The organism is Tolypothrix sp. PCC 7601, from assembly GCF_025677855.1.
Taxonomy (GTDB): Bacteria; Cyanobacteriota; Cyanobacteriia; order Cyanobacteriales; family Nostocaceae; genus Aulosira; species Aulosira diplosiphon.
Genome location: NZ_CP064879.1, coordinates 7,900,994 through 7,958,664, shown reverse-complemented (window position 1 = coordinate 7,958,664; position 57,671 = coordinate 7,900,994). Strand labels below are relative to the sequence as shown.

General features: G+C 42.5%; 45 protein-coding genes and 1 pseudogene (2 of these 46 running past the window's edge). 20 read left to right on the top strand and 26 right to left on the bottom strand.

Annotated elements, in window-relative coordinates; translation table 11 throughout:
- A protein-coding gene (locus HG267_RS32190) for a DEAD/DEAH box helicase (protein WP_045873210.1) crosses the window boundary here: on the bottom strand, positions 1–1,523 show its 5' portion. The gene continues 13 nt to the left of window position 1, outside the view; 1,523 of the gene's 1,536 nt are visible here — the first part of the coding sequence; it begins with the start codon at positions 1,521–1,523; the stop codon falls past the left edge of the window.
- A 740-nt stretch (positions 1,524–2,263) separates the two neighbouring features.
- On the opposite strand from HG267_RS32190, the gene HG267_RS32185 reads away from it, so the two are divergent.
- Positions 2,264–5,656 (top strand): CHASE domain-containing protein, encoded by a 3,393-nt coding sequence (locus HG267_RS32185; RefSeq protein ID WP_052335350.1) that lies wholly within the window; start codon positions 2,264–2,266, stop codon positions 5,654–5,656.
- Between the two features lie 87 nt (positions 5,657–5,743).
- Here the strand turns inward: HG267_RS32185 and HG267_RS32180 are convergent, their stop codons facing one another.
- On the bottom strand, positions 5,744–6,532 hold the full coding sequence (locus HG267_RS32180; protein ID WP_045873211.1) for a hypothetical protein: 789 nt from the start codon (positions 6,530–6,532) through the stop codon (positions 5,744–5,746).
- Between the two features lie 87 nt (positions 6,533–6,619).
- On the opposite strand from HG267_RS32180, the gene HG267_RS32175 reads away from it, so the two are divergent.
- Positions 6,620–6,781 (top strand): hypothetical protein, encoded by a 162-nt coding sequence (locus HG267_RS32175; RefSeq protein ID WP_155539534.1) that lies wholly within the window; start codon positions 6,620–6,622, stop codon positions 6,779–6,781.
- 45 nt (positions 6,782–6,826) lie between these two features.
- Here HG267_RS32175 and HG267_RS32170 read toward each other — a convergent pair whose 3' ends face one another.
- From HG267_RS32170 to HG267_RS32155, 4 genes are read right to left on the bottom strand one after another with little or no spacing between them, the layout of a single operon-like run.
- Positions 6,827–8,044: an acetate kinase gene (locus HG267_RS32170; protein WP_045873212.1), complete on the bottom strand. Its 1,218-nt coding sequence runs from the start codon at positions 8,042–8,044 to the stop codon at positions 6,827–6,829.
- A complete protein-coding gene (locus tag HG267_RS32165; RefSeq protein WP_045873213.1) occupies positions 8,041–8,724 on the bottom strand; it encodes an N-acetylmannosamine-6-phosphate 2-epimerase in 684 nt (227 codons plus the stop codon). The genes HG267_RS32170 and HG267_RS32165 overlap by 4 nt, the downstream gene beginning before the upstream one ends.
- On the bottom strand, positions 8,694–8,900 hold the full coding sequence (locus HG267_RS32160; protein WP_235623110.1) for a hypothetical protein: 207 nt from the start codon (positions 8,898–8,900) through the stop codon (positions 8,694–8,696). Before HG267_RS32160 ends, HG267_RS32165 begins: the two co-directional genes overlap by 31 nt.
- A 44-nt stretch (positions 8,901–8,944) precedes the next feature.
- A complete protein-coding gene (locus HG267_RS32155) occupies positions 8,945–11,101 on the bottom strand; it encodes a GAF domain-containing sensor histidine kinase (protein ID WP_045873214.1) in 2,157 nt (718 codons plus the stop codon).
- Between the two features lie 89 nt (positions 11,102–11,190).
- On the opposite strand from HG267_RS32155, the gene cobN reads away from it, so the two are divergent.
- Together cobN and HG267_RS32145 are read left to right on the top strand one after the other, a co-directional pair.
- A complete protein-coding gene (gene cobN / locus HG267_RS32150; protein WP_045873215.1) occupies positions 11,191–15,150 on the top strand; it encodes a cobaltochelatase subunit CobN in 3,960 nt (1,319 codons plus the stop codon).
- Positions 15,151–15,168: 18 nt separating this feature from the next.
- The gene (locus tag HG267_RS32145; protein ID WP_045873216.1) at positions 15,169–16,359 is read left to right on the top strand and encodes a peptidoglycan-binding protein; all 1,191 of its coding nucleotides are present in this window, start codon (positions 15,169–15,171) and stop codon (positions 16,357–16,359) included.
- Between the two features lie 130 nt (positions 16,360–16,489).
- Here HG267_RS32145 and HG267_RS32140 read toward each other — a convergent pair whose 3' ends face one another.
- From HG267_RS32140 to HG267_RS32115, 6 genes are all read right to left on the bottom strand, one after another.
- Positions 16,490–16,945, bottom strand: a complete 456-nt coding sequence (locus HG267_RS32140) for a Fur family transcriptional regulator (protein WP_045873270.1) — start codon at positions 16,943–16,945, stop codon at positions 16,490–16,492.
- 490 nt (positions 16,946–17,435) lie between these two features.
- Entirely contained in the window at positions 17,436–18,686 is a 1,251-nt protein-coding gene (gene sigC, locus HG267_RS32135) for an RNA polymerase sigma factor SigC (protein ID WP_045873217.1), read from the bottom strand.
- Positions 18,687–19,196: 510 nt separating this feature from the next.
- A complete protein-coding gene (locus tag HG267_RS32130; RefSeq protein ID WP_168161025.1) occupies positions 19,197–19,343 on the bottom strand; it encodes a hypothetical protein in 147 nt (48 codons plus the stop codon).
- Positions 19,333–20,280, bottom strand: a complete 948-nt coding sequence (locus HG267_RS32125; RefSeq protein ID WP_045873218.1) for an NAD(P)H-dependent glycerol-3-phosphate dehydrogenase — start codon at positions 20,278–20,280, stop codon at positions 19,333–19,335. The genes HG267_RS32130 and HG267_RS32125 overlap by 11 nt, the downstream gene beginning before the upstream one ends.
- Positions 20,281–20,375: 95 nt before the next feature.
- Positions 20,376–21,254 (bottom strand): lipoyl synthase, encoded by an 879-nt coding sequence (gene lipA, locus HG267_RS32120; RefSeq protein WP_045873219.1) that lies wholly within the window; start codon positions 21,252–21,254, stop codon positions 20,376–20,378.
- A gap of 249 nt (positions 21,255–21,503) precedes the next feature.
- The gene (locus HG267_RS32115; RefSeq protein ID WP_045873220.1) at positions 21,504–21,854 is read right to left on the bottom strand and encodes a histidine triad nucleotide-binding protein; all 351 of its coding nucleotides are present in this window, start codon (positions 21,852–21,854) and stop codon (positions 21,504–21,506) included.
- A 55-nt stretch (positions 21,855–21,909) separates the two neighbouring features.
- Between HG267_RS32115 and HG267_RS32110 the strand changes: the two genes are divergently transcribed.
- The 4 genes from HG267_RS32110 (at position 21,910) to HG267_RS32095 (ending at position 25,287) form a co-directional block, all read left to right on the top strand.
- Positions 21,910–23,445: a YifB family Mg chelatase-like AAA ATPase gene (locus HG267_RS32110; RefSeq protein WP_045873221.1), complete on the top strand. Its 1,536-nt coding sequence runs from the start codon at positions 21,910–21,912 to the stop codon at positions 23,443–23,445.
- Between the two features lie 118 nt (positions 23,446–23,563).
- Entirely contained in the window at positions 23,564–24,154 is a 591-nt protein-coding gene (locus tag HG267_RS32105) for a prolyl hydroxylase family protein (RefSeq protein ID WP_045873222.1), read from the top strand.
- A 354-nt stretch (positions 24,155–24,508) separates the two neighbouring features.
- Positions 24,509–24,874, top strand: a complete 366-nt coding sequence (locus HG267_RS32100; RefSeq protein WP_045873223.1) for a hypothetical protein — start codon at positions 24,509–24,511, stop codon at positions 24,872–24,874.
- Entirely contained in the window at positions 24,871–25,287 is a 417-nt protein-coding gene (locus HG267_RS32095) for a type II toxin-antitoxin system VapC family toxin (protein ID WP_045873224.1), read from the top strand. Before HG267_RS32100 ends, HG267_RS32095 begins: the two co-directional genes overlap by 4 nt.
- Positions 25,288–25,546: 259 nt before the next feature.
- On the opposite strand, the gene HG267_RS32090 is transcribed toward HG267_RS32095, so the two are convergent.
- Together HG267_RS32090 and HG267_RS32085 are read right to left on the bottom strand one after the other, a co-directional pair.
- Positions 25,547–25,933 carry a response regulator gene (locus HG267_RS32090; protein WP_045873225.1) on the bottom strand — a complete coding sequence of 129 codons (387 nt, stop codon included), beginning with the start codon at positions 25,931–25,933 and terminating at the stop codon, positions 25,547–25,549.
- A gap of 317 nt (positions 25,934–26,250) precedes the next feature.
- Positions 26,251–31,422: a response regulator gene (locus HG267_RS32085; protein WP_045873226.1), complete on the bottom strand. Its 5,172-nt coding sequence runs from the start codon at positions 31,420–31,422 to the stop codon at positions 26,251–26,253.
- Between the two features lie 752 nt (positions 31,423–32,174).
- Between HG267_RS32085 and HG267_RS42040 the strand changes: the two are divergent.
- Together HG267_RS42040 and HG267_RS32080 are read left to right on the top strand one after the other, a co-directional pair.
- Positions 32,175–32,351, top strand: a pseudogene (locus HG267_RS42040) (hypothetical protein); the annotation flags it as partial.
- Positions 32,352–33,218: 867 nt separating this feature from the next.
- Positions 33,219–33,653 carry a hypothetical protein gene (locus tag HG267_RS32080; RefSeq protein WP_045873228.1) on the top strand — a complete coding sequence of 145 codons (435 nt, stop codon included), beginning with the start codon at positions 33,219–33,221 and terminating at the stop codon, positions 33,651–33,653.
- Between the two features lie 190 nt (positions 33,654–33,843).
- Here the strand turns inward: HG267_RS32080 and HG267_RS32075 are convergent, their stop codons facing one another.
- The 3 genes from HG267_RS32075 to HG267_RS32065 form a co-directional block, all read right to left on the bottom strand.
- Positions 33,844–34,227, bottom strand: a complete 384-nt coding sequence (locus tag HG267_RS32075) for a hypothetical protein (RefSeq protein WP_071989464.1) — start codon at positions 34,225–34,227, stop codon at positions 33,844–33,846.
- 571 nt (positions 34,228–34,798) lie between these two features.
- Positions 34,799–36,106: an Nramp family divalent metal transporter gene (locus HG267_RS32070; RefSeq protein ID WP_045873071.1), complete on the bottom strand. Its 1,308-nt coding sequence runs from the start codon at positions 36,104–36,106 to the stop codon at positions 34,799–34,801.
- A gap of 34 nt (positions 36,107–36,140) precedes the next feature.
- Entirely contained in the window at positions 36,141–36,278 is a 138-nt protein-coding gene (locus tag HG267_RS32065) for a hypothetical protein (protein ID WP_155539518.1), read from the bottom strand.
- Between the two features lie 212 nt (positions 36,279–36,490).
- Here HG267_RS32065 and HG267_RS32060 point away from each other — a divergent pair, with 212 nt between their 5' ends.
- Entirely contained in the window at positions 36,491–36,961 is a 471-nt protein-coding gene (locus HG267_RS32060) for a hypothetical protein (RefSeq protein ID WP_045873072.1), read from the top strand.
- Here the strand turns inward: HG267_RS32060 and HG267_RS32055 are convergent.
- Positions 36,879–37,253 (bottom strand): hypothetical protein, encoded by a 375-nt coding sequence (locus HG267_RS32055; protein ID WP_263419996.1) that lies wholly within the window; start codon positions 37,251–37,253, stop codon positions 36,879–36,881. The two genes, HG267_RS32060 and HG267_RS32055, sit on opposite strands and share 83 nt — an antisense overlap.
- Positions 37,254–37,270: 17 nt before the next feature.
- Between HG267_RS32055 and HG267_RS32050 the strand changes: the two genes are divergently transcribed.
- The 4 genes from HG267_RS32050 (at position 37,271) to HG267_RS32035 (ending at position 42,100) form a co-directional block, all read left to right on the top strand.
- The gene (locus tag HG267_RS32050) at positions 37,271–38,659 is read left to right on the top strand and encodes a hypothetical protein (RefSeq protein WP_045873073.1); all 1,389 of its coding nucleotides are present in this window, start codon (positions 37,271–37,273) and stop codon (positions 38,657–38,659) included.
- A gap of 9 nt (positions 38,660–38,668) precedes the next feature.
- On the top strand, positions 38,669–40,096 hold the full coding sequence (locus tag HG267_RS32045) for a VWA domain-containing protein (protein WP_045873074.1): 1,428 nt from the start codon (positions 38,669–38,671) through the stop codon (positions 40,094–40,096).
- 110 nt (positions 40,097–40,206) lie between these two features.
- Positions 40,207–41,355 carry an ATP-binding protein gene (locus tag HG267_RS32040; protein WP_228045555.1) on the top strand — a complete coding sequence of 383 codons (1,149 nt, stop codon included), beginning with the start codon at positions 40,207–40,209 and terminating at the stop codon, positions 41,353–41,355.
- Between the two features lie 82 nt (positions 41,356–41,437).
- A complete protein-coding gene (locus HG267_RS32035; protein ID WP_045873075.1) occupies positions 41,438–42,100 on the top strand; it encodes a Uma2 family endonuclease in 663 nt (220 codons plus the stop codon).
- Between the two features lie 41 nt (positions 42,101–42,141).
- Here HG267_RS32035 and HG267_RS32030 read toward each other — a convergent pair whose 3' ends face one another.
- Positions 42,142–42,684, bottom strand: coding sequence for a Uma2 family endonuclease (locus HG267_RS32030; RefSeq protein ID WP_045873076.1), 543 nt, complete (start codon positions 42,682–42,684; stop codon positions 42,142–42,144).
- A gap of 206 nt (positions 42,685–42,890) precedes the next feature.
- Here HG267_RS32030 and HG267_RS32025 point away from each other — a divergent pair, with 206 nt between their 5' ends.
- On the top strand, positions 42,891–45,728 hold the full coding sequence (locus tag HG267_RS32025; protein ID WP_052335340.1) for a DUF5682 family protein: 2,838 nt from the start codon (positions 42,891–42,893) through the stop codon (positions 45,726–45,728).
- 531 nt (positions 45,729–46,259) lie between these two features.
- Here HG267_RS32025 and HG267_RS32020 read toward each other — a convergent pair.
- From HG267_RS32020 to fdxB, 7 genes are all read right to left on the bottom strand, one after another.
- Positions 46,260–46,751, bottom strand: a complete 492-nt coding sequence (locus tag HG267_RS32020) for an ArsC/Spx/MgsR family protein (protein ID WP_045873077.1) — start codon at positions 46,749–46,751, stop codon at positions 46,260–46,262.
- Positions 46,752–46,842: 91 nt separating this feature from the next.
- Entirely contained in the window at positions 46,843–47,454 is a 612-nt protein-coding gene (locus tag HG267_RS32015; RefSeq protein ID WP_045873078.1) for a cupin, read from the bottom strand.
- Between the two features lie 375 nt (positions 47,455–47,829).
- Positions 47,830–48,315, bottom strand: coding sequence for a hypothetical protein (locus tag HG267_RS32010; protein WP_045873079.1), 486 nt, complete (start codon positions 48,313–48,315; stop codon positions 47,830–47,832).
- Between the two features lie 151 nt (positions 48,316–48,466).
- Positions 48,467–49,054, bottom strand: coding sequence for a heme-copper oxidase subunit III (locus HG267_RS32005; protein ID WP_045873080.1), 588 nt, complete (start codon positions 49,052–49,054; stop codon positions 48,467–48,469).
- Positions 49,055–49,673: 619 nt separating this feature from the next.
- Entirely contained in the window at positions 49,674–51,356 is a 1,683-nt protein-coding gene (gene ctaD / locus HG267_RS32000) for a cytochrome c oxidase subunit I (protein ID WP_045873081.1), read from the bottom strand.
- A gap of 233 nt (positions 51,357–51,589) precedes the next feature.
- Positions 51,590–52,567 carry a cytochrome c oxidase subunit II gene (locus tag HG267_RS31995; RefSeq protein WP_045873082.1) on the bottom strand — a complete coding sequence of 326 codons (978 nt, stop codon included), beginning with the start codon at positions 52,565–52,567 and terminating at the stop codon, positions 51,590–51,592.
- A 567-nt stretch (positions 52,568–53,134) separates the two neighbouring features.
- Complete coding sequence (gene fdxB, locus HG267_RS31990) at positions 53,135–53,428, bottom strand: ferredoxin III, nif-specific (RefSeq protein WP_045873083.1); 294 nt, start codon at positions 53,426–53,428, stop codon at positions 53,135–53,137.
- A 350-nt stretch (positions 53,429–53,778) separates the two neighbouring features.
- Between fdxB and HG267_RS31985 the strand changes: the two genes are divergently transcribed.
- From HG267_RS31985 to HG267_RS31970, 4 genes are all read left to right on the top strand, one after another.
- Positions 53,779–53,904: a hypothetical protein gene (locus tag HG267_RS31985; protein ID WP_255325316.1), complete on the top strand. Its 126-nt coding sequence runs from the start codon at positions 53,779–53,781 to the stop codon at positions 53,902–53,904.
- Positions 53,905–54,588: 684 nt separating this feature from the next.
- Positions 54,589–56,181: a helix-turn-helix domain-containing protein gene (locus HG267_RS31980; RefSeq protein WP_045873084.1), complete on the top strand. Its 1,593-nt coding sequence runs from the start codon at positions 54,589–54,591 to the stop codon at positions 56,179–56,181.
- Positions 56,182–56,298: 117 nt separating this feature from the next.
- Entirely contained in the window at positions 56,299–56,559 is a 261-nt protein-coding gene (locus HG267_RS31975) for a hypothetical protein (RefSeq protein WP_155539520.1), read from the top strand.
- Between the two features lie 165 nt (positions 56,560–56,724).
- Positions 56,725–57,671 carry the 5' portion of a DNA cytosine methyltransferase gene (locus tag HG267_RS31970; protein WP_045873085.1) on the top strand. The gene runs 487 nt beyond the window's last position, so only the first 947 of its 1,434 coding nucleotides appear in the window; it begins with the start codon at positions 56,725–56,727; its stop codon lies beyond the right edge, outside the window.

Genomic DNA, 57,671 nt, shown 5'->3' with positions numbered 1-57,671 from the left:
GATGAGTCTTCGCTGCGATTTGTAGAATAATTGATTTCTAACTGTTCCGCAGCTTTAGCAGTTCTTTCTTTACCTGTTCCATAGACAACTTGCAGATGCCCTTTTTTACCTTTTTTCTCTTTGTGTTCTTCGCGTCTTCGCGGTTCGTTAATCTTCTCCATCCCCCTACGACGCGCCGAAGTTCTTTCTTCACTCGTGTCTTCAGCGACTACTTCATATAAAATCGCCTGTTTATTGGCAATATTTCCCTTACGTAAAACTCTTCCCAAACGTTGAATATATTCCCTTGTTGAACCAGTGCCAGATAAAATAATGGCAATCGCTGCTGCTGGAACATCAACACCCTCGTTCAACACATGGGAAGCTATTAAGGTGTTATATGCACCTTCCCGAAATTTAGTTAAAATTTCATGCCTTTCTTTTACAGGAGTTTGATGAGTAATTGCCGGAATCAGCAACTCTTGGGAAATGCGGTAAACGGTAGCATTATCAGCAGTAAAAATGATAATTCTTTCGGGATGATGTTTAGCTAATAAATTAGCTAAAATTCGCAACTTCCCATCAGTCCCCAAGGCGATTTCCTTGGCCTCACGGTGTGCTAACATAGCTCTGCGTCCAGTTTGCGATCGCGCGCTCATTTGCACAAACATTTGCCAACCCTGTATACTCCCTAGAGAAATCCGCGAGTCACGTAAAAAATCGTTGCGGGTTTGAATTAATTGGTTGTATTTTTCCCGCTCAAGTTGGGATAATTTCACCTTAATTTGCACAATTTCATGTTCTGCTAAGGCTTTCCCAGCTAAATCTTCAGCGCGTTTGCGATATACTTCTCTACCAATGAGGATATTTAAATCAGCGTGTTTACCATCGGTGCGTTCGGGAGTCGCTGATAACCCTAAACGATAAGGTGCGATCGCATATTCGGCAATCACGCGATTAAAATCTGTAGGTAAATGATGGCATTCATCGAAAATCACCAACCCATATCGATTTCCCAAGCTTTCCGCATTAATCGCTGCACTATCGTAGGTAGCAATTAAAATTGGTGTTTTATCTTTAGAACCACCACCCAATAAACCCACCTCTGCATCGGGAAAGGCTGCTACCAAGTGAGCATACCACTGATGCATCAAATCTAAAGTCGGTACCACAATCAATGTGCTGCGGGGTGTGGCTTGCATCGCCATCTGTGCTAAATAAGTCTTTCCCGCCGCCGTTGGTAGCACGACTACCCCTTGTCTCCCGGCGAGTTTCCAAGCCGCTAACGCCTCACTCTGGTGGGGATAGGGTTCCATTTCCAAAGTAGCTACCAAATCTAAGGGATAAAATTCCTTCGCCTCATCAAGAAAGTCAACCTCTTCGGCTTGTAGTGCTTCTACCACAGAACGATATTGAATTGCTGGCAAGCGGAACTTTTCTACCCGGTCATCCCATGTGGCATAATCCATCCAGGCTTTACCCCGTGGTGGTGGATGTAGTATGAGTGTACCGCGATCAAAAGTGAGTGTGGGAGTGCGAGCCATTGATAACTCAGTTTATACCTAGATTTTCATATTTCATTACTCATAACGCAAAATGTGCATAGTTGTGTTGATAGCCACTAAGTTGAACGGGTTTCTCAGCTTCAAGCAAGTGGTATCATTAATAAGGGTTTAGTAATGCTTAAAACCTACAAAATCTAGATGATTTCCGCTAAATTGAGTCAAAGCAAAAAAGTCTAAACTATATAGTAGGACTCATATTTGATTTTTTCTCAGCTAGGTAGAGCTTTCATCATCCCATCAATCAACAACGCCAAAAATTTCTCTAACAAAGCAGGTGACTGGTTGAAATACTGGCTGTATTTACATCGTGCTATATTATTCTTATAGCAATATGGGATTTTTACTTGTTAATTGATGGCTTGATTATCGATTAATCAATCAGTAAAAATTATTTTATTTAAGCGGTCACTACCATAATATATAAAATCTTCTGTTACTTCTTTAGATAGATGCATAACCCGCAAATATTGGCTGTTAATTTAGGCGAGGTATCATAGGTGTGCATCTATCATCAAGCAAGAAATACATATTTGTTCACACTCTAGCCTGTGATAATTTGGATGATGAGTATATTTTTTTGAAGACGAAGCTTTTCTCCTGCATTTTGCTAAAAATCAAGTGCTAATTCTCTAGATTTTTAATTTGATGATTTAAAGAAGAGTGTTTTTTTATTTGAATTTTATCAGCTGTATGTAAATTCTGATTAGTAAAATTTTTCTATGCGATCGCACTTATCATGGAAATCTGCAAATCAGCTTCCGGCTTGGACTTCTTATGTAGTTTTAATAGGAACGCTGTTACTGACTGCGGGAGCAACAGGCTTACTAGAAATCACAGCGGCGACTCAAGATAAGTTGCGGTTTCAAAATGCAGTTACTCGCACTCAAGACAATATTCAAAGTCGTTTAGATACCTATATCACCTTGCTGCGCGCAGGTAGTGCCTTATTTGCAGCGAATGAAAAAGTAAGTCTGGCAGAATTTCGTGCTTTTGTCGAAAGATTGAACTTAGAAGAACGTTATCCGGGAATTCAGGGAATTGGATTTTCAAAGCGAGTTAGCGCAGAAGAATTACCTGGATTACTCAGCGATATGCAAAAGCAGGGAGTGAAGAACTTTAACCTGCGACCGAATTATCAACGCAATGAGTACCACTCCATCATTTACTTAGAACCTCTGGATCGGCGCAATCAAGCCGCCATTGGTTACGATATGTATACCGAAGCCGTGCGACGTGCGGCGATGGAACGCGCTCGAGATGGTGGCACAGTCGCAGCATCTGGTAAGGTGACGTTAGTACAGGAAATCGATCAACACAAGCAAGCTGGCTTTTTAATTTACATTCCAGTTTACCGTCAAGGAATTATACCCAATACAATTGGTGAGCGCCAAGCAAATTTACTCGGCTTTGTTTACAGTCCCTATCGTGCTGATGACTTACTACAAGGGATTTTTGGCGGAGAACAGCCTCTAGTAAATTTTGACATTTATGATGGCACAGAAATTAAGCCAAACAATTTATTACACACCTCTAAAAGTAATTATACGGTTAACAATTCCTTTTACCACCCCCAATTTCAAACCACTCACATAATCAAAATTGCTGGACGTAATTGGACGATAGTTTTCCAGTCTCAGCCAGAGATGGATTTACTATCGTCCAGAAATTTAGTGCCTTATATTGGCTTTACGGGTGTAGTTATTAGTTTTATTTTATTTGGCATTACGCGATCGCTCAATCGGGCGCGTAATGCAGTCGAAACATCAGCCATCGCCTTGGGAGTATCGCAAGCTGCACTCAAAGAAAGCGAAAAGCGCTTTCGGCGGTTAGTAGAATCGAATATTTTTGGTGTTGCTTGCACTGACTTTGAGGGAAACATCAAATACGCCAACGAATATTTCCTCAGAATGCTAGGTTACACCATAGAAGATATGGTTGCTGGTACAATTCACCCCAATCACATTACACCCGCAGAATACCTATCTTTAGATAACCAAGCAATTACAGAACTAAGAAATCATGGAGTAGCAACTCCTTTTGAAAAGGCATTTATCCGTAAAGATGGTACCCGCGTTCCTATTCTCATTGGTAGTGCATTGGTACAAGCATCGGCGAGCGAACCCGAAGAAATTATTACCTTTTATTTAGATTTAACTATTCCCAAACAAATAGAAGCAATATTACGTCAAAAGGAAGAACAATTAAGCTTAATTACTAATGCTGTTCCTGTATTTATTTCTTATATTGATAATCAACAACGCTACCGATTTAATAATAAAAAATATGCAGAATGGTATGGAGTATCAAGCTCAGAACTCCACGGAAAGCATATTAAAGAAGTGGTAGGCGAAGCTAATTACCAGACAATTCGCCCTTATATCGAAACAGTATTATCAGGAAAAACAGTAACCTACGAAGTAGAAATTAGTCCCCCAGATGGTAGCATTCGTTATATTCATGGTGCCTATGTTCCTCATTTTAGCCCCGGTGGAACAGTAGAAGGCTTTGTTGCTTTAATTAGTGATATCACTGAAAATAAACAAGCTCAAAAAGCTTTAGAAGAGAGTGAAGAACGCTTCCGTAAACTCACAGAAAAAGCGCGAGTAATTCCTTGGCAAGCTAATGCTCAAACTGGAAACTTTACTTATGTTGGGCCGCAAAGTGAAGAAATTCTAGGTTATCCTACAATAGATTGGTATGCAGATAATTTTTGGCAAGAACATATTCACCCAGACGATCAAGAATGGGCAGTAAAGTATTGTATAGAATCATCGCTGACATTAGATAATTACGAATTTGAATATAGAATGTTGGCAGCAGATAGCAGAGTTGTTTGGATATATGACATTGTGAATGTGTTGCGGGAAGAAGGTCAACCGCAGATATTACATGGCTTCATGATTGATATTACCGATCGCAAACTCTCAGAGCAAGAACGGGAAAGATTACTAGCTGAAGCCGAAGCCGCCAACCGTATGAAAGACGAGTTTTTAGGGACGCTTTCTCATGAACTGCGTACCCCCCTCAACGCTATGCTAGGCTGGACGCAGCTACTCAAAAGCCGCAGATTTGATGAAAATACTACAGCTCGCGCCTTAGAAACAATTGACCGCAATACCAAATCTCTCGCGCAACTGATTGAAGATGTCTTAGATGTCTCCCGGATTATCCAAGGTAAACTCTCCTTAAATCTACAGCGAGTAGAACTAGTTCCAGTTGTCGAAGCCGCCATCGAGACAGTACATCCAGCCGCCGATGCTAAAGAAATTCGCATCGAATGCAGATTTGACTCAGATATCGGCATTGTGATCGCTGATGTTAACCGCTTACAACAAGTTATCTGGAATTTGCTCTCCAATGCCGTCAAATTTACACCCAAAGGCGGCAAAGTTGAGGTGCAGTTACAAAGAATTAATTCTCGCGTGCAAATTCGCGTCAGCGATAATGGTAGCGGTATTCCCCCAGAATTCCTACCATTCGTATTTGACCGCTTTCGCCAAGCCGACAGTTCCAGCACGCGATCGCATGGCGGTTTGGGATTAGGACTAGCGATCGTCCGTCATCTGGTAGAATTACACGGTGGCACAGTCTCGGCGGAAAGTCCAGGCATTGGTAAAGGTGCAACTTTCATTGTTAATTTACCCATGAAAGCAGTTGCTGTAGACCATACCACCTCACCCCAACGCGAACCCCTCATCAATAGCGATGATCGCCCCAATGAACCACAAACCCTCAATGGTTTACGCGTGTTAGTTGTGGATGATGAGCCAGATGCAAGACAATTACTCACCACCGTTTTATCACCCTATGGTGCCCAAGTCATGACAGCAGCATCAGCTGCTGAGGCCCTAGCTGCTGTGCCCCAATTCCACCCTGATGTCTTAGTAAGCGATATTGGAATGCCCAAAGAAGACGGCTATGTCTTAATTCGCCAACTCCGGGGACTACCTCCAGAACAGGGAGGAAGAATACCCGCCGTTGCACTCACAGCCTACGCCAGGTCAGAAGACCGCACACAAGCCTTATTAGCCGGCTTTCAACTCCACATTCCCAAACCCGTGAATCCCGCAGAATTAGTCGCAGTCATAGCTAATTTGACAGGGAGGACTTAACGGGCAACAGGGAACAGGTAAGAATTACTTAAATGCTTGGTGGTGAAACTTGTTTCATTAGGACTCCTTCCTTAACAAACGCCAAATTTAATCTTTTGGCGGTAATAGAATTTGATTATTACCTTCTGGAGTTTTAACTACTTTGCCACCTAAAGCTTCGATTTCTCTAATTGCTCTTTGTTGCGTGTTTTTATCAACTCCGTTATTTAATACCATGACCCATGTAGAAATTCTAGCATGTTTACTATGAGGATTACTGCTTAGAAATTTCACAGTTTTTTGAGAGATTTTAGCTACATTCTGGCTTTCTTCATCGTCATAAGTGCTAGCCCAATCTATAGCTTGCATTAAAGATTTTTTAGATGCTTGGGCATCACCTAAAAACAATAATTCATCGATAGCTTTATAACGCCATACATAATAAGCATTTTCTGGAACTTTAGGCGATAAAAATTGTAACCCATGTTCCATTAATTCTATAGAACGCTCAGGTAAACCTGCATAAAGAGAAGTACTGACAGATAGGCCTAAATAAGCATCTAGAAATCTGGGGTTATGCCCGAGAATCACTTCAAAATACTTAGGGCTGGCTGCATAACCTGTTTTCTCGCGTGCTTCTTCATCACCAAAGTATTGGAGAAAATTTAAATATACCCAATCAGCAATCAAGTTTTCATAGCCAAAGCCAGGCGTTTGTTTTAAAAAATTTAATCGCACCTGTTCTGCTTTAATTTCTCTTTCTAGCGTTTCTACAGAAGCAGTGTCTCGATTATTTAAAAAGCTGTGCATTCGAGGTAATTGCATCAAGGCAATTCCTAGAATACAGACACTAATTGTCAAAAATGTATTGATAGTTTCACGATATAAAGCAAACATTGTGATTGACTGACCTTATTAGCTGGGGATTATTTGTCAGCTGTAATGCATGGAAGTTGCATATTGATTGGTGGGGGTTGTCAAGAGATGCACAGACGCGATGAATCGCGTCTGTACAAGAGTCTAGTATATTTTTTAATTCCCTATCCCCTATGGCAATTGACAACTTCCACCAAGAAACTGCAATATCTCAAGGCATTGACTGGTATATCTAATTACAGCACAACAAAAATCAACAGCCAAGGCTAATGGTGATGCAGAGTAGTAATTGGGTGAAAAATAGAAGTACTATTTTTACTTAGTTAAAAGTAACCAGCATTGTTGTGCGATCGCCCAATCTTCTTGAGTATGAATGACTAAGACCCGTATCGTTGATTCTGGGGTGGTGATGTCGATATCAACGGGGTTTTGTTGATTTTTCTGGGGGTCGATTTTCAGCCCTAAAAACCCAAAGCCTTCGGAAACAGCTTGACGAATTCCAGGGGATTTTTCACCGACACCTGCGGTAAATACTAGAACATCTAAGCCCCCTAAACTGGCAAGCATAGAACCAATGCCAGCACGCAAGCGATGCACGTACATATCCCAAGCTAACTGGGCGCGATAATTACCTTGAGCGATCGCAGCGATTACTTCTGGCAAATCACTGGATATACCAGAAATTCCACGTAACCCAGAAGATTTATTGAGAACATAATCAAGACTTTCGGCAGAATAATTAGATTGTCGTAGCAGGTAAATTAAAATCCCTGGATCGATGGAACCAGAACGACTACCCATCATTAACCCATCTAAGGGTGTAAAGCCCATAGTCGTATCTATGCTGCGGCCGTTTTGAATTGCTGCTAAAGAACAGCCGTTACCTAAATGACAATTAATTAATTTCAGCGATGCTAAATCTCGTCCCAGGATATCAGCCGCCCGTTGAGCGCAGTATTGGTGACTGATACCATGAAACCCATAGCGGCGGATACCTTGCTCCACCCACTCATAAGGGCCGGGATAGATTGCCGCAGCATCAGGGATAGTGGCATGAAATCCAGTATCAAATACTGCCACCTGCTTCACATCACCCAAGCTTTGCTCGATGGCTTCTATACCTTCCACAGCCGCCGGATTATGTACAGGTGCTAAAGTAGCAAGTTGGGCGATCGCTTTTTTCACATCCTCATTAATCACCGTACTTTTACGGTAATCTTCTCCCCCATGTACTACACGATGACCTACCACATCGATTTCTGACAGATTACCAATTACCTTGGTAGCACCGCGAGTCAGAGTGTAAAGCATATAGGTGACATGTGCCTGTCGCGAGTCCGCATAGATTGATTCTTCCAGCACTTCACCTGTAGCGGTTTTCACCTGAATTTCTGCGACACCTTGCTCTTTCGTCCAGTTGACTTTACCTTCCCAAAGCGGTTGAGGTGCTTGTTTGGGGAGAAAATCATCTTTGATTTCATAAAGACAACTTTTTTGACTACTAGATCCGGCATTCAGTACAAGTATTTTCATAATTTTTCAGAACTCATTATTGATTTATAGGCTCTGACTTGAATGTCAATCCCAGTAATAGCAGTACCAACGACAACAGCATCAGCCCCTAAAGCTAAGGCTTGGCGAGCCATTTGGGGTGAAGCTATCCCACCTTCACAAATCACGGGAATATTTAGCTGTTCAACCATCTGGCTGAGGAGTTCCCAACCAGGAGGCGTAAAATCTTTGGTTGCGGCTGTGTAACCAAAAAGAGTTGTTCCCACAATATCTGCTCCAGCATTGACTGCTGCTTTTGCCGCCTCAATTGTATCGACATCTGCCATAACTGGTTTATTTAATTCTTGATGAATTCTGGCAATCATCGTTGCTAATTGCTCATCACCAGGGCGGCTTCTCATTGTGGCATCGATGGCAATAATATCAGCCCCAGCAGCCGCCACAGCTACAGCATGATGAAACTGAGGGGTAATGTAGACATCGTAGCCAGCTATAACTTGTTTCCATAGCCCAATAATCGGCGCATTCACACAAGCACGCACAGCTTGAATGTGATTGGGGGTATCTATCCGCACCCCAACAGCGCCATTATTCACCGCCGCCTGTGCCATCGCTGCAATTACTAGCGGTTGATGCAACGGTGAATCAACGGGGGCTTGGCAAGAGACAATTAAGCCTTTTGGGCATGGGGCATGGGGCATGGGGCATGGGGCATTGGGTAATGGGTAATGGGTAATGGGTAATGGGTAATGGGTAATGGGTAATGGGTAATGGGTAATGGGTAATGGGTAATGGGTATATCTCCCTGTCCCCTTGTCCCCTTGTCTCCCTCATCTCCCTCATCCCCAGTCCCCAGTCCCCAGTCCCCAATCCCCATTACCCCTTATCCCCAGAGGGGGCCCCGAGTTCCCCAATCCCCAATCACGACTTACACACCGTCATCGGCTGCGCTGGTATCCACACGGTGAAAATTGAACCGATGCCTACAGTAGACTCTACTTCAATGCGCCCGCGATGGAGTTCTACTAGTTGTTTAGTTAAGGCTAAACCTAATCCTGTACCTTCGTAGCGGCGGCGATAGGGTGTATCGAGTTGTTGAAATTTTTCAAATAGTAGAGGTAACTGTTCTTCAGGAATGCCAATACCTGTATCTTCTACTTGAAAGATGGCAGTTTCTTCTTCTACCCACAAGCGTAAAGTCACATTGCCGCCTTTCGGGGTAAATTTAATGGCATTTGTTAATAAATTAGAAATAATTTGCTCAATTCTCGTTGCATCGGCAGTAAAGCGATCGCGTCTTGGATCGATTTGCAAATCAAGCGTCAGCTGCAACTGTACCTGATTGGCTCTGTCTTCTAAAGTTTTTACCGTATTTTCTGCGATATCTCTTAAGGAAAATTCTGTAATATTTAAAACTGCTTTGCCTGCCTCAATTTGCGATAAATCGAGGATGTCATTAATCATTTCTAATAAATGCTCGCCACTGTCGTGGATGGTTTGAAGATAATCTCGTTGACGTTGGCTCAATTCACCCAAAGGCCAGCGTAACAGCGTGGAAGACATGCCGATGACATAAGTTAAGGGCGTAAGCAATTCATGGCTAATTGTCGCTAAAAATTCATTTCTCAGGCGGCTAGCGGCTTCTGCGGCGAGTAAAGCATCGCGTAGCTCTAGTGTGCGTTCAGCTACTCGTTGTTCCAGGGTATGCTTTTCTTGAGTGAGAGTTCTGGCAGCATCTCGCAGCGATCGCATTAATTCGGTTTGGTGAATAGCGATCGCTAATTGTTCTGCGATCGCACTCAGCAAGGTTTTTTCGTTTTCAGTCCATTCTCGTGGATGGTGACATTGATGGGCAATTAGCAGTCCCCAAAGTTTTTCCTCAAACATAATGGGGGCGGCTACCTTAGCACGTACCTGAACTTCCCTTAAAAAATTTAACAAACATTGTTCAAGGCTGTAAGTTTTTTCCACATCAACCACCGCTAAGGTAAAACCTTGGCGATACTTCTCCCAACATTGGGAGTGATGTACAAAGCAAGTTTCTTCCCGATAATTCAAAACAGAAGGAATTGCCTCGTTAGCACGGACTTCATAGACTATACAACCCCCATGTAGTTGATAATCTTGTAGTGGGGGTTGGGGATTGGTTGGTGTTGACAGTGCATATTGTCCGTTGAGTTGATGGGGAGGTTCTCCTGGTTGATTACCAAACCAGGTACGGTAATTATCACTATTTAAGGACGCAGCATCAAAGTTGTATGAGGTATTGGTGGCTCTTCCATCCTCAAATCTATAAATTATTAATCTGTCTAATTCTAAAAACTCACGTACTTGTGTGAGCGCCGTCGTCATGATGACAGATAAATCCAAGCTTCTGCGGATTTGGTTTGTAACTTGATTCAACAGCCGTTCTTGAGCAACCTGTTTTTTCAGTGCATCTTCCACAGGTTGACAAATATAAGCATGAGGCTCATTCAAAGTTTGTGCAAAATCTACCTGCTGATTCAGCTGCGGCAAGAGATATTCTAATAACAACAGCGTAAATTGACTTTGGAGCGTAGCATCATTAGTACGGAGAATTTGACTATAACGTTGCAGATTTTGGTAAGTATAGGAATCAGCGCCAAACAAATCTCGCAGTTTTACCAAGAAAGAAGCGATCGCTTCGCAATTAAATGTCAACCTCGTATTCAGCTCTGCTGCATCCTGAGAATAGGAAATACTGGTAAGCTGCGATGTAGAGGAAAGTTGCTTGGGCTGGTTACCAGAGTTGAGCAAATTATTAGCGGAATTTGTCCCCGTTGTAAAGCTAGCTCCTCTTACCTCCGTATCAGGTGATTGCTGTTCTCTCTGGGTGAGATTTCCCATTAACAGCGCACTAAACCCCTCAGACACCAGCAATGTAAACCTTTGCTCCTGCCACTCTGCAGGGACGCGAATCCTTGCCAACACCGCTTCTGTTAACACCAAAGCTGCACTTCCCACTGCTTGAGCCATCTGTTGTAACAATTCCCCAAGCTGATTAAATGTATCTAAGGGTAAGGTTCGAGAGAAGCTCAAATCAGAAGAACTAAGCATTGTTAAAAGTCTGGTGTGAGAGGCTAGCTGCTAACGCTCAAAGATTTTTTTGTGTTCTAATCAACAGTTTAAGACGGTAATACAGAATTATGCATCGTGTAAGTGCCACATCCGGAGGATGGAATCAGTCAGAAGACTTGATTTTTATAGAACAAACTCCAGCTCCCTTTGTGTTTATTACGGCTGCTGATACAGACATTCAAACCCTGGCAGCTGCGGTTCCCCAATTACCTGCGACGTTTCCTGCATTAAGAGTTGCCAACCTGTTGCAGTTACAACAACAAATAAGTATAGACAGTTATGGCGAGGAAGTTTTAGAACTTGCTCAAGTAATTATTGTGCGCTTACTAGGAGGACGTTCCTATTGGGCTTACGGTTTAGAAGTAGTACAAGAAATTGTTCAAAGTAATGGTATAAACCTCATTGTAATGCCAGGGGATGATGCTTTTGATCCCCATTTAGTTTCTCAGTCTAGCGTGCCTTTAGATATTGTGAACCAAGTATGGCAGTACTTTAGCCAAGGTGGTGTAAAGAATTTTGTTCACGCCCTCCAGTTTATTGCTGACAGTTGCCTTTCAACTTCTTTTAATCCTCCCGCACCGGAATTAGTGCCGCGAATTGGGTTGTATGAGTGGGGACTGGGGACTGGGGACTGGGGACTAGGGACTGGGGATGAGGGAGAAAGAAGTGATGCCCAATGCCCAATGCCCAATGCCCCATGCCCAATGTCCCATGCCCAATGCCCCATGCCCAAAGTCGGCATTCTGTTCTACCGCGCTCACTATCTTTCTGGCAATACAAGAGTAATTGATAGTTTATGTCAAGCTTTGGTACAGAAAAATTTACAGCCTGTGCCTGTGTTTGTTTCTTCATTGCGCGAACCGGATATTCAAGAGGAGTTGAGCGAGTTTTTCCAACCCAAGGACTCAGAACAAATTGCAGTACTGCTTAATACCACTAGCTTTTCCCTGGCGCGCTTAGAGACAGAAACACCCCAGATTGAACTTTGGGAAAAATTGGATGTGCCAGTGTTACAAGTTATTCTCAGTGGGGGGAGAGTGGAACAGTGGGAATCGCAAATGACAGGGCTTTCTCCCCGTGATATTGCCATGAATGTGGCACTACCGGAGGTAGATGGGCGAATCATTAGCCGTGCTGTCTCTTTTAAAACAGTGCAAACGCGCAATCAGGATTTAGAAACCGATGTGGTAGTTTATGAACCAATAAGCGATCGCATTGAGTTTGTCGCTCAACTAGCAGCTAATTGGGTACGCTTACGTTCTAAGCCACCCCAAGAAAGGCGTATTGCCGTCATTGTCGCCAATTACCCCAACCGCGATGGCAGACTTGCTAATGGCGTGGGATTAGATACCCCAGCTAGTTGTGTAGAAATTCTCAAGGCTTTGCAATTAGCCGGCTATCACCTAGAAAATTTACCTGCTAATAGCGATGAATTAATTCAACGCCTCACCACTGGCGTAACCAACGATCCAGAGGGTAGGGATTGGCGCGCAGTCAACCAAAGCCTTTCTCTGGAAGAATACCAAAACTATTTCGCCACCTTGCCATCAGCAGTACAGCAAGGTATTACTCAGCGATGGGGGGACTGGGGACTGGGGACTGGGGACTGGGTATTGGGGATTGGGGATAAGGCAGATGAGGGAGAAACAAAACATATCCCATTACCAATTACCAATTACCAATTACCAATTACCAATTACCCAATGCCCAATGCCCAATGCCCCATGCCCATTCCTGGCATTCAACTCGGTAACATCTTCGTAGGCATTCAACCATCAAGAGGTTATGACCTTGACCCTAGTTTGAATTATCATGCACCGGATTTAGAACCAACTCATAATTATTTAGCTTTTTATTATTGGGTAAAGGAATGTTTTGGTGCGGATGCTATTGTTCACGTCGGAAAACATGGCAATCTTGAGTGGCTTCCCGGTAAAAGTTTAGCTTTATCGAGCAATTGTTATCCAGAAGTGGCTTTGGGGGCAATGCCTCACTTGTATCCGTTTATCGTCAACGATCCAGGTGAGGGTTCACAAGCTAAACGCCGCAGTCAAGCTGTAATTATCGACCATTTAACACCGCCAATGACGCGGGCGGAACTCTATGGTTCACTGCAACAGTTAGAGAATTTAATTGATGAGTATTACGAAGCAGAAAGTTTAGATCCGGTGCGTTTACCGATGATTCGCGATCGCATCCGCGAACTAATGCTGCAAGAGAATTTACATCAAGACTTAGGGATTACCAATGAACAAGACATTTTAAACTTTGAAAATTTAATTTTAAATTCCATCAATGGCTATCTTTGTGAATTAAAAGAAGCCCAAATTCGTGATGGCTTGCATATTTTTGGACAATGTCCCCAAGGGCAACAATTACGCGATTTAATAGTAGCGATCGCACGCATCCCCAATCGTTATTCCATCGGTATTACCCGCGCCTTAGCTGCAGAATGGAGTTTAGATTTCGACCCCCTCACCGCCAATTTCAGCGACAAATTTACCCTACCAGAATCTAGCCTTGCACCTTTACATCTTGTAGCCAAGCTGAAATCTTGCCACACCATCGGCGACGCTGTAGAAATCCTCGAAGAACACGCCGCTTACCTAGTTGAGCAACTCATAGCTTCCAATCCCCAGTACCCAGTACCCAGTACCCAGTCCCCAGTCCCCCCAATTCTTCACTGGATCGCCCTCAAACTCCTCCCCGCATTACAACAAACCCAGCAAGAAATTACCAACTTGTTACGCGGGCTAGATGGCAGATATGTTCAGAGTGCTGCTTCTGGCGCACCTACACGCGGTCGCCCGGAAGTATTGCCAACTGGTAAAAACTTTTACTCTGTAGATATTCGTGCCCTACCCACAGAAACAGCCTGGGATATCGGCAGAAAAGCAGCCGAAACACTTGTTGAACGCTACACTCAAGATAATGGTGAGTATCCGAAAACACTAGCGTTATCAGTTTGGGGCACAGCAACAATGCGAACAGGTGGTGATGATATTGCCGAAGCCTTAGCGCTGTTAGGCGTGCGGCCTGTATGGGATGGTGCAGCGCGGCGGGTAGTGGATTTTGAAATTTTACCGTTGTCAGTGTTAGGAAGACCTCGCGTTGATGTCACATTAAGAATTTCGGGATTTTTCCGCGATGCTTTCCCCAACATGATTGATTTATTTGACTCAGCCGTGCAAGCAGTAGCCGCCTTAGATGAACCACCAGAACAAAACCCCCTAGCGGCGCAAGTGCAGCAAGATACTGATTTTTGGCAAGCGAAAGGATTAACTTCAGAGGAAGCACAAATGCGATCGCGCTATCGCATCTTTGGTTCTAAACCTGGTGCTTACGGTGCTGGACTCCAAGGCTTAATGGAATCGCAAAATTGGACAGACGATCAAGATTTAGCCCGCGCCTACATCAACTGGAGTTCTTACGCCTACTCCCCCTCATCTCCAACTGCCGCCCCCGAAGCCTTACAGCAACGCTTGATGCAAACACAAGTTGTGCTGCACAACCAAGATAACCGCGAACATGACTTACTCGATTCTGATGATTATTACCAATTTCAAGGTGGTTTAACAGCCGCAGTCCGTTCTCTTCAAGGACAGAATCCGCAAATTTATTTTGGTGATAATTCTAATACTGCTCAACCAAAAGTCCGCCAACTCAAAGAGGAAATTGCTCGGGTATATCGTTCCCGCGTCATTAATCCTAAGTGGATTGCTGGGGTAATGCGCCACGGCTACAAAGGCGCATTTGAAATGGCGGCGACAGTAGATTTTCTTTTTGCCTACGATGCCACAACTCAATGTGTCGAAGATTATATGTATCAAGGTATAGTAAATACTTATTTGCTCGATCCTGCTGTGGAAGAATTTATTCAGCAAAAAAATCCGTGGGCTTTGCGTGATATTGCTGAGAAATTATTGGAAGCACATAAGCGCAGTTTATGGCAGGATGTAAATACACAAACATTGGAAATGTTACGAGCCTTAGTACATCAAGCTGAAGCAGCAATTGAAGAAAAATAAGTGGTGTAGGAACCCCATATGGACAACCTCGCGTATTTCCACCTAGCTTTTGCCTATGAAGACAGCGAATCCAGTGAATTGGTTTCTCTGAAAGATTTTTTTAACACAGCAGCAACACCAGACTGGAAACGGCTTTCTAGCAGGGCTTGGCGATATATGTTACCTCTTGCCCTCACTTTGTCGATTTTCAGTGCTGTTAGTAGTGTCTTGGCACTGGAACGCGGCGATCAAGGCCCTTCTGTCAGGAATCTACAACAAAAGTTGAAACAAGTAGGCTTTTATCAAGCTCCCGTTACGCAAATTTATGACTTCCCCACTGAAGATGCTGTACGCCGCTTTCAAAAAGCTGCTGGCTTACCAGTAGATGGAGTCGTAGGTACAACCACTTTACAAAAATTAGACAACTGGCGGCCCAGAGTTGCAAGTACAACCACACCAGCGAAGAAGACTAGTACAAATACAACCGCTACTAGAACAACTGCTGTTAGTACACAACCGAAAAAAACAGCTACCACCAATACAACCGCTAAAAAACCTACCGTTGTTCCAACCACAACAGCAACTAACAAGCGCAGCAATCCCAATTACCTTGTGAAAGGTGATGAAGGTGAATCTGTGAGAGTTTTACAAGAAAGATTGCGAGTTGCTGGCTTTTATTACGGTAACGCCACGGGTATCTTTGGCCCAATTACAGAAGAGGCGGTGAAAAGATTCCAAACAGCTTATAACCTAGATGCTGATGGTGTGGTAGGCCCAGCAACAATGAAGAAATTGCCACCTCTTGGTGTTGGTGATGGAGAGGATGCTCCTAAAGCAGTAGCCGATCGCGATAAATTGCGGATGGGCGATCGCGGTGAACCAGTTCGGATTCTGCAAGATCACTTGATCAAAGCTGGCTATTTACAGGGAGAACCAAATGGCTACTTTGGCCCCAATACCGCAGATGCTGTTCGCAGATTTCAAGCCGCTAATTATTTAGCACCTAGTGGTATAGCTGGCCCAACTACCAGAGCCAAGTTATATAGCTTAGTGACTAATACTCCTAAGAGTGAATTTAGTGTTTTAGAAATTCAAAGACGACTACAAGAAAAAGGTTTCTACAAAGGTCAACTCAATGGTGTAATGGCAGATGACACCAAAAAAGCCATTAAACAAGCCCAAGAGTTTTACGGTATCAGTCTCAAGGATATTAGAAGCGGACGCTTTTAGCATCCGCTTAGGTATTAACACTAAGAGTCCCCAAATGATTTCTTACCTCCGATAACAGCGAACGAGAAATAGCTCAAAATTCCATTGATTTGTTTTATTTCAGACTCCGCTTAGTTATCTCACCCAGGTGCTATAACGGCATCAAAGCTCTTTGGCACTTGGGACACACTGCATGAATAGTCATTTGACAGTCGAGCAGATGAAAACCTTCTTTCTGGGCAGTTTTCGCCCCAATTTTCAAAATTGAGTCGTTTTTAAACTCAATTGTACTGTTACATCTGACACAGATGAGGTGATGGTGGTGATGGGGGTAGGGCTGATTAAGTTCGTAATGTTTATGTCCTTCCCCCAGTTCCAATTCCCGCAAAATCCCCATTCTAGCCATCAACTTTAAAGTCCGATAAATAGTTGACAGACTAATTCCTTCACCATCAGTTTCTAGGCGATGATAAAGATCCTCAGCACTGAGGTGTTCGCCTTGCGGAAGTTCTTGGAAAATGTGTAGAATTGTTTCACGTTGGGGAGTTAAACGCCAGCCCCGGTCATTTAATTCCGCTTTTAGTGAAGTAGAAGTGTAAACAGTCATACTAATTTTTCTCAATAAAGCCTCATAGTTGAGAATATAGCAAATATTTTGAGGTATTTGCAACAATCGTTGCTTATTGAGAATATTTACTAAAGACTGAAGAAGAATTCATGAGAATTTAAAGCAGCAAAAATAATAGGCGATCCCCGCCCATACAGTCTTATGTATATAGAGTTTACAAAACTCAAAGCTATTTAGATGAAAATTATTTGCCATAATCTAAAAAAGAGATTTTGGCACGGGGATCGAACAACTTTGTGACCAATAAAGAGTTCAGAGTCAACAATCTCTAGATTTAATTTTGTGATAGTCACTATTGATTATTGACTATGCCAAGTTTAGATTTTAGATTGCCAATTTTAGATTTTTTTTAGTTTATATCCCGCCCTTAGTAGGCGGAGTAAATCCAAAATCTAAAATCCTTGTGCTAAATACCCAGAGTTTTTGGGGTCAACCTAAAATCTAAAATTAATTAACTGCTGAACATTAACTAACTCAAGGATTCCAGATAGTCGCGGATCAAATTACGACGCTTTGGTTGGCGTAGCTTTTGCAAAGCTTTAGATTCGATTTGGCGTACACGTTCCCGTGATAAATCCAGCGCACGTCCGATTTCGGCTAAAGAGTAGGGATGACCATCTGCTAAACCAAACCGCATCAGAATTACATCACGTTCGCGGCTGGTTAAATCTGCTAACAAATGCTGTAAATCTCTTTGCAAAGATTCCCGCATTAATAATTCTTCTGGGGTAACACTATCAGTTTCGAGCAATTCGCCTAACTCAGTGTCTTTATCTTTCCCTACTTTGGTTTCTAGAGAAACAGAGCGAGGAACCCGTAACAATACTTCTCTCACTTGAGTGGGTGTCATTTCTAGCTCAACAGCCAAATCTTCCAAAGTCGGAGTCCGACCTTTTTCTTGAGCAATTTTGCGTTGAGCCTTTTTAATTTTGTTCAGCTTTTCAGTAATGTGAACAGGAAGGCGAATTGTCCGGCTAGAAGTAGCGATCGCTCTGGTAATACCTTGACGAATCCACCAGTAAGCGTAAGTACTAAAGCGATAACCCTTAGTTGGGTCAAATTTTTCTACAGCGCGTTCCAAGCCAAGTGTGCCTTCTTGGACTAAATCCAATAATTCTAATCCGCGATTTTGATATTTCTTAGCAACAGACACAACCAAGCGCAGATTCGCCTTGATCATGTGTTCTTTCGATTGGAGTCCTTGGGACTGAATTTGTTCCAATTCTTCCACTGTAATTTTGGCAATTTCCGCCCAGCGACGTTTACCTTCAGATAAAGTAGGCTTGAGATCGCACAACTTTATACCAGCTGTGGCTGCCCATCTTTCTAAAGACGGACGATGTCCCAGTTCAGATGCTAAACGTTCTTGGACTTCAATCAATCGCAGATAAGGCTCAATGACTGCATCCCCTTGCTTGGCAGCATTAGCAAGTACTATCCGCATCCGCAAATAACGTTGGACTTTCTGAGCTTCTGAAACCTCTTCGTCTCGCCCTAATAAGCGTACCCGACCAATTTCTTGAAGATAGAGGCGTACTAAATCCGTACTCCGACGGTTGGTGCTAGCAGCGAAACTCGCGGGATCAACAGAAGCCAACTCTAAATCTTGCAAATCTTCTAAAGGCAACTCATGATCGTCAACCGTGAGATCTTGGTCTAAGATTTGCTGAGATTTTTGTGCGTTGTAGGGGGCATCTGCGTAAAAAGATGTTGCTGGCATAAATATCGTCTCAATGGCTCCAGGTAACAATAGATTACGGTCAGCTAAAATTAATGGTCAGCTATTCAACTGTTGCTATTGTTCCCGTGATTTACGAAGAACTAACACGGTAAGGGTTTCTATTACGGTTTTTTTTGAAATTTTTTTCCAAAAAAACTGTATTAGTTGTTTTTGTTACATAACTACCGAAATAGTAGGCTGCTGTAGTTCTTTCATTGAACCAATAGCTATTCATTTCTACAGCTAGCTTTTAAGTTTTGAATTAGCTTTTCAACATTTCAAATTTGATGAGATTTTACTGTTACAAAAGTAACAATGTATAAACATATTTCAGTAAAAATGATGTTCATAATCGGCATAGTCATATCTACACCACTAAAAACGTTGTATCCTGACAAATTACGAATTTTTCTCTAGGGAATATTTGGTAAGTATTTGAGGTAATTGTCATCGGCAATGCGTTAGTAATAACGCTGAAGTGCTAATACCTAGCAATTACCAGTTCAGTATTTATAAGGAGTAGGGAATGGGGCATGGGGCATGGGTAATGGGTAATGGGTAATGGGTAATGGGTAATGGGTAATGGGTAATGGGTAATGGGTAAATTCTCCCCTGCTCCCTGCCCCCTTGCTCACTTCCCCAGTCCCTACTCCCCATCCTCAAAATCATACTCAGGCTTGATGTCACGTAGCATTAATTCATCAAGAGCTTGTTGGGGTGTGATTTTACCTTGAAGTAATCTATCGACTTGCTCAGTAATTGGTACGGGAATATTCTGCTGTCTGGCTCTTTGCATCAACACTCGACAAGTGTTGACACCTTCAGCAGTTCCTTGGAGATGGGAGAGAACTTCTTCGAGTGTTTTGCCAGCAGCTAGCTGGTAACCTACTTGATAATTACGACTTAGGGGACTGTTGCAAGTTGCTAGTAAATCCCCTAAACCTGATAAACCATAAAATGTTTCTGTTTTTGCACCCCAGAAATTACCGATGCGAACCATTTCTGTAAGTCCACGGGTGACTAAACCAGCTTTGGCATTGGTTCCTAATTGTAAACCATCACATACACCAGCTGCGATCGCAATTACATTCTTGAGTGTTCCCCCTAATTCCACTCCCACAGGATCGGGATTGGTGTATACCCGAAAGCGATTAGAAGAAAACACCAACTGCACTGTTTGCGCTGCTGCAAAAATATTGCTAGCGACTACAGTTGCAGCTGGTAATTCCATTTCAATTTCTTTCGATAAATTAGGGCCAGATAAAACAACAACTGCATTGTCAGGAAAAGTAGATTGCCAAATTTGCGACGGCGTACAGGTTGTTTCTGGTTCTAAACCCTTGGTAGCCGTCACAAAAATTGTTTCCCGAGAGACAGGTAAAGACTTGACTTGAGCAGCTACATCCCTGACACCTTTCATCGAAATGGCAGAAAGGATTATTTGAGCATCTTCTAAAACTGTTTCCAGTGTTTCCTCTCCCCAACGTGACCAAACGCGCACCCGATGACCATTAGCCGCAGCCAAATTAGCCAGTGCTGTTCCCCAAGCACCTGCTCCCAAAATTGCTACAGATTGTGAATTGTCATTGGTCATTGGTCATTGGTTATTGGTCATTTGTCATTTGTTAAGGGTCAAGGGTTGTAGAGACGCGATTAATCGCGTCTCTACAAGAGTCTCCCTCATCGCCCTCATCCCCTACTACGGGGGTAACGCTGCATTAATTCCCGTACTTGTTCCGCATGATAGGAGCTTCTTGTTAAGGGTGAGGAAACTACTTGTAAAAATCCCAGTTCTTCACCGTAGGCTTGCCAGGCGGCAAATTGTTCTGGGTTAACAAAATCATTGACTTGTAAATGTTTTTGACTGGGTTGGAGATATTGCCCAATCGTTAAGATATCGCAATCTACGGCGCGTAGGTCTTGCATAACCTGACGAATTTCGGCATCAGTTTCACCAAGTCCCACCATAATGCCAGATTTTGTGTAGACCCAAGGAGCAAGTTGACGAGAGCGCGCCAGTAATTCCAAAGTGCGATCGTAGTTACCTTGGGGACGGACACGACGATACAGACGAGGGATGGTTTCTGTATTGTGGTTTAATACTTCGGGTGCAGCTTGGAGAATTATTTCCAAAGCATTCCAATTACCGCACAAATCTGGAATTAATACCTCAATTGTCGTTTTGGGTGAAACATCCCGAACTGCAGTGATACATTGCACAAACTGCGATGCACCACCATCAGGTAAATCATCTCGGTTTACAGAGGTGATGACTACATGATTGAGTTGCATCCGGCGCACGGCTTCTGCCAAACGTGCTGGTTCTGTTGGATCTAAAGGTTTAGGCTTTTTTTCAAAATCGATATCACAGTAGGGACAAGCACGAGTGCAAGCAGGGCCCATAATCAAAAATGTGGCAGTACCAGCTTGAAAACACTCGCCAATATTCGGACAGGACGCTTCCTCACAAACCGTATTGAGCGCTAAATCCCGCAAAATTTCTTTAACGTTCCCAACGCGCTCCCACTGAGGCGCTTTTACCCGCAACCAGTCTGGTTTTACAGTCACAATCCGTTTTCACTATATATATACAGAGTTATGTTAGCAATCTTCCGAGATTTTAGATGAGTTCAGTTTAAAAGAATATTTTCAGGGTACTTCAAAAAATAAATTATTCTGTGCAAGTCGTTGACTGTTGATTGATGACTGTTGACGGTTCACAATTAACAGTCATCAATCGCTTCGGGAATATTTTTTACTCGGAAGTTCCCCATTCAGGGCGCAACTGCTTGCACCCTTGGGTTTAAAGATTACTCATCAACCAGGTGGCCATTTCATTTCCCGCCCTCCTAGAATATGTAGGTGTAAATGATAGACAGTTTGGCCGCCATCAGCACCAGAGTTGATGACAACTCGATAACCATTTTCTAATCCAGCTTGTTCGGCAACGCGCTTGGCGGTTAATAAAAGATGTCCTAGAAGAGCATGATCCTGAGATTCCGCATCAGCTAATTTAGCGATCGCCTTTTTGGGAATCACCAAAATATGAACTGGTGCTTGGGGTTGAATGTCTCTGAACGCCAAAGCTAAATCATCTTCATAAACAATGTCGGCGGGAATTTCCCGACGAATGATTTTGCTGAAAATCGTCTCTGTGGTTTCACTCATGTCATTTTACTTACTCATCTGCTAGAGATTTTAAAGGGTTATTGTTAGATAAAAAATGCTTGCTAGAGTCTGGAGTGCATCAATTGTCGGCATCGATGCCATAAAAGTAGGTGTGGAAGTCGATGTATCCGGGGGATTACCAGGAATTGTGGTATTGGGTTTACCAGATTCGGCAGTTCAAGAATCCAAAGAACGGGTAAAAGCAACGCTGAAAAATGCGGGTTTTGCTTTTCCGATGCGGAAGATTGTAATTAACTTGACTCCGGCTGATTTGCGTAAGGAAGGGCCAAGTTTTGATTTGCCTATCAGCGTGGGGATTTTAGCTGCTTCTGAGCAAGTTAGCGCTGACTTATTAGGTGATTATTTATTCATCGGGGAAGTATCTTTAGATGGTAGCTTGCGTGCTGTGGCTGGTGTTCTCCCCATTGCGGCGACTGCTCAAAAGATGGGAATTGCTGGTTTAGTTGTGCCTGTAGATAATGCCCAAGAAGCCGCAGTTGTGGAAGGATTAGCGGTTTACGGCTGTAAAAATCTGTTTGAGGTGGCAGATTTATTAAATAATCCCGCACGGTATAAGCCAGTGCAATTAAATCAAGCTGTAGAGACTGATTACGCTGCATCTTTTGCTGGCAGTATAGATTTAAAAGATGTCAAAGGACAAGCTCATGCTCGTCGGGCTTTGGAAATTGCAGCGGCTGGAGGACATAATTTAATTTTTGTTGGGCCTCCTGGTAGTGGAAAAACCATGCTAGCGCGTCGCTTACCAGGTATTTTACCACCGCTAAGTTTTGCTGAAGCTTTAGAAGTGACTCAAATTCATTCAGTCGCAGGTTTATTAAAAAATCGCGGTTCCTTAGTACGCGATCGCCCTTTTCGCAGTCCCCATCATTCGGCTTCTGGCCCTTCTTTGGTTGGTGGTGGTAGTTTTCCGCGTCCGGGAGAAATTTCTTTATCACATAGAGGTATACTTTTCTTGGATGAATTAACAGAATTTAAACGTGATGTTTTAGAATTTCTGCGTCAACCTTTAGAAGATGGCTACGTCACCATTTCTCGTACCAAACAATCGGTGATGTTTCCCGCGCAGTTTACCTTAGTGGCGAGTACTAATCCCTGTCCTTGTGGTTACTATGGCGATACTATCCAACAATGTACCTGTTCTCCCAGACAAAGGGAACATTATTGGGCAAAGCTTTCTGGGCCATTGCTTGATCGAATCGATTTGCAGGTAGCTGTGAATCGCCTCAAACCAGAGGAAATTACCCAACAACCAACAGGCGAAACATCTCAATCCGTAGCCAAACGAGTACAACAAGCACGCGATCGCGCTAGTACCCGCTTCCAAGGACAACAAAATTTGCGTTGCAATGCCCAAATGCTGAGTCGTCATCTGCAAAAATGGTGTCAGCTAGATGATGCCAGTCGTAATTTATTAGAAGCCGCAATTAGAAAATTAGGTTTATCAGCCAGAGCAAGCGATCGCATTCTCAAAGTAGCACGCACGATTGCAGATTTAGCTGGCGAGGATGAATTAAAACCTAATCATGTAGCTGAAGCGATACAGTATCGGACAATTGATCGGATGCAATAGTATCGCAGAGAACTAAATGCCGCAAATTATTGGCTGATAAACTCGATTTGGCGAGATTTTGATTGAAACTATGATTAATGATGTGCGTCATTATTCAAAATGCGCTCATCATTCAACTATGACCAAGAAAAATTTGCTTGGTAACGAAATTTTCACATTGGATAATATTCTCACGCCAGAAGAATGCGCTGAGTATATTACTGTAACTGAAAATATTGGTTATACAGATGCTCCGATTACTACGATGCAAGGTTTTCAAATACGTCCTGACATCCGCAATAATCAGCGTGTAATTTTAGATGTCCCGGAACGAGCTTTAAATTTATGGCAGCGCGTGTCAAATTATATACCTAATACTATGGGCAGATGGCAAGCTGTGGGGCTGAATGAGCGTTTTCGTTTCTATCGCTACGATCCAGGTCAAAGGTTTGCGCTTCATCATGATGGTTCGTATCGGCGACCCAACGGCGAGGAAAGTTTATTGACTTTCATGATTTACCTGAATGAAGGTTTTGAAGGCGGCGCAACCCGGTTTCATCTTCCACGCCGATATTATGAACATTTACCTACTATGGATGTTGTTCCTGTTACAGGTATGTCCTTGTGTTTTGTTCATGAACTAGTACATGAAGGCGCTCCTGTAATCCAAGGACGAAAGTATGTTTTACGCTCAGATGTGATGTACCGTCAACTTTCAAGAGTTTATTGAATCTCACGAAGTAAGTGAGGTACATCATGAGTAATGAGTAATGAGTAGGAAATTTACTTATTACTCACTTACTTTTTTCAATTAGTTGCTGTACTTCATAAACATCGAATCTGCCGTATGTCGTAATCACTTCATTAATCGACATCCAAAAACGCGATCGCACAGTATCTTCAAAGGTGATACCAATTCAAATAATGTTTGCTACACATCAATTATTCTAGAGGGCAAGGCAATGCCTTGCCCCTACAATCTGTCGTATTCTTTTTTCAAATTGGTATGATTTTAACAGCATGGGCAATAGCGCAGTCAAGCTAAAGCTATGATGCTAATAGATTCAGTTGGAGTCTGAAGTTTATGGAAAGCAACCCTTTAGGAACATCACAGGCTGCAAATATCAAGGTCAATATTGTGCTGGAAACTAAAGAAGATGGTAGTGCAGTTGCATCTATTTTGGAACTTCCACAGTATCGTGTTGAAGCAGCAAATCGTGAACAAGCACTCTCAATGCTGGAACAGCTTGTAGTTCAACGGATAAATAAAGTTGAAATCATTCCGATGGAAATTAAATTACCTCAAGTTGAACCATCTCAAAGACCTTGGATGAAATTTGCTGGAGTATTCAAAGATGATCCAGACTTTGACGCAGTTCAGCAGTATATTCAAGAGTATCGCCAAGAAGTAGATGCAGCTGATTCTGATACACAGAGGGAAGTAAGTTGAGTCTCTGGATTCTCGATACTGATAGTGTTTCTCTTTTTCAAAGGGGAAATTTAGAAATCGCTCGTCATTTAAACAGCGTTGATGCTAGCGAAATCGCAATTACAATTATCACTGTCGAAGAACAAATTCGAGGAAGATTTCAAGTTATTCGACGAGCTAATGCTAATGATTTAGTTTCGGCTTACGAAAAATTACAAATAACTTTTGATAGTTTAAAAAGCTTCAATGTTTTAAAATTTACTGCTGAAGCACAAGAATTATACACAAATTTAATCCTACAAAAAATCAAAGTTGGTCGGCAAGATTTACGCATTGCCGCGATCGCACTTTCTGTAAATGGAATTTTGGTAACAAGAAACCATCGGGACTTTTCTCAAGTACCCAATTTAGTTTTGGAAAATTGGACTGTGTAAAGCAATTTTTAATTCTGCTGCTTCCTCTTCTCCCCAATCCCCAAGAGTTCTGTAATTTTGAATTTTGAATTTTGCGTACTCCTGCGGAGAAGCAAGCTACGCGTAGCGTGTCGTTGGCGCAGCCTCTCGTAGAGAAGACAAAAGTTGCGTGCGGGGGTTCCCCCCGTTGAGGAGGCAGTGCGTTGGGCGGGTTCCCCGACTTGTAGCAACTGCCGTCAAACTTTTCAAGACGAATTTTGAATTGATTTGTCCCCAATCCCTAACTATCCAAACTCCAACCTAAAGCTGTAGCGATTTGTCCAGCCAATTCTAGGGGATTGAAAGGTTTAGCGATCGCAGTTGCCATTCCCATTTGAGCATAGCGGCGGCGATCGGCGGCTTGGATTTTGGCTGTTAATAAAATTACGGGAATCTCTTTGGTGGCTGGATTGGCTTGGAGTTTTTCAAAGGTAGTTATGCCATCCATATCAGGCATCATGACATCTAAAAGGATGGCATCTGGTTGCCAAGCTTCGGCTTTCATGATGCCGTCTTTACCAGAGCTTACCGTCATCACTTCCCAACGGGCAACGGTTTCCAAGCAAATTTTGGCAACTTCTTGAATGTACTCTTCGTTATCAACTACTAAAATTCGTTTTGTTGTCATCTTGTCAATGAATTGTGGATTTGAGATTTTTGCTAGTTGAAACTGCGTTGGCTGGGAAATTAGACAGGACTTACGCAACTGGTACACCAATCTTTTGGTTTAAGAGTCAACAGTCAAGGGTCAAGGGTCAAAAATTCAGGTTTTTTGGACTTTGGACTTTTGAACGCCAGTTCACTCAACGGAGGGAACCTCCCTTCGGGTTCGCCAGTCGCCTACGGAGGGAAACCCTCCTGCAGCGCTGGTCTCACCGCACGTGACTGGCTCCCCTTGACAGCCTCAACGAAAAAAATGTGACACTTGCGTAAGTCCTATTAGATTTAAAATTGCTCTCCTTGTTGTTTATTGTGTGTAATTCGCTGTAGTAATTCCATTACCCGTTGTTCAAATTCTTGGGTGGTGACACGTCCTTTGGTTAAAAATTCAGTATGTCCTAATTTCAGGCGATCGCGTTCTGATTCGTCTAAGTCTGTGGCGGAGTAAACTAGCACAGGGGTGCTACATAGTTGATTGTGTTTCTGTAGCCAATCGACAACGGCAAAACCGTCGCTTTCTGGCAAAATTAAGTCGAGAATTAGTAAGTCGGGGTTGACTTGTTGACTGAGGCGGATGGCTTCTCTGCCAGTTTTGGCGAGGTAGGTGTCAATATCATGCCTTTCAAATAGGGTTATGAGTAGTTGCGCTAAGTCGTTGTCGTCTTCCACAATCAGAATTTTGACTCGCTTAGAAGCTGTTGCTACTACTTGTCTCAGTGATTTTAACAGGTTACTTTCTTGGAATGGTTTACTCACCCAATCCACAAAGTCGGTGTTGGGTTGACTATTACTACTTTGTTTGTAAACACTACAAATCACAATCGGAATATCTTTGGTATCAGCTCGCTCTTTTAATACTGCCATTGTTTCCCAGCCATTCATTCCTGGCATGAGTAAATCTAATAAAATTACGTCGGGATTTTGGCTGGCGGCGGCGGCGATCGCTTCTTGGCCGTTGGCTACTGTAACGACTTGATATCCGCCTTTTTTGAGTACGGTTTGTAATTCCTGACTAATTGCTGGGTCATCATCGCACACTAATACTAGGGGTGAGTGCTGAGTCATGTATCCGGATTCGGGTGCGATCGCATTTACCGTTTCAGGTATTTGCCGATCTGAAAGAATTGGCAGGGTAAAGTAAAAAGTACTACCTTCATCTAAAATACTTTCTACCCAAATTCGCCCGCTATGCTGTTGCACAATACTTTTACAAATGGCTAAACCTAAACCTGTACCATCATGGTTGCGGGAATCGGAGGAATCCACTTGTTGAAAGCGCTCAAAGATGCTATCGAGTTTGTTGGCGGGAATCCCGCGCCCGGTATCTTTGACGGCGAATACTACTTCATTGCCTTGGGTTTTGGCTGTCAAGCACACAGTTTCTCCGGTATGGGAGAATTTAATGGCGTTACTCAGCAAATTAGTTAAGGTTTGCACAATCCTGTCGGGATCTGCCCAGAGTTGGATTGATACGTCAGCAATAGAAAGCTGCACCCCGAGTTTATCTGCTAGGGGCTGGATGACATTGACGGCGGATTTAATCAAATCTGCCACATTACAGATTTCCCGTTCCATTTTCACCCTACCAGACTCGATGCGCTCAATGTCTAAGATGTCATTGATCAGGCGGACTAGGCGCTCAGTACTATCTGTAGCAATTTGCAGCAGGCGTTTTCCCTGTTCTGAGTCGGCTGGGAGTAAACCACTAACTAACATTCCTAGGGAGCCGTGAATAGAAGTCAGGGGGGTGCGGAGTTCGTGACTGACGACGGAGACAAACTCGTCTTTCATCCGCTCCACTAGTTTGCGTTCTGTAATATCCCGGAGGATAACAGTATAATAAACATCTCCACCAATATTTAATTTAGAAATCGAAGCTTCTGCCGGAAATTCTGTGCCATCCCGACGCATACCATAGATTTCTCGGCGTTCACCCATTCTCCGGGCGGGGCTGGGAGATTTGCCAAAGTCGCCGACATGGTGACGATGGGCTGAGGCAAAGCGTAATGGTAAGAGTATATCTAACTGCTGCCCCATCACTTCTTCGGCTTTATAACCAAAAATCTTCTCTGCACCTTGGTTAAATAAGGTAATTTTTTGGGTAGCATCGATGGAAATAATCGCATCATCAGCAATATCTAAAATGCGGGCAAATTTCGCCTGGGAGATGCGTAGTTGTTCTTGGATGGACTGACGTTCGTCGAGTTCTGTTTGTAATTTCAGATTCAGACTAATTAACTCCGCCGTCCGTTCTGCTACTCTTAATTCCAATTCATTGTTGACTTGATGTAATAATGCTTCTGTTTGTTTACGGACAGTGATATCACGGGCGACAACTTGCGATGCGGGTTGATTTTGGTAGGTAAAAGCAGCGGCGGCGATTTCTAGGGCGATCGCTTGGCCATCTAAACGCAAAAATTGGGCTTCTTCCAGGGTAACTGGCTGTGTAGAGTTTTTTAGCAGTTGCAGCTTTTCCCGCACTGCTGGCTGAGAATGGGGATGAACTAACTCTAATACCTGTTTACCGAGTAATTCTAGCGGTTGGGTAGCACCAAATAACTGCACGGCGGCGCTGTTGACAAAGACAAAATTACCTTGACTTTCAATAAAAATTGCTTCTGGGCAAAGTTCTACTAGCTGTTGGTAACTTTGCTGACTTTGTTGTAATGCGGCTTCGGCAATTTGGCGATCGCGCTGATTGCGTAGTGCCATCATCCCGTAAGCTAGGTCTATGGCTAGGGCTTCTAAAAGTTTCACCTCATCAGCATCAAAAGCATCTGGTTCAGTGGCGTAGATATTCAATGCACCCAAAACTTGCCCATCGGCTGTTAAAGGTAAAGCAATCGATGCAGCATAGCCTTGCTTAATCGCCTGACACCGCCAAATCTCATAATGAGGGTCAGTTAATATATTTTGAATAATACAGGTTTCTCCTGTGCGAATCGCTGTCCCGACTGGCCCCAAACCTGCGGGATTATCTGCCCAATTGAGGTTAAGCGATTGCAAATATCCATCTTCGTAACCAGCTTGGGCGACTGGACTAATGGTGCTTTGAACATCATGTTCTGCTAAACCTACCCAAGCTAAACGATAATTGCCAACTTCGACAATCATTTGGCAAATTCTTTGCAGCAAATCTAACTCGTCTTTGGCGCGTACCAATACCTGACTGCAATTAGTTAAAGCTTGCAGTGTGCGATTTACCCGGCGAATTTCGATTTCTGCTTGTTTGTATTCCGTAATATCTTGCATGATTGCCAACTGTACAGTTGTGCTATCTGCTTCATAGCGCAGAGGTACAGCGTGGGTTTCTAGCCAGCGTCGATGTCCTTTAGAACTGACAATTTCAAATTGCAGAGTTCCTTGATTACCCTGACAAATGCTGGCGTGGAATTGGCGGAATTGCTGCTGATATTCCGGGGAAATTAGCTCGTAAATTGATTTACCAATCACCGCCGCATTGTTATTGGCTTCTAACATCAAAAGACAAGCGGGGTTAATTTCCAACAACCTACCATCGGCAGCAATCACACTGATACATTCATGCTTACTATCAAACAGCGATCGCCAGCGATTTTCTGATGCAGTCACTTCCCGACTCTGGCATTTTGTCACGCGCCGCAACAGTTTGATCCGTTCTAAGCGATTAATAATCCGATTCAGCAGTTCTGGCCCCACAATCGGTTTACTCACAAAATCATCAGCACCAGCACTAAATACCTGATTGACAATATCGGCATCACTGTGAACTGTCAGGAATAAAATCGGCAACTCACTCCACTGGGCATCGTTCCGTACTACTTGGCAAAGTTCGATACCGTTGGTATGGGGCATTTCCACATCTAAAATCAGCATATCTGGGGCGACGGTTTCCAGGGTTGTCCAGAACTGTCGCGGATCTTGCAAACCTATGACTTTCAGCCCCCAAGGACTGAGTAAAGTTTCTAACAATGCCAAAATATGGGGATCATCGTCTACAGCTAAGATTTTGGCTTCCGCATGGGGCGCTTGTTGCAATACTTGGGTAACAGCTTCTAACACCTGCGCCGCCGGCATCGGCTTTTGCAAAAATCTATGTCCGCCGTTGCGCGCTATTTGCAAGCGGTTGCTAAAATCACTTTGCTCGGTAAAAACTAGCACAGGGATGGGTGGTTTATTTTGAGCAAGTTCGGTGAGTAGGCTGAAACTTTCTTGGGGATTGGGGGCAACACTGGGGTCAAGTAATACTACGCTGGGATGCTCCCTGTAGATGAGATGGCGAGCAGATTCAATGCTGTTAGCATCTGTAACTGTGACATTCCAGTTAGCCGACTCTACTTTTAATTGTTCGGCTAATTTACCATTAGCATCGACTAGCAAAACCAAGGGATTGTCATCATGATCGGGGACTGGAGATGCCGATTCTTGCTGTTTGCTGGCAATTTCTTGCCGCAATCGTTCCACCCAATTTTGTAATTTGCTATTTTCTGATTGTGTCAAAATTTTGTCAGATTTTAGCAATTGCTCAATTTTGCGCGCCAATTTGGAACCATGAGGTAAACCAAAAGTACCCAAAGAACCTGCTAAAGTATGGGCTTCTTGAGCAGCTTGCGATCGCAATTCGGGATTTAAGGTTTTTTGGCTAACAGCTGCTTGTTCTAGCACCTGTAATTGCTGATTAAATCGCCCTTGAAATTTTTGCCAAATACCTGCAACTGCTGCGAGTGTTTGTTGTTGTGATTGCTGATGTGAATTAGCAGATTTTTTCGCGTCTAATTCTGCTTTATTACTCTGTTCTTCTGGTATTTGGGGTTTAAGCCGATAGCCAATTCCATAAACTGTTTCAATTAAATCGCTTGCTGCCCCCACACTTCGTAGCTTCATCCGCAAGCCCTTAATATGGGTACGCACAGCTTCTTCACCAGGGGTATCTTCATAAGACCAAAGATGCTCTAAAATCATGCCGCAACTAAATACCCGGCGACTGTTACGCAAGAAAAGTTCTAATAGTGCATATTCCTTCGGGGTTAATGACAGCAAATCTTGGTTGTATCTAACTTCGCAGCTAATGGGATCGAGCTTTAAATTACCCCATTCCAATACAGGTTGTGACGTGGTTCCGCCTCGACGTAATAAAGCGCGTACCCGCGCCACTAATTCTTCTTGATCAAAAGGTTTAACAACATAATCATCTGCCCCTGCATCTAAGCCAATCGCTTTTTCATGGCTGCTATCACACCCTGTTAATAACAAAACGGGCATTTGTAAACCACGCGATCGGATATGACGACAAAGACTGATACCGTCCATTTTCGGCAGCATCACATCCAAAAGTACTAAATCATAATCATAAGTTTCAATTAAATCCCGCGCCGTATTTCCATCCTCAGCCACCTCAACAGCATAGTTTAGGCTAGCGAGAATTTCACTCAGCACATGTACAAGTAGCTCGTCGTCTTCTACAACTAAAATTTTCATATCAAAAGCTTTCTTGAGGTCGCTAATCTTGATATATAACCAGCAAAAAAGTTTAGTTTAAAATAAATATTTTAAGATTAATTATTTTTTAAGAATTTATTTGTCATCATTTAGCTTTATGCATATTAAGCGATAAATTGCTGAGTATTTAGTTGGAAGCAACAAATATCAACATTTTTTATCAGAAGTCGGCGGGGATTGGGGATTGGGGATTGGGGATTGGGGATTGGGGATTGGGCATTGGGCATTGGGCATTGGGGCATTGGGCATTGGTAACTCTTTGCTATGCCCTATAGGAGTATAGGAGTCCGATTTGATTATTGAAAAAATCTAAGTATGTGTAGTATGCGTAGTAGCGTGTCTAGACTAAAATAGAAAAAATTAACCGCAGATAAACGCAGATAAACAAGGCAGTGCGCCCTTGCGGTTTCCCGACTTGTACCCCTACGGGGAAGCAAGCTACGCGTAGCGTCTCCCCTTGGGATAAGCAACTGCCGTGCGGATAAAATTCATCTTTATTGCAACATTTAAGGCTAGACACGCCAGTAGTGGACTGACACGCCTAAAATAGTGTATAAAAAAACTCTTGTGGGATGGGTGTCTCACCCGTCCAGGGCGGACAAGATGTCCACCCCACAAGAAAAATTATTGCCACATTTTAGCTATGTCAGTCCAGTAGGGTGCGTTATCACGAAGTGTAACGCACCTTATTCTGGACTCTACCCAAAAACGATGATTGGGTAGTCGGAAATGATGATTGGGTAGTCGGAAATGATGATTGGGTAGTCGGAAACAATAATTGGGTAGTCGGAAATGATGATTGGGTAGTCGGAAACAATAATTGGGTACTTGGAAACGATGATTGGGTACTCGGAAACGATAATTGGGTACCCGGAAACGATGATTGGGTACCCGGAAAAGATGATTAGGTACTTGGAAACGATAATTGAGTACCCGGAAACGATAATTGGGTACTTGGAAACGATATTTAGGAACTCAAGATTATTGAAGAAGGCAGGAGGCAGAGGGCATTGGTGTCAACTTAACGTGAAACCCGCTTTGTTGCAAGGTTTCGCCCTCACCCCCAGCCCCTCTCCCACAGAGAGCTACGGTGTACACAGAAGTCTTGAAATCCTACCTGGAAGGGAGTTTTAAACTCAGATAAAAATCGCTCAAAACCTGTCATTGCGAGCGAAGCGAAGCAATCGCTTGGTGCTGGGATTGCTTCGTCGTTCCTCCTCTCTACGAGACGCTACGCGAACGCAATGACAATTTAAGGGGGTTGAAATCCCTGAAACGTATGTGGAGAGTACTTGTGTGTACACCGTAGCCCACAGAGAGAGGGGAGCAAGAAATTTAGTTCCCCTTCTCCTGCGGGAGAAGGGGTTAGGGGATGAGGGCGCGAGGTATTTGTACAACGCCCGCCCTATATCGCTTTTAGCTTAAGTTGACACCAATGGGCAGAGGGCAGCTATGCTGAAGGAACAAGTCAGAAGGGGATTCAGACCCCTCCTGCCCTCTGCCTTTCCTGATAAATCAAAGCTTTAACGCTTTAATTATGAGCTTTGTCCGTAATATTAGCGAATATGCATAGAATATCACTGTAGCCCATACTATAGTTTTCGTGGTTTCTGCTCAGGGCAATCAGGATGGGAGATGGCTAGAGTGGGAATACAAGTATCTATTACAGCTATTTTCAGGTAAATAGACCATTCTCTAGGGATTTAAGCCATGCTCAATCCCTAGAGATAGAAATTGCTGTAATTTTCATATCATCTTTGGCAGGAAATGCATATATGGCACGATTGAAACGTAGTTCCAAGGTGGTGGATAAAGCAGTGCGACGAATTTCGGGGATGCGGTCGATTAGTGAAACGCTGGATTTTGGTCAAGGATTGAGTTTGGCAGAGTATGGGAGGCGAATTCAAACCTTGCAAATGAAGTTATCTGACTACAACAAAATGCTTTCTAGTCTGGATGAAGCAATGGGGGAAATTGCATTACTAGAGGAAGATTTGAGTAATTACTCCGAAAAAATGTTGGTGACTGTAGGGACACGCTATGGCAAGCATAGCTTTCAATATATGCAAGCTGGAGGAAAACCGCGCCAGACTAAGAAGCGAACTGCGGCGAATGCGAAACCAACAACTACACTAACTAACACTGAAATATCACTAAAAGTAGAGCAAACTGATACAAATGGCAAAAGTACAGAGAAAACAACAAAGTAGATTTTGAATTGACTCTAATACAGTTCAGTGAGAAAAATTATTTTGTGGAAGTTGGGGAACAGAAAACAGAGTGGGGAGCTTTCAACTGAATTGTATTGGAATTTACCTGAAAAATAAAGTTTATTTTATAAGGCATTTGGTTACAAGAATGCTAAATTTATTGCTATTAGCAACAGATGCAAAGTAAGGCTTAGTAAACTAAGTTGCCAGTACCGCGTAACTGTCGCAAAGAATTAATGCAAAATGGACAGTCGCACTTAAATAATCTAATTGCAGCCTCACTTTCCTCATCGGTAAAGTTAAGTTCTGCAACTGTGCTATCAGATGGCTGTGCCGAGATTACTGTTGATTTGGGTGGTAGGGGTGCGTTGGGATTTCTCTCAGAATCTCGAATACAGACAAAATTCTTAAAGCCGTGGGGATTACTAATACAGGTACGACCATCAGTGGTGTGTAGTAATCGCTGGGTAAGGTTAACACTAGCATGGGCAGGATTAATCACACCCAGCGTAGACATCAACGAGGTAAAAATTGAGGAACTAGCAAATAAATTCAGTATGAGCTTTTTGTTCATGAGTTTATTGGATATAACTGAACATCTAGGTTATGCGATTGTCGCTTAAATATCAAGGGATTTTTGAGAATCATCCCACTGCAAATAATGTTGGCGACACATCAATATATTCTACAGGGCAAGGCACTGCCTTGCCCCTACAATCTGTCATATTCTTTTTTTATTCGTATCAGTAATTTGATTATCTTTTTAACAGCAATTTTCTAGTTTATTCCGTTCAGCCAAAGTAAATTTAAGCGTAAGCTTTGTTTGCTCACCCAGAAGATTAACTGCTGAAAAATAAGTTTTACCATGCCCCTTCGGGGCGGGAACAGGGTTGGGGCAACAGGGAACAGGGGGAAAAGGTAGCCCCCATTGGTGTCAACTTAACGTGAAACCCGCTTTGTAGCTAGGTTTTCGCCCTCACCCCCAACCCCTCTCCCGCCGGGAGAGGGGAGCAAGAGATTTAATTCCCCTTCTCCTGGGGGAGAAGGGGTTAGGGGATGAGGGCGCGAGGTATTTAGTCAAAAGTCCAAAGTCCAATTTTTGACACTTGACCCTTGACTCTTGACTTTTTAAGCAAAAAACTCAGTTAACCCAAAATACTTTGTAATAGTAACCAAACATTTAGCCCAACAATAATCATAGCAACTCCCCACGCCAAAGATTTCAGCCATAAAGGATTGACAAATTCACCCATTAAGTGACGATTACTGGTAAACATCACTAAAGGAATCACAGCAAAAGGTAGCTGTAAACTGAGAATAACTTGGCTCAAAATAATGAGGCGGCTTGTACTATGTTCTCCAAAGATAATTATTGTTATCAACGCGGGAATAATTGCTAGCAGCCGAGTAATTAAACGCCGTAACCATGATGGAAAGCGAAATTGTAAAAAGCCTTCCATGACTATTTGTCCAGCCAGGGTAGCAGTCAATGTTGAACTTTGACCGGAAGCCAGTAAAGCAATCCCAAAAATGGCACTAGCAGCACTCACTCCTAATAAAGGCGATAGCAGTTTGTAAGCATCTTGAATTTCTGCCACATTGTGATTACCAGAAAAATGAAATGTGGCAGCAGATACAATTAAAATTGCCGAGTTAATAAATAGTGCCAAAGATAGAGCAAAAGTAGAATCCATTGTGCCAAACTTAATAGCTTCCCATCTTTTTTCCGTATTAGGTTGCCAATCACGAGTTTGCACAATCGAAGAGTGTAAATATAAGTTATGAGGCATCACTGTCGCCCCTAAAATGCCAATGGCAATGTAGAGCATTTCTGAGTTTTGGACAATTTCTTTCTTTGGTAGATACCCCAACAAAATACCCTTGATATCAGGGTGAGAAAATAGAATTTCTGCTGTGAAACAAAAGCCTACTGTTGCTACCAGCATGATTACCAAAGCTTCTGTATAACGAAAGCCTTTATGCTGCAAGAATAGTAAAACTAGGACATCTAGGGCAGTGATGCACACACCCCATACCAAGGGAATACCGAATAACAATTGTAGCGCGATCGCACTTCCCAACAGTTCCGCTAAGTCACAAGCTGCGATCGCAATCTCACACAATACCCATAAACAAAAGCTGACTTTGGGACTGAAATAGTCTCGACAAGCCTGTGCTAAATCTCTCCCCGTAGCCACACCCAAACGCACACATAGCGATTGCAATAATATTGCCATCAAGTTAGACAGCAAAATCACCGTCAACAAGCTATACCCAAACTTCGCACCCCCAGCAATATCTGTAGCCCAATTTCCCGGATCGATATATCCCACTGATACCAAATATCCCGGCCCTGCATAAGCCAGCATTTTGCGCCAAAAGCCATTGCTATTAGGAACTTTGATGCTACGGTGAACCTCTGGAAGGCTGGGTTTGTTTTTTGGGAAAGTCATCTATTAATCTACGTAAATAGTTTTCATATTCTTTTCATAATTGTAGGAAATCTGGTTGAAATATCAATCTATAAAGAGTGGTAAAGCTAGATTGAAAATGGGGATGGGGCATGGGGCATGGGGCATGGGGCATTGGGCATGGGGCATTGGGCATGATGTTTGATTGTGCCAAAATCTGATAATAAGGCTGACTTTTATAGCTGCGATCGCACTCTTGCTATTACGAATAAATACTTATAATAATAATAAGGTTTGTATAATTTTACGTATTTTAAGCCTTGCTATAGATAAAATTTACAGATGAGTATGAACAGATTGGAATCGCTTAGAGCAAACCTTTTTAAGCGCATTTAAATTACGAATTACGAATTACGAATTATCATTATGCCTGATTCATCGTTTGTAGGTTCGAGCCAGAAGAATGCGGCGACCAAGCGGGATGTAAAGCAGGTTCCGTTTGTTGAACTATATAATCACCGATTGCAAGGAGTCGTTTCTAGCGGTTCTGATATTGAACGAGTTTATGTGTCTTTTTTTGAAGCCGGAACCCTAGATTTCTATTGCAGTACAAATAACAATCGTCCTTGTGGAGGTTTGGGAGGCTATCCCTGTAAGCATTTGCAATCTGTGATGAAAGAAGCGATCGCAGCTTACGGTATTGACCAAGTAATTAATTATCTTAAGGTTCCCGGCGACCTCAATCAAATTACCTCCCCCCAGGATATTCTCAACCGTCGCGGTACAGTCAAAAAAGAACCAGCCAGCGAAGTCTTCAGCCGCTTTTTAAACTACCTCCGCTACCTCGAACTACCAACCGCCAACTCTCCCCTCCCCGAAATGAGTTGGTTTGTTTAACTATAGGGCATGGGGCATAGGGCATGGGGCATAGGGCATAGGGCATAGGGCATAGGGCATTAATAATATCTCCTTGTCCCCCCTCATCTCCCTCATCTCCCTCATCTCCCTCATCTCCCTCATCTCCCTCATCTCCCTCATCTCCCTCATCTCCCTCATCTCCCTCATCTCCCTCATCTCCCTCATCCTCCCAGTCCCCAATCCCCAATCCCCAACCCCCATTCCCCATTCCCCATTCCCCATTCCCCATTCTCCATTCCCCATTCCCCATTCCCCATTCCCCATTCCCCATTCCCCATTCCCCAACACATGGCTTTCCCCGGCGCATTGCATCAAATCAGCGACAGCAATCAAGCAATATTCGAGTTGATTGCAAGTTTAGATGAGTGTTTTATTACTGGTTTTGCGAATTTAGATGAGCAACATTTACAAACTTTACAGGCTTTGGGGCGTGTATTTACTGGCACACCTCTACAGCAATCTTTAGTTGATGCGACTGCAGCAATTACCACAAATGAGTTTGTAGATAAGCATTTTGCAGTTTTGGCTACTGTGCGGGCTGCAATTCAAGGAGCTATATTTGATACCTTATTATCTCAGGCGCGGAGTTTGTTAGGACGCAAAGAAACGGCTGAGATAGAGTTGGACTATGAAACTGACGAACCGCCAAATAACCTCAAAGTGCTGCTAGCAAGTGTGCGTCACTGGTTAATGGAAATTGCTTTGGTAGGTTATGCACGTTTGGATATCGCAACTTTGGTTCCATTTTTAGGGACACTTGAACAAATCCAAGCGGAACCTTTATTAGTCAGACAAGCTGCTTTACTGACTGGCTATTTTAATGAATTGATGGGAAATCTTCCCGTGGCTGATAGCGCCACAATTCCCCGATATCGCTGGGTTGATTTGTGGACACAGGCGATGTTAGGAACTGTGCGCCCAGCAATTTTACCGAAATCACAGTTAATATCGGGTAATTTAGAAATTTTAGGTTTAGATTTACGCCAACACGCCAACTTAGTTAGCTTTACAGCCTATGGTTTGCTAGATGCGAATCATCAAACTCAGTTGGTGCGAGTTAGCCAGTCAGCTTACAAGGTAGATGCAATTAATAATGAGCAAATTTGGTTGCTATTTCCCAATGCGGCTGTGTTATTAGATGCTTTTGCACAAAACCGGGTATTGCAGATTCAAGATGTACCCTTGCTACCTACCGGAGATTTATTGTGGCAAGGTCAAGGCGAACTTGGTCAAAATTATAACTTGATGAAGCGGGCGGCGGAATTTTTTGCTGAGAATACAAGTAATAGCTGGATTTATTCTACAGTGGCCGCGTGCGATCGCCATCCCATCCAAATTGCGGAACCGATATATCTCAGTAATTATCAAGTCGTGAAAAATGACGAGAATATTGTTTTAAGTTGGGGTGATGCGGGTGAACTTAGCATTGCTAGTGAACGTCTCAGCAGTTTATCAGAATTAAATTTAGACATAATTGCCAAATCTCAGCAAATCTTCGGCTTATTACGCTTCGATGCGGGTAAATGGTCAATCCAACCTTTAGCAGTAGCAGTGAAAAACAAAATCACATCTACCGGACAAACCGCAGCGTCTGTCATTGCGAAAAAAGATTCCATTAAAAATAGCGTCGTGGGAATCTTACAAGAACGTTCTAGCCGACTACTGCGTAAGAGTTGAGGAAAAAACATGGATACAGAAAAAATTGCTCAACGCCGTCAAGTTGTATACTGGCGCTTGCTAACCAGTATGTTTGGCTTCAGCGAACAGGGTGCAAATTTTGAACAAATGGCGACAGAAGCTGTCAGCGAGTTAAATTTACCTCAATTAATCCTCGACCCTAATATTAGTATTGAAAACTTACTCCACCGCTACCCAGAATTAGCAGCTGATTTTAATAATCCCATTATTCCCCAAGACGACACAACACCGGAAGCTGAAACCGCTACCCTACGCCGAGGATTAGTTTTCTCTAAATTACTCCTAAATGCTTTCGGCCCCAACACCCAAACCGGAGTTGTCACCGCGCAACAATACGCGCAATGGTTAAAAGATGTAGGATTTTTAGAAAAAGCTTTGGGATGTCCCCCAGGAAGTTTACGCGGACAAGGGCCAGGAATTGGGAAAAACCCCGGACAGCAAAATCAAGGACAAGGTAGCAGTCAAAGTGGCGGTATGGGTGCGGGTTTGGGTGCTGGTGGCGGTTTCACCGTTACCGAAGAACAACTGCGCGCCACCCTAAAAGCTTTGGAAGGCGAATTAATTCACCGCATGGCTTTACATGAAGTCCTGAAAGATGACAGGTTAGCCAGTCAACTTACACCATCAATGGCTTTGGTGGAACAGCTATTAAGAGAAAAGGCGAATTTATCAGGAAATGCGCTGAAAAATGCTAAACGATTAATTCAGGAATATGTAGACGAACTCGCGCAAGTACTGCGTTTACAAGTCGCGCAAGCTGTCGCTGGAAAAATTGATTATTCCGTTCCGCCAAAACGGATATTTCGCAACTTAGATTTAAAGCGGACAATTTGGAAGAATTTAACTAATTGGAATCCCGAAGAACAGAGGTTATTTGTTGATAGATTGTATTACCACCATACAGCCAAGAAAAAAACACCAACTCGCATGATTGTAGTTGTTGACCAATCAGGTTCAATGGTGGATGCGATGGTGCAATGTACAATTCTCGCGTCAATTTTTGCCGGACTTCCGAATGTGGATGTGCATTTATTGGCTTTTGATACGCGAGTCATTGATTTAACAGCTTGGGTACATGACCCCTTTGAGGTTTTGTTGCGGACTCAATTAGGTGGAGGGACGCATATTCATGCGGCGTTAGTGGAAGCTGCACAAAAGATTTTAGAACCAAATAATACGGTGATGGTGTTAATTTCGGATTTTTATGAAGGTGGTAGCGACCAAGTTTTATTTGACTATATTAAATCGTTGAAGGAGTCGGGATTGCATTTTATTCCTGTGGGTGCGGTGACGAGTTCGGGATATTTTAGTGTGAATCAATGGTTTAGGGATAAATTGAAGGAGTTGGGTATGCCGATTTTGACGGGGAGTCCGAAAAAATTAATTCAGGAGTTAAAGAAAGTAATTGTTAATTAACCTCTTACCTCTGTGCACTCTGCGCCTCTGCGGTTAGAAAAAAATTTTTTGAACCACAGAGACGCAGAGAACGCAGAGAAAAACTATAGATAATACTTTAGGAGATAAAAATGGCAAGGGTTAAGAGTAATAATACAAATGGCGCTAGCAAAGAGGTAATGTTAAGACAGCCAGCAGAAATGAAATATGCAGAAGAATTAGAATATTTAGCCTCAATTGATAAAGGTACAAAACCCTTTTCTTGGCGACTATCGCCGCAAATGGTACGCACCTTTGTATTAGGAAGTACCCCATCGCAAAAGTTAGATAGACAAATTGAGCAGAAATGGTACGGAGATAGTGCGATCGCAGAACGTGCTATTGTCACTTTAGCTTCTGACCGTGGTTTACTGTTAATTGGTGACCCCGGTACAGGTAAAAGCTGGTTAGCAGAATTACTAGCGGCGGCGATTTCTGGGAATTCCACCTATGTAGTTCAGGGAACTGCGGGAACTACAGAAGACCAAATTAAGTATTCTTGGAACGTGGCGATGGTAATTGCGGCTGGTCAATCCCGCGATTCTTTGATACCTTCACCAATTATGACCGCCATGCATAGCGGTGCAATGGGCAGATTTGAGGAATTGACACGCTGTACTTCCGATGTCCAAGATGCACTGATATCTATACTGAGTGAAAAGTATATTTCTATCCCAGAATTAAAGACAGATAACGTCGCTTTTGCACAACCAGGATTTAATGTCATCGCCACAGCCAACAGCCGTGACAGGGGTGTCAATGAACTTTCTTCAGCCTTAAAACGGCGGTTTAATTTCGTACATATGCCGGTGGTGACGAATAAGAAACAGGAAAAAGAAATTATCCTGTTCCGCACCAAAGAATTAATGAACCGTCACGGCTTTGAAGTCGATGTTCCGCCAACCTTATTAGATGTATTATTGCAGACCTTTGCCGACTTGCGCGAAACCAGCGCCGCCGCTAGTTCCGATGACCAGCGTTTAGAATCGGCGCTTTCTACAGCCGAACAAATCGGTGTATTAGAAGATGCGATTTTACATAGTCGGTATTTTGGCGCGACTAATTTAGAAGCGGGTGCATTAGCCAAGTCATTAGTCGGTACTTTAGTACGTCGTCAACCAGAAGATATTTCTGTAATGAATCAATTTTGGCACGCCGTTGTGGAGAAGCGCAGTCAAGAACAAAAAGGTGAATGGGAAGCTTTTCTCGAAGGTGGAAAACAAGCGATGGGTTTATTTTAAGCAATAAATCTCTAACAGAGGTGCGCGTTAAGATGAGTGAATATCTCAAAGAACTGAATATTTACAGCTAAAGGAGAACACTATGACTATTGCCGCTTCCGATACACCTTTGGCAAAATCATTACCTACAAACATTACCATACTTCAAGGCATTAACTGGGATACATATCAGAATTTAGTGCGAGATTTGGAGTCACAACCAGGAACGCGACTAACTTATGATGATGGCACGTTGGAGATTATGATGCCGCTACCACCACACGAAACTTTTAAGAAATTACTTGGTCGTTTTGTTGAAGTTACTACAGAAGAATTAGGAATTGAAATTCGTAGTTTAGGTTCTACAACTTGGACAAGAGAAGATTTACGCAAGGGTTTAGAACCAGATGAATGTTATTACATTCAAAATGAGTTAGCTGTGCGTGGTAAAGATGTAATTGATTTGACAATTGACCCACCCCCAGATTTGGCAATTGAGGTTGATAGTACCAGTAGTTCAATGAATCGTATGGGGATTTATGCGGCGTTGGGTGTGCCGGAAGTATGGCGTTTTGATCGTGATATTTTGACAATTTTGAGTTTAGTTAATAATGACTATCAACCCTGTGAAATGTCGTTAGTGTTACCGATGTTTAATGCTGCTGTGTTGATGAAGTTTTTGGAATTAAGTTTAACGATGGGTGAAACAAGTTTAATTCGTCATGTGCGGCAATGGGTAAGAGAAAATTTAGCTCAATCGTCATAGAAAATCAGGTATAAATTGGTAGAAACGATGCGGATGCCTTCTCAATCAAACTCTACAGGCCATAAATCTGAAACTGCTACTTCCCAACCTGGAAGCAGTTCGGGAACCGTTAGTACATCGCCATTGTGCAGTACTATTACCTCTTTTCCCACATTGTAAACTTCCACAATTTGCTCATCGGGATTCAGCAAAATTCCGACTTTAGTTCCCAAACTCAGAAATTCTTGAATCTTCCCTCTGATATCCTCTAAATTATCGCTGGGAGACTTAACTTTAACAATTAAATCAGGAGCCAATTGAGCAAAAGATTTGGGACTGCGACGCAAACGTTCGGCTAAAACAAATGAAGCATCTGGTGCGCGCACATCTGAGTTTGGCAATCTAAAACCAGCGCTAGAAGCTGTTATTCTGCCTAGCTTACGCGGTTTCACCCAGTTGTATAAATAGGACACGATTGTAGCAGCAACTTCATCTGATTCGTATCCTGATGGACTCATGACAATAACATTACCTTTAACTAATTCCATGCGATAGTCGGGGTACTGTTGCTGCATTTTCTCTAAATCTTCAACTGTCAGTGACATAAAGCCTCCGATTCTGACATGGGTTGTATTTATATTATGGAGAATCAATAACACGCCTACCCACAAAAGACAAATGACAAACCCCACAAGTTAACTTTATTTATTTACGCATTATCTAAAATTCCCCAAAAAATAGCACATTAAAACCCTAAATATAATTTGAATCTCTTAATTACGAATTACGAACTACGAATTACGAATTAATTATGGTTACTCTCCCAACTGCATTCAACGCACTCCAAGAACAACTCCTCAACGCGGCGGAAAAATTCGCTACCGATGCTCAACCTTTAAGCGAAATGCTAACGGCTTTAATCCAAGACGTAGAAAAAGCCAGCAGCGAACCCCTAGAAATATTCCCCGTATGTCATCACTCCCCATCCTCCGCCTTACAGATGGTGCGACGGTTACGGGAAAAACCACCGAAAGTCATTTACTTGGAACTGTGCGAAGACTTACAAAACACCGTGGAAAATCTCCGCGATTGTAAATTACCCGTTGCTTTACAAGCCTTCGCTGCTGAATCTGAGCATTTTTCGCCGACAATCATGCCGTTGAGTGTGGTTGCACCGATTACCGAAGCTTCCGCAGAATATCAAGCGATCGCATTTGCTCTCCAACATCCCGAAACTCAGCTAGTATTTGTAGATAGGGCGGTGGATTTTGTCTTTCAATGGGAACCCCCTGATACTAAAGTTGCTGAAGAATCGGAAGAACCTCCCAGCGATGAAGCCAAAATGCATGGTTCAGCAGTTGGTGTAGAAGTAGGTAGTCTCGTCCCCACTTTCGACCAATTTTTAAGTTTTTTACTGCGAAACTCCAATACCCGCCACTTTTCGGAATGGTGGGATGAATATGTAGAAACAGCAATTATTGGCGCAGACTACCAAACCTACCGCCAAGTCATGTTTCTCATCGGTAGCTTAATGCGCCGTTTAGGAACCCGCAACAAAGATATCGAAATCGACCGTCAGCGCGAACGCTATATGTGGACTTCCATGAAAAAACACATGGCGGCACATAATATTGCACCATCGGAAGCTATCTATATATGTGGTGCAGCGCACTCCGCTAGCGATGTGGCAGAATATAGCGTGACTAATAATCATCTCTGGGAAATTCCAGAACGCACCCAAACCAAATGGTTATATGGTTTAATTCCTTCTAGTTTTGCGGCTATTGAATACCAATTTCATCACCCAGCAGGTACGGTATCCCTAGCAGAAGCAACTTGGAAAAAGAATCTCAAGGTTACGGGATTAAAGGGATTTTCGCTGAATAAAGAAGAAAAAGCAGCTAAAACAAAGCCAGTTCCTGTTACAGCGACAAATTCCAACCTCACCGCCTTTTTAACTCGTCCCCCAGAATTAGCCAAAGCCGATACCGAACAATTATTACAATGGTGTGCTGATATTGTTGGATTAGCGCGAAAAAATGCCTATTTAGCCAGTACCGCCGATTCTATCGCCATCTATCAAACCTCAATGCTGTTAGCTGGGATGCGAAATCGAATGCATCCCACACCCTACGATTTTCAAGACGCAGCTATTACCTGCTTAGAAAAAGACCGTACTCCCAAAAAACGCAATATTTACCAACTTTGCCAAATTTTACTCGGAGGCGATCGCATTGGTACGGTTGGTTACGCTTCTTTACCTCCCCTAGCGCAAGATGTGTATGACAGACTTCAACCTTTAGGAGTCAACTTACTTGCACAAACCAACCAACGCGCCTTAATGGATTTCAAACAACAGCCGGAACTTCTACCATGTTCCGATGTGCTGTGGCGATTGTACTATTTATCCGGTGATACGATTGTCAAGCCAATTATAGGCGATCGCAGTCTTGGTTCCAAACCAATTCAAGAATCTTGGGAAATTCGCATCGGTAAATACCAACGCCATCTCATTATGCTTGGTTATGAAGGAGTTAGCATCGAGCAAGTTTTAGAACAGCGCCTTAAACAAACAGCTTTCTCTCCCCAAGCCAAAACCAGCGAGGTTCTCAAAGCCACAGAAGATAGCATTTTATACGCGCGGAGTTTGCGACTTACCCAAGAACTCGGAGAACACGCGATTTCTCTCCTCAAACAAGAAACAGGTGTCAGCGATGCACCGCAAGTATTTGAACGAGTCCGCAGGTTAGTACACTATTACCGCGCCACACCCACAGGCTTACCACAATGGATAGAGCGTTTTGTTACCACAGGTTACGGACATTACGCCACCTTACTACCCCAAGCCTTTGCAGATAGGGGAACCACCCCCGAACAAATCGCCGGGATGTTGAATTTTATTTTCACCTTGGAAAGTTTGGCGCTATCTCTTGGTTGTAACCGCAGTCAATTATTAATCGGTGTTAAACAATCTAGCCAAGGTTTAGATGACCCCGCCAAAATTGGTTTATTGTGGACAACGGAATGGTTACTCACATTAAGAAAACTAGAAGAAATTCGGGAATTCTTCAATGATGTGATTAACAACGAAATGTTAATTAAATCTTTCCCTGAATACTTAAATGGATTTATCTTATCTCTGACATTTGCACCCAGAATTAGTAAATTCGTTGTCGAACTTTTGAGTAAATTATTTGCCACAGTTCCCGATAAAATTTTATTACCTTGGCTACCAGGGTTAATTCTCAAGCTGCGACCCCATGCCCAAATTCTCCAAGCATTAATTAAAGAAGCCTCAAATAATTTCCCCAAAAACTTATCTGGCTTCAATCACTGGGTTCCCGCCTGGTCGAAACCGCAACTTGAAATTAAAGAACAAGTCAATCGAGTTGAGGCTGCACCAACACTCAGCGAAAATGAGTTAAAAATCCGAGAATTTCTGTTTAATTATCCAGCCACAACCAATGCGCTAGCCAAACTACTTGGTATTGAAAATTTAACTTGGCAAGAAAATTTAGAAACACATCAAGCACACCAAGAAAGTTTATCTGAAACCGAACTCAAAACCCAAGAATTAATTAAGAATTATCCAGCAACATTAAATTATTTTGCTGGACTACTTAATTCAAGCTTTAGTCATGCAAACTAGTAAAACAAGGCAAAAGTAAAAAGTAAAAAGAAAGAATAGTTATAGCACAAGCCTTTTAGCAATTACAGATGGTCTGTTTCTCTTACAAAGTTTGGCGGGACGGAAACCGACACCGCCAACTTTGCGCTATTTACGCCGATTTGTACTATTTTTTGAAATATACATTACAAATTCCTCGGGCACAACAAGGTTATACCAATTTGAAAAAAGAAGGCGACAGATAGTAGGGGCAAGGCATTGCCTTGCCCTCTAGAATATATTGATGTGTCGCAAACATTATTTGCATTGGTATTAGGTTGATGTAAGGAAACCCAACATCCAAAAACACGTCACACAAAAACGTCCCTTTGCAATTCGGCTAGGGACGGTACATTTAACAGTTATCAAATTCACTATTAACTTACAGCACTTTTGAAGTAAGTGAGGTACATCATGAGTAATGAGTAGGAAATTTACTTATTATTCACTACTTATTACTCATTACTTTTTTCAATTAGTTGCTGTACCTCATAAACATCGAATCTGCTGTATTTAATGGCTACAGCTAGCTTCGTTTTGATGATGACCTTTACAACCACCTTCGTGATGGTGGTCATGATTTCCACCCACGCACCCTTGTAAATCTTTACCCATCAGATTTTCAGCCATTGCGCGGAAGGATTCATCGACTGGCTGTAAACCAATCCAAGCGTCTATTTTATCTACTTCAAATCCTACCTCTCGGCGATCGCCTACTTCTAGTAACGGACGGCGAATTAATAGCGGATCTTGCAGCATCAAGGATAAAGCGGTGTTTGCATCCAGCTTTTCGGGAACCACCTCTCCAGATTTTACCCTGGGCGAACTGCGATTAAACCATTCCGCTACGGGGCGATCGCCAAAAAATGAACGTAATCTTTCGGCTGTCCAAGGTTCTGTTAATAAGCTTTGTGGTACAACTTCATGGCCTGCGGCTGTCAGCAAAACTTTTTGCCGAGTACCACCTTTACAGCCTGGTTTTTCATAAAAAATTACTTTAGCCATTGAATCATCTCCTGGTTATATCTGTGATGAGATTAGTCATTTTAAACTCAGATTTACGCAGAGTTTTGTGAGTTCAATTGCGGAGTAAATTCTAAAACTTTTTAGCAATATGAGTCACTGGATCAAACTCAAATCTTTCTTTGGAATCGGTTTCGCCATAGACGTTAAAAGTCACAGTTGGTTCATCACCTACTGCTTCCACACAATGAATTGCATCAGGAGTAAAACTAATAATATCTCCTGGTAATAGATTAACTTCTGTCGTAGCCTCTAATTTATGTTCAGCATCGGGGTTAGGATTTCGCCGCCAGATTGTATTCTTTTCTTCACCTTTTAAGATAGCAACAATTCCCCAGGTTCCATGATTATGAATTGTGGATAATGTCCCTGGTGCAAATGTGACTGTTTGCACTGTTAAAGGAAAGCCCAATTCATCATACATAAGTAAAACAGAGGTTCCTGTTTTCACTTCAGGTTCTAAATATTGGCTACGTACCCAGTAGGAATTCACAATCAAGCGTCTAACCAGCATTCTTAATTCTGGTAGCCGGCTTGATTCATCTTCCACATCATTAAGAACATCTTCTACCTCAGTTAAAAACCGATAAAGACGATAATTCTCACGTAGAAAATCCCATGCTCTCGCAGATTTACACAGTTGTAACTTGCCATCCCCAGTTACAAGAAAATCCCTACCTTGCATAAATTTTAAACCGTCAATCGAAATGAATTTTGCGGGATTACGGGAGCAGGAAGATTAATAGGAGTAAGAGTTGGAAGAGATGGATTAGTAATTAGAGGCGGCGGAATCAAGCTAGGTGTCCGAATGGCAGATAAGGAAGTGAAGTTATTAGATAAATAATTATTCATTGGAGTGACCAAATAATTACTAATTCGTAATTCGTAATTCGTAATTTTTATTGCAATGTATAGAAGTGACAAAATTTGATGTGGATTTTTGAGACAATATCCACAATTAGGTCAAGATACAGTTTTGACTCTTAATCCTGGACAGCCTTCACAAAAGAATGTCCAAGTTAAATCTTAATTACGAATTACGAACTACAAACTACGAACTTTAATCGTCTTCTTCTGGTGGACGGGTGAGAATATCTAGGAGAATTCCTGAGCCAAAATCGTTTTTGTTGTCTATCTCCTTAACTCTGGTGCTGATGATTTTAGCCTGCTCGATATCTCCGAGTTTGGCTAATACTAATCCGGAAGCAGCATAAGCATTCAAATATAGCCTGATTTGCGGGTCTTCTTTCCGACTAACTAAAATCGGTTGGAGTTGTTCCCAGTCATCAGGAAATTTTTCTGCTTCTTCAATTTTATCTAATAATTGCCTTGTTGTTTGCAGCGCTAATAAATAATTATTTTTGTAATAAAAGTACCTATATGCTGCTACTAAAACATCTGTATTTTCGCCAGTTTTAGCAACAGCTTGTTGCATATATTTCTCAGATTCAGATGTGTTTTCCCAAGTCTGTGCAGCTAATATTAGTAACTCTTTGACATCCTCTGGAACTTGAAACCATGAGAATTTATTAGTATCAACTTGCATAATTATCTCCTTTAGGGATTGGGTACTGGGTACTGGGGATTGGGGATTGGGCAATTCAATTTTGGATTGAGTTTAAATCTAAAATCCAAAATCTAAAATCCAAAATCTAAAATTCCTAGTACCCAGTCCCCAGTCTCTAATACCCAGTCCCTTAGAATAAAGTGAGAATGTACACTAAAGTGAAGAGAATAATCCAAATGATGTCTACGAAGTGCCAGTAAATTTCTGCCATTTCAATGCCAGTATGTTTGGTAGCAGAATAATGACCTTCGCGGCGCGATCGCCACAACACACCTAAGATTAATAACAGTCCCACAAATACGTGTAAACCGTGGAAACCTGTCATTAAATAAAAGCAGTTGGCGAAGATGTTGGTAGTTAGGCCGTATCCTAATGTGGCGTACTCGTAAACCTGCCCAGCTAAGAAAATTGCGCCCATGATTGCGGTGAGGATGTACCAAAACCGCATTCCGTTGACGCTATTCTTTTTAATCGCTACATCACCCAGGTGAATCACGAAACTGCTAGACACCAGAATGATGGTATTCATAGCAGGTAAAAATAACTCTACTTCTGTACCTTCGGGAGGCCAAACTGCTGCGCCACCTCTCAAGTACAAGTAAGTAGCAAAAAATCCCCCAAACATTAGGGATTCGGAAACTAGAAAAGTCAACAATCCCCAAACTCGTAAATCTGGATGATGTTCTTGGTGATGTTCGCTCGTTGTTGCGATGGTCATATTATTTATGTAGTGGTCATGAATTGCATACAAACAAGGAACTCAATACTTGTCGGTTAAAGGGAAAAAGGGGAATGGGAAAAGGGAAAGAAAAAACCTTTAACCCTTAACCCTTAACCTTTTCCCCAAAACCCATTTTGAGTTCAAAACGCTATCCCTTGTAGTATTGAGAAGGGGCTAGTAACGCTACGCGGAATTCAAAATTCCAGCAGGAATCAGGCGTAAGCGTTTCTTTGAGGTAGTTTTCACGTATTTAAACCACATTCAGGGCACAGCATTGCTCAACTGTGTCAACTTGCAGCTAAAAGCTATATACGGCGGGTGTTGTACAAATCCCTCGCGCCCTCATCCCCTAACCCCTTCTCCCTCAGGGAGAAGGGGAATTGAATCTCTTGCTCCCCTCTCCTGGTGGGAGAGGGGCTGGGGGTGAGGGCGAAACCTTTGCACAAAGCGGGTTTGGTGTTAAGTTGACCAATGAGCAATACTATGCGCCTACAGCGTGCATGGTCTATTTACAGATAGATGCTATGAACATCAAAATTTCTCCTCCTAGTCCCTAGTCCCTAATCCCTAGTCCCTAGTCCCTAGTCCCTAATCCCTAGTCCCTAGTCCCTAATCCCTAAGCGCTAACTTCTGAGGTAGCGACTGGCACACTATCGCTATGACCGTAGTCGTAAGGGCCGTGGGTAACAACGGGCAATACTTCCCAGTTTTCAATGGCTGGTGGTGAGCTGGTTGTCCATTCTAAGGTCAAAGCTTCCCAAGGGTTATCACCTGCCAAAGGCCCTTTCATCCAGCTTTGGATGATGTTGATGGTGAAGGGAATCACGGAAATTCCTAAGATGATGGAACCAACGGTACAAATCTGATTAAGATCAATAAACTGGGGATCGTACATTGCCACTCTACGAGGCATTCCCTGCAAACCTAACTCGTGCATCGGTAAGAATGTGAGGTTAGTACCGATGAAGGTGAGGCCAAAGTGAATGCGTCCCCAAACTTCATTGAGTTTCCGTCCGGTCATTTTGGGGAACCAGTGATAAATCCCGGCGTAAATCCCAAATACAGAACCGCCAAATAGGACATAGTGGAAGTGTCCCACTACATAATATGTGTCGTGGACATGAACATCAAAGGGGGCTGTTCCCATTGTCACGCCGCTTAAACCGCCCATGACAAACATGGACAATAAGCCGATCGCAAACAGCATGGCACTGGTAAAGCGAATCTTACCGCGCCACAAGGTAGCTACCCAACCGAAAATCTTTACGCCAGTAGGAACGGCAACGAGTAGGGTAGAGATGGTGAAAAACATCCGCATCCAGCCGGGTGTACCACTGGTAAACATGTGGTGTACCCAAACGAATAAACCGACAACGCAGATTGCCAAGCTAGAATAAGCGATCGCTTTATATCCGAAAATTGGTTTGCGGGCGTGAACGGGAATCACTTCGGACATAATACCGAAGATAGGCAGAATCATTAGATATACTGCCGGGTGAGAATAGAACCAGAACAGATGTTGATAAAGGACAACATTACCGCCTGCATCTGGTTTAAAGAAGGAAGTACCAAAGTTGAGGTCAAACAATAACAGCACTAAACCAGCTGCTAACACAGGTGTAGATACAAGTGCTAGTACGGAAGTAGCTAAAATTGCCCAGCAGAACAAAGGTAGTTGATCCCATTTCATGCTGGGAACCTTCATCATCAAAATGGTAATGACAAAGTTCAATGAACCCAAAATTGAGGAAGTTCCCACCAACACAATCGCCAAAATCCACAGACTTTGAGCGATGGGTGCTGTAACTAAACTTAAGGGTGGGTAAGCTGTCCAACCAGATTGCGAACCGCCAAAGATAAAACTAACTAGCAGTAATAAACCTGCTGGGGGGTTTAACCAAAAGGCGATCGCATTCAGTTTGGGGAAAGCCATATCTCTAGCACCAATCATCAACGGTACTAGGAAGTTACCAAATCCCCCAATGGCGCTAGGAACGATCCACAAGAAAATCATGATCGTTCCGTGATTTGTCATGAAAGCGTTGTACAGATTGGGGTCGAGCAAATCTGCTTCTGGTGTTGCTAACTCCACACGGATAGCCATCGCCATCAAGCCACCGATGAGATAGAACACAAACGCCGTCACTAGGTATTGAATCCCAATTACCTTGTGATCGACGTTAAATGTGAAGTAGTCCCGCAATTTCCACGCTTTGGGGTGAGAAGTATGAGCAACCGCCAGAGTTTGCGACTGATTCTTATCTGGTGGCGTATTCTGAGGAGATTTTACTTTTGTCATTTGTGGTTTGTCCTCTCTTACAAAGTTCTGATCGCCGGTAGCCGGCGCTCCGACTTTGCGCTTTGTCCTTTGTCATTTGTGGTTTGTCATTTGTGGTTTGTCCTCTCTTACAAAGTTCTGATCGCCGGTAGCCGGCGCTCCGACTTTGCGCTTTGTCCTTTGTCCTTTGTGGTTTGTCTTTGATCCAATGACCAATAACCAATGACTAGTGACTAATGACCAATAACCAATGACTAATGACTAATGACCATTGACTCTAGAGTTGCTGCATTCACTCCCAAATCTTTGACGTGGGGGGCGAGAAACTCTGATGGGGATAAATCGGCTGGATTCACTGCAATTGCTTGATGCAAATCTTGCTTTTGAGCAACTTGGCTTTCTGTTAGCCAGCTTTCATACTCTTCGGGTGTGTGGACAATGACTTGCGATCGCATTGAGCCGTGATAACCACCACACAGTTCTGTACAAACGATGGGATATGTACCTGTTTTGGTGGCTACGAAACGCAATTGTGTTGGTATTCCGGGGATTGCATCTTGTTTCACCCGAAATTGTGGCACCCAAAATGAGTGAATTACATCCTGTGCTGACAGGTTGAGTTGCACATCAGCACCAATAGGTACGTGTAATTCCCCAGTGGAAACTCCTTCCTTGGGATAGTCAAACAACCAAGCAAACTGCATCCCAGTCACATTCACAACTAAATCGGCTGCTTTATCTTGGGTTGTGGATGTTGCACCAATACCGATGGTAGGCGCTGCTGTAGATGCTAATGAATTATCCAGAGTAGCTGCGATCGCACTCCCTTTCATCTCAGCCACATGAGCCGCACCATGAGGATGTCCAGCCGGCTCCAAACCTCCCATCCGGTTAAACACATCTACACTGTAGATGCCCAAACAAACTACAATCAGCGTTGGGATTGCAGTCCAAAAAATTTCTAGGGGAACGTTACCTTCAACCGGCGCACCATCGGTATTATCTCCCCGACGGCGGCGGTACTTAATCAAGAAAATTACAATCGTTCCTTCTACTACCAAGAAAAGAGCGATCGCAATGGTAAACATGATATTGAAAAAACCATCTACCAAAGGCGCTTGCAGCGATGCTTCTACCGGCAGTAGAGAATGGTTATTACCAATCCAAATGCTGATTGCTGTCACAATAATGCCAGCAACCAGAGTCCATAGTGAAACAGGAATTTGTTCCATACATACTACCTGCTCTGTAAATGCTGGGATTGGGGATCGGGGATTGAGTATTGGGTACTGGGTACTAGAGATTAGAAATTAATTTCTCACATTCCCCAGTCCCTAGTCACCAGTCCCCAGTCCCTAGTCCCCAGTCCCCATTTTGTCTCTCATTATGTTTGTAACTTACCCCTATAAAAATTGGGAAAATTTTCCAAATGTCTTCACATCCTTTCCCCCAAAAAATTAAAACAATATCTTTGTTTTTATGATAAAAAATACTATGATTTGTACCAAAAGCTATTCATGGCTAGCGCTTTTGGCTCTAATATTAATTTAACTGTCTGAGCCGCAATTATGGATTTGTTAATAGATAACAGTTTGCAATTTACAATATTGTTTACTACGAACTTTTTGCCAATTTCGATTCAAAATCTCTTGTAGCAAAGCATAAATAACTACATAGTATTCAATCACACCCTAGTTAACAGTAGATAAAATGTTACTTGAAAAGATTTAGATCCCCGACTTCTTGAAGAAGTCGGGGATCTGAACAGCAATTACGAATTACGAATTACGAATTCATAATTAATTATTTAATGGAGCGTGGGTGTAGCAATTTTTAGGACAAATACGAGAGCAAGCTTCGCAACCAATACAGTTGTCGGGGTTAGCAACAACCATTACCTTGCGTTCAATTTCTTCATCATCTTCATCTTCAACAAATTCGCCTTCTTCGTTGAGCGCTTTCAAATCAAGCACACTATACCCGCAGGCTTTCATGCATCTGCCACAGCCGATACATTTATCCTTATCAATTGATTGGGCGAATTTGGGAGTCCAAGTTTTACCTCCAAAGGTCAATCCTGTTAGTTGTGCCATGAATAAATCCTCGGCAATTGTGCCTACAAATATGTTTGTGCTTTAATCGTTATCCTAACTTAATCTTAATAGTCTATTTTTGCTAATAAACAATGTTTTTTGCATCATCAAAGTTTTATGACTTATATCAAGTATTACTTGTTTGTTTATTGACTTTTTTAATTGCAATATTTTGCCAACTATGATTATCGAATTATCTTTGTCCTACTTTTATACTTTGATAAATAAACCTTGAAATCAAGTGAGTTAGCACAGTCTCATGTGGTTCTGCTGCTGTAAATCCATCAGCCAAATACAGTTATTAATAAAATATAAAATCAACTAACTGATTTTTTTATGAGTATATAAGCGTGGTATTTATACAATTTATGCCCTTGTCAAATCAAGATTTTTTTGCTGAATCAGAAAACCTTGAGATAACAGTGTTGAGAGATACAGATGGCTTGAATATTGAAAGCGATCGCCCAGACAACTAAAATAGTTATTATCCCAATCTTTTTACCATAATCTGAAATTAGCAGTTGATACAAATTTAAATAAAATGAATGTGATTATTGCACATTAAACCAAATTATCTGGCAAACTTGATTTACGAAAAGAACTGTAATCATGATTGCAGACCATAAAGTAATGTAAAATATTAAAATTATTAATAAATAAGTTGAATACCATTAAAAGTAAGGTCTGATGTTCGAGTAAAACAGTTTGGCTAAGATTTTAAGGTCAAAGAAAATCTATCTTCTGAGTCTCTAAAACTAAAGTTGCTAAAAACCAGTTCTAAGCTCATTGTGAACAAATTTCTCAATATGATTATGAAAATTATAGTTAATAAAGAAATAAATTATGGCGCGTCTGAATTGTAAATTTATGCATTAAGGCTGTCATTGGTTATTAGTCATTAGTTATTTGTGTTGACAAAGGACGAATGAGCAATGACGACCCTGACAAATCAATATCCAATTTAAGCGCGTAATAGCTGAACAAGAGGCTCAGGCGAACAGCCTTAAATAGCTTCCAAATGGATGCAATTTCTCCAACAAGAAACAATTTTCTTGTTAGCAAAATAAGTTGGTGGCGAGTCGTGAATCTCATTCAAAGAGAGGGTACATCCTGGGGAGACTTGAGCCAAACATCTCAACGAGTATAGTTGGAAGTGCATTATGCCGTATACAATTCCTAACAACAGTTGCGTTGGATGTGACAATTGCCGACCCCAATGTCCGACGGGTGCAATCAAAATCGAAAACAATGAATATTGGATCGATCCTTGTCTTTGTAACGATTGTGAGGGTTATTATCCCGAACCGCAATGTGTAGCCGCCTGTCCGATCAAATCACCAATTCCGTGGCAAGCAAAAAAGGGGAGATGTAAAGTAGAACCAAGAGATGCTACCAGTCCAGATTTATTTTCTAATGGTAAAAATAACGCCTTTGCTTCAGCGATTGTGATTTGGGAAGCTTGTAACGTCCTAGCACAGCGTACTTCCTTACATTGGGAAATCGATGAAGCTGGGTATTTATCCTATAGTAGACAAGTTAATCAAGGTAGAGGTGCGATCGCATTTCATATCCAAGATGCATTAAATAACAGTACTCGCACTACAGACATTGCTGCAATTGAGGCTTTAGATATTAGAGCCACTTGCATCCATCTGATTTTTGCAGCTCATGCTACAGCAGTAGAACAACCTTGGGAACAAGAGTTTTCCATTGACGAACGCCAACTAGAGAAATATTTAGGACTAGAAAAACGCAAAGACCTAAGCAAAAATGCCAAGCTAGCTTTAATGAAAAACATAGTGCAGCAAGCTTGCTCACTAATTATTTCCATAGACTGGCCCCAACAAGGGAGAGTTAATGGCTTCTCCGTCGCTGGAACCCGCTTATGGCATTTAGTAGATATTGAACACCACTTTCAAGAAGATAAGCAAGGATGCAAATACTTAGTGGGGTTGACTTTTAAAGTTAAAGCGGGAATTTGGGCGCAGCATTTCTTAAATAAACAAGCATGTAAAGAACGCACCGCCTTCTATCAATATGGTATTTTGCCAAAAACCCTGCTCACAACTATTATGAGCATTTGGCAACAACATGAAGGCGCAGCCAGACTGATGCTGTGGTTGCTGTTTAAAACCAAAATGGGGCGAGAACAACGCATTACTGTCCCTACTTTGCTACGTGTAGCTTACGGTGAAGCAAAAGTCACCTCAGCATCCAGACAACGAGAAGAACGCAAACGTCTGCTGCGAACCTTTGAAAGCGACTTGGAAATGCTTAATCACTATGGCATTAAACCTATATTTGATCCAGTTACTTACCCGATAGAAATTCAACCATTATGGGCAAAGTTAATTGATGTCCCCGAAGATCCAGAAGCAGCCTTAGAATTTTGGACAAACGATGGTAATGGCGACACCCGGCTAACAGACACAGGCCCCCGTGGTAAATGGAATCTGCTGATGAATGCGCGGATTTTATCCTTTGAGTTACCGACAGAATGGGAGCAACAAAGCTCAGACTCCGACAAAAAATCACGGCGTAACGTTAATAGAAGCAAAAGAAAACCCAAAACCACAAGCGACTTACTTGGCGAACAGATTTTAGCAGCGCGAAAAAATCTCAACCTCTCCCAGCGAGAATTGGCAAAGTTGACAGGTAAAAGCCAAAGCTGGATTCGCGATATTGAAAATGGGCGTTTAAAAGTCAAGTTAGAAGACCAAGCGCTCTTGCGGAAAGTACTGAATATGGCTTGATGGATTTAGTACTAATCATTTTCGGTGAAGGGGAAAAAGGGGAATGGGAAAAGGGAAAGAAACCACCTTTCACCCTTAACCTTTAACCTTTTTCCCAAAAGCTATTTTGAGTTCAAAATGCTATCCCTTGTAGTATTGGATTTATTAGCATCTGGTATTTTGGCGAAACATCGCCGTGCTATCTTAACGCCACCTGATGCAATGTTAATGCATGGGGTTACATCGTTAATGCATTGCCCTACAATGCCAATGTATCGCCTTACATTGTTAATGTATTGCCCTACATTGTTAATGCATCGCCCTACATTGTTAATGCATCGCCCTACATTGTTAATGCATCGCCCTACATTGTTAATGCATCGCCCTGCAAAAATTTAACTTGCCTTTTCAGCTAAGTCATCAAGGGATAAATCACACAATGGGGTTGAATCTCTCTTAACAGTCAACCGCCAACTATCAACACTTTATCTCTTAGGTAGCAGTTTGACATGATCTTTGAGATAGTATTACTTATGGTATGAAAAAAGTTTCGACTGAGAAAGTATGGAAGTTCCATATCTATCCACAAAAGAAGCCGCTTGTAAACTTGGCTTTTCTGAGCAAAGAATTCGCTCTTTGCTCCGAGAAGGTATACTCGTTGGTCAGCAAGTTGGTAAAACCTGGGTGATTATGTCAGATTCCATAGAATCTTATCAAGCGAAGTTAGAAACTAATGATCCATCTGATCGCAAAAGCAAGAAAAAACACGGGAAAGGCATTAAAGCACTATCTTTCTTTTCGGGTGCAATGGGACTTGATCTCGGTTTAGAAAAATCAGGAATAGAAGTTGTTCTTGGGTGCGAAGTGGACAAATATTGTCGCAAAACAATAATATCTAACCGACCGGAGATAGCTCTGATTGGAGATATTTCATCTTATACAACAGATGAAATTCTTGAATATGCAGGAATATCAAAAAACGAGGTTGATATTATTGTTGGGGGACCACCATGTCAAGCATTTTCAACTGCGGGTGCGCGCCGTGGATTTAATGATAAACGCGGTAATGTATTCTTAAAATTTATAGAAATAATTCTTGATATTAAGCCTAAATACGCCGTTATAGAAAATGTTCGTGGTCTTCTTTCTGCACCCCTAAAACATCGACCTCATGCAGAACGAGGAGAAAATAACCCCCCCTTGAGCATAGATGAATTACCAGGAGGTGCTTTACTTCATATCATCAATCTTCTTCGTCAGGGAGGATACGATATCAGCTTTAATCTATACAACACAGCCAATTATGGAGTTCCCCAAGTCAGAGAAAGGGTTGTGATGATTTGCCATCGCGATGGCGGTAAGGTTCCTTACCTTTACCCAACCCATTCAGAAAATGGTAGTTTTGGACTACCACCCTGGCAAACTTTACGTGATGCAATCAGCAATATTCCAGAAGAAGAAGCATTGTACGTGAATTTTCCAGAGAATAGACTTGTATATTACCGAATGCT

Bases quoted from the DNA above. Each gene is read 5' to 3' on its own strand.
- HG267_RS32185 (WP_052335350.1), top strand. From the start codon at position 2,264: ATGCGATCGCACTTATCATGGAAATCTGCAAATCAGCTTCCGGCTTGG.
- HG267_RS32180 (WP_045873211.1), bottom strand. From the start codon at position 6,532: ATGTTTGCTTTATATCGTGAAACTATCAATACATTTTTGACAATTAGT.
- HG267_RS32175 (WP_155539534.1), top strand. From the start codon at position 6,620: ATGCACAGACGCGATGAATCGCGTCTGTACAAGAGTCTAGTATATTTT.
- HG267_RS32170 (WP_045873212.1), bottom strand. From the start codon at position 8,044: ATGAAAATACTTGTACTGAATGCCGGATCTAGTAGTCAAAAAAGTTGT.
- HG267_RS32165 (WP_045873213.1), bottom strand. From the start codon at position 8,724: ATGCCCCATGCCCCATGCCCAAAAGGCTTAATTGTCTCTTGCCAAGCC.
- HG267_RS32160 (WP_235623110.1), bottom strand. From the start codon at position 8,900: ATGGGGATTGGGGACTGGGGACTGGGGACTGGGGATGAGGGAGATGAG.
- HG267_RS32155 (WP_045873214.1), bottom strand. From the start codon at position 11,101: ATGCTTAGTTCTTCTGATTTGAGCTTCTCTCGAACCTTACCCTTAGAT.
- cobN (WP_045873215.1), top strand. From the start codon at position 11,191: ATGCATCGTGTAAGTGCCACATCCGGAGGATGGAATCAGTCAGAAGAC.
- HG267_RS32145 (WP_045873216.1), top strand. From the start codon at position 15,169: ATGGACAACCTCGCGTATTTCCACCTAGCTTTTGCCTATGAAGACAGC.
- HG267_RS32140 (WP_045873270.1), bottom strand. From the start codon at position 16,945: ATGACTGTTTACACTTCTACTTCACTAAAAGCGGAATTAAATGACCGG.
- sigC (WP_045873217.1), bottom strand. From the start codon at position 18,686: ATGCCAGCAACATCTTTTTACGCAGATGCCCCCTACAACGCACAAAAA.
- HG267_RS32130 (WP_168161025.1), bottom strand. From the start codon at position 19,343: ATGGGGAGTAGGGACTGGGGAAGTGAGCAAGGGGGCAGGGAGCAGGGG.
- HG267_RS32125 (WP_045873218.1), bottom strand. From the start codon at position 20,280: ATGACCAATGACAATTCACAATCTGTAGCAATTTTGGGAGCAGGTGCT.
- HG267_RS32115 (WP_045873220.1), bottom strand. From the start codon at position 21,854: ATGAGTGAAACCACAGAGACGATTTTCAGCAAAATCATTCGTCGGGAA.
- HG267_RS32110 (WP_045873221.1), top strand. From the start codon at position 21,910: ATGCTTGCTAGAGTCTGGAGTGCATCAATTGTCGGCATCGATGCCATA.
- HG267_RS32105 (WP_045873222.1), top strand. From the start codon at position 23,564: ATGACCAAGAAAAATTTGCTTGGTAACGAAATTTTCACATTGGATAAT.
- HG267_RS32100 (WP_045873223.1), top strand. From the start codon at position 24,509: ATGGAAAGCAACCCTTTAGGAACATCACAGGCTGCAAATATCAAGGTC.
- HG267_RS32090 (WP_045873225.1), bottom strand. From the start codon at position 25,933: ATGACAACAAAACGAATTTTAGTAGTTGATAACGAAGAGTACATTCAA.
- HG267_RS32085 (WP_045873226.1), bottom strand. From the start codon at position 31,422: ATGAAAATTTTAGTTGTAGAAGACGACGAGCTACTTGTACATGTGCTG.
- HG267_RS32080 (WP_045873228.1), top strand. From the start codon at position 33,219: ATGGCACGATTGAAACGTAGTTCCAAGGTGGTGGATAAAGCAGTGCGA.
- HG267_RS32075 (WP_071989464.1), bottom strand. From the start codon at position 34,227: ATGAACAAAAAGCTCATACTGAATTTATTTGCTAGTTCCTCAATTTTT.
- HG267_RS32070 (WP_045873071.1), bottom strand. From the start codon at position 36,106: ATGACTTTCCCAAAAAACAAACCCAGCCTTCCAGAGGTTCACCGTAGC.
- HG267_RS32060 (WP_045873072.1), top strand. From the start codon at position 36,491: ATGCCTGATTCATCGTTTGTAGGTTCGAGCCAGAAGAATGCGGCGACC.
- HG267_RS32055 (WP_263419996.1), bottom strand. From the start codon at position 37,253: ATGGGGAATGGGGAATGGGGAATGGGGAATGGGGAATGGAGAATGGGG.
- HG267_RS32050 (WP_045873073.1), top strand. From the start codon at position 37,271: ATGGCTTTCCCCGGCGCATTGCATCAAATCAGCGACAGCAATCAAGCA.
- HG267_RS32045 (WP_045873074.1), top strand. From the start codon at position 38,669: ATGGATACAGAAAAAATTGCTCAACGCCGTCAAGTTGTATACTGGCGC.
- HG267_RS32040 (WP_228045555.1), top strand. From the start codon at position 40,207: ATGGCAAGGGTTAAGAGTAATAATACAAATGGCGCTAGCAAAGAGGTA.
- HG267_RS32035 (WP_045873075.1), top strand. From the start codon at position 41,438: ATGACTATTGCCGCTTCCGATACACCTTTGGCAAAATCATTACCTACA.
- HG267_RS32030 (WP_045873076.1), bottom strand. From the start codon at position 42,684: ATGTCACTGACAGTTGAAGATTTAGAGAAAATGCAGCAACAGTACCCC.
- HG267_RS32025 (WP_052335340.1), top strand. From the start codon at position 42,891: ATGGTTACTCTCCCAACTGCATTCAACGCACTCCAAGAACAACTCCTC.
- HG267_RS32020 (WP_045873077.1), bottom strand. From the start codon at position 46,751: ATGGCTAAAGTAATTTTTTATGAAAAACCAGGCTGTAAAGGTGGTACT.
- HG267_RS32015 (WP_045873078.1), bottom strand. From the start codon at position 47,454: ATGCAAGGTAGGGATTTTCTTGTAACTGGGGATGGCAAGTTACAACTG.
- HG267_RS32010 (WP_045873079.1), bottom strand. From the start codon at position 48,315: ATGCAAGTTGATACTAATAAATTCTCATGGTTTCAAGTTCCAGAGGAT.
- HG267_RS32005 (WP_045873080.1), bottom strand. From the start codon at position 49,054: ATGACCATCGCAACAACGAGCGAACATCACCAAGAACATCATCCAGAT.
- ctaD (WP_045873081.1), bottom strand. From the start codon at position 51,356: ATGACAAAAGTAAAATCTCCTCAGAATACGCCACCAGATAAGAATCAG.
- HG267_RS31995 (WP_045873082.1), bottom strand. From the start codon at position 52,567: ATGGAACAAATTCCTGTTTCACTATGGACTCTGGTTGCTGGCATTATT.
- fdxB (WP_045873083.1), bottom strand. From the start codon at position 53,428: ATGGCACAACTAACAGGATTGACCTTTGGAGGTAAAACTTGGACTCCC.
- HG267_RS31980 (WP_045873084.1), top strand. From the start codon at position 54,589: ATGCCGTATACAATTCCTAACAACAGTTGCGTTGGATGTGACAATTGC.
- HG267_RS31975 (WP_155539520.1), top strand. From the start codon at position 56,299: ATGCTATCCCTTGTAGTATTGGATTTATTAGCATCTGGTATTTTGGCG.